Origin of the sequence: Kurthia huakuii LAM0618 (assembly GCF_000505545.1) — a bacterium.
GTDB classification, from domain to species: Bacteria; Bacillota; Bacilli; order Bacillales_A; family Planococcaceae; genus Kurthia; species Kurthia huakuii.
The window spans coordinates 632,347-690,017 of sequence record NZ_AYTB01000008.1; the positions used below are offsets into that span (position 1 = coordinate 632,347).

Sequence of the window (57,671 nt, forward strand, 5' to 3'; positions counted from 1 at the left end):
CAGACTGACTCGTAAAAATAAGCCAATCCGCATCCATTGCTGCAATAAATTTTTCGTTATCCTCCGTTGTGCGCTCGACTACCTCAATAAGTGGTAGATGCACCGCTCGACCGCCGAGTTGTTCAATATACTCAGCGACCGCTTGCGTCACAGTTGTACCCGTTAGTACAAGTGTGTCGCCTGCAAGAGGATTACTGTTGTTCATGTTGCTCAGCCTTTACGCGTTCAATTAACGCATAAGCACCTTGCGCTGTTAACATTTTTGCAACTGCTACTCCCGCTTCTGCTGCATTTTTAGACGTGGCTGATTCTTCGTAAAATTCAGAGGCATCCGGCGCTGCTACAAGACCTGTGAAATGAATTTCATCGTTGTCATATGTCGCATACCCGGCGATTGGCACTTGGCAGCCACCATCCATCGCCGCAAGGAAAGCGCGCTCTGCATGTGCTGTTTCCCATGTTGCTTGATCCGTTAATTTAGCAAGCTCTGCGAGTAGTTCTGCATCATCGCCACGACATTCAATCCCTAATGAACCTTGTGCGACTGCTGGCATACAAAGCTCTGTATCTAAATATTCCGTCACGACATCATCTGACCATCCAAGACGTTTCAGCCCTGCTGCCGCTAAAATAATCGCATCATAATCTTCCGTCTCAAGTTTTTGTAGGCGCGTATCTACATTGCCACGAATCCATTTAATGTTTAAATCTGGTCGTGCTTTTAAAAGTTGTGCACTGCGGCGTAAACTAGACGTCCCAACAGTTGCTCCTTGTGGTAGGTCCGCAAACTTCACATGCCCTACTGAAATAAACGCATCGCGTGGGTCTTCACGCTTTGGAATACAACCGATAACTAAACCTTCTGGTAATACAGCCGGCATATCTTTCATGCTGTGTACGGCAAAGTCGATTTCTTTATCGTACAATGCTTGCTCGATTTCTTTTACGAATAAGCCTTTACCGCCCACTTTAGATAATTGTACATCTAAAATGCGGTCCCCTTTTGTGACGATTTCTTTCACTTCAAAGTCAAATGGTACACCCACTTGTTTTAATTGCTCAATAAACCAATTTGTTTGAGTTAACGCTAATTTACTTCTTCTTGAACCTACGATAATTTTACGCACAATAATTCAACCTCTCTTTAATACAAGAAATGGAATGCTGAAAAGCGACTGCCAATGAAAAAGTTAATGAGTATGAATAAAAACGCATACACATTCGCCCACGCATATTTTGTCGCATATAGCTTTCCTTTTTGTTTTTTATAAATAATAATCGAGTACACGAATAATGAAATAAAGGACCCGAAAATTTTAATATCCCAGAACGTAAAGTCCGGCAGCGCAATATATGCCCACACCACGCCTAAAATCAAGCTCACTCCAAGAAGTGATACGCCACAATAAAGCGAATAACTCATGCCGCTTTCTGCTTGCGCAAGTGATGGGAGGCGCGAAAATTGCTTTGGCCATTTTTTACTTTTTAAAACGTTATGTAGTACGAGGTATAACATCGCAAATACAAAACCAATGGTAAACGCACCGTACGACATAATCGCAAATACAATGTGAATGACTAAAAGCTCTGATACGAGTGCTTCGCTTACCGGCGAAGGAGCAAGCTCATTCGGAGCAAACGTATGCACGACAACAAAGCAAAAGCCAACAACATTAATTAAAATAACGGGTAAATCTAATTTAAAAATACAGTGCATCGCAATTGAAATGGCGACAAGCAACCAAGCATAAAAATAAATGCCTTCAAATAACGACAACACTGGGAAACGATGTGTTTCAAAAATATACAGCGCTAAAAAAATGGATTGCAATACCCATACAAGCGATACACCCCAAAAGGCATAACGGTACAACCGCCTGTTCTTTTTCCAATAATCTATGAAATAAAAGACAAGGCTAATGGCGTAGATGATGACCATTACTTCCTGTAGCCTTGTCATCGTCATATCCGTCATAAAGATCTCCTTCTGTTACTCAACCAAATTGCACAAAAAAGCGCCTTCATATCTACAAGTTTAACATATAGATACGAAAACGCTCGCAAAAAGATTTAATTAAATAGCACATTTGTATGTTCAATAGCAGCTTTTGCGCGGCGTTGTTTTTCCGCTAATTGATGCTTTTCTTTTTCTAGCTCAACAGCCTCTTCAATACCAAAAATACGCTCAAATAACGCCAATTGCTCTTTTGCATTCGCTTCTCCTGCAAGTTCTTTTGCTTGAAGAATCGGTTCTTTCAACAATTGATTGACGATTGATTTTGTATGCTTGCTTAGCACTTTACGTTCGCGCTCTGTTAAGTCAGGCATTTTATTTTCAATACTTTTCATCGTTTCTTGTTGAATGCTCGCAGCTTTACCACGCAACGCAGAAATGACAGGAACAACGCCAAGTTGCCCAATCCACTCATTAATCGTTGTTAGCTCGCCATCAATCATCGTTGTAATTTGCATAGCGGCACGTTCGCGCTCTGCTAAGTTTGCTTCGACAATACCGTGTAAATCATCGATATCATATAAGAAAACATTTTCTAAATCGCCTACTGCTGGGTCAATATCGCGTGGCACGGCAATGTCGACCATAAATAATGGTTTTCCTTTGCGCATACCATCAACAAATTCCATCAATTCGCGATCGATTACATAATCCGTCGCACCAGTTGATGTAATTAAAATATCCGCTTCAAGCAGCGTGCATTGTAATTCATGCATTGATTTTGCTTCACCATGGAACTTCGCTGCAAGTGATTCAGCTTTTACGAATGTACGGTTAATGACCGTCACTTTGCCAACCCCACTGCCATAAAGGTTTTCCATCGCAAGCTCACCCATTTTACCGGCACCTAAAATAGCGATATGTTTTTTCTTTAATGAGCCAAAGATTTTTTTCGCAAGCTCTACTGCTGCATATGACACCGATACGGCATTTTCACCGATGCTCGTTTCGTCATGCGCTTTTTTCGCAAACGTCACACCTTGTTTAAAGACATGATTAAAAATCGTCCCTGTTGTACCGATTTGTTGTGCTTCTAAAAAGCTGCCTTTTACTTGACCTAAAATTTGCGTTTCGCCAAGTACCATCGAATCAATACCTGCTGTTACTTTAAATAAATGTTGAAGCGATGCATCATCTTCGCGAATATATAAATGTGGTTCAAAGCTTTCTACCGGCATACGAAACCACGTAGCTAAAAATTGCTTCACAAAATGGCGACCTGTATGTACTTGGTCGACGACTGCATAAATTTCTGTGCGGTTGCATGTCGATACGATTACATTTTCTAAAATGCTTTTTTGTCCTTGTAATGCTCTCATCGCATCCGCTAACGTACCATCAGCAAACGAAAATTTCTCACGGATTTCGACGGGAGCTGTTTTATAGTTCAAGCCTACTACTAGGGTATGCATGAATAAATACACCTCTCACGTTCAAATTAACTTCTTTATTATAGCATAGTCCATGTTTAGAAACTGTTTCTTTTTTTATGTCCTATGTGCGTTGTTTCATTGTTTAATTATAATTATTCTAATTAAGAATATACGCGCTTTCCCATAAAATTTCAACCTTATTATCTTGAAATAAAGGGAGCGACGTGAAGCCGTCACAAATTTGCCGTTATTGGTCATGTCCAGACGCAATTTAAAAAGCAGGCTGTACGCGATAAACACGCCAGCCTGCTGTGGAATTATTTTTTCATATTTGTCGTATCTAAATCGATATCTTCGTCTGCATCCGTTACTAAATATTTCTCAATTTCTGCCCAAGCTTGGTCATAGCCCTTACCCGTTTCAGACGAGAATAAAATAATCGGATCGCGTGGGTCCATATCTAGTACGTTTTTAATAACTTTTTTGTTATGATCCCATTTCCCTTTTTTCACTTTATCTGCTTTTGTCGCAATGATAATCGTTGGGATTTCATAATGCTTTAGGAAATCATACATCATGCAGTCATCATCTGTTGGTTCATGACGTAAGTCGATAATTTGCACAACGGCTTTTAATTGGCGACGCGCTGTTAAATACGTCTCAATCATTTTCCCCCATGCTTCGCGCTCACGTTTTGATACTTTCGCGTAACCATACCCTGGTACATCGACGAAAAAGAGTTGTTCTTCGATTTTGTAGAAGTTTAGCGTTTGCGTTTTACCAGGCTTTGCTGAAATACGCGCTAATGCTTTACGACCAATCATGCGGTTAATAAATGAAGATTTCCCGACATTTGAACGCCCTGCTAGCGCAAACTCTGGGTAGCCTTCCTCTGGGTACTGCTCAGGTCGAACCGCACTCATTATCATATCTACATTATGGACTTTCATTTAGTTGTTGCCTCCATCTAGAGCGATTTCTAGTACTTCTTCCACATTTGATACGGCGTGGAAAGTGAGTTCATCACGCACGCTTTGTGGAATATCGTCTAAATCGCGTTCGTTTTGTTTTGGAATAATAATCGTCGTCAAACCCGCGCGATGTGCACTTAACGATTTTTCCTTTAAGCCACCAATTGGTAGCACGCGACCGCGAAGTGTCACTTCACCGGTCATGCCGACTTCCTTACGAATTGGCGTATTCGTAATCGCTGACGTTAATGCCGTCACCATCGTCACACCAGCTGATGGACCATCTTTTGGTACAGCACCTTCTGGCACGTGAATATGCACATCATGTTTCGCGAAGAAATCATCGGCAATATCATACTTCTCTTGCTGAGAACGTACATACGACAGCGCTGTTTGTGCCGACTCTTTCATGACATCGCCAAGCTTCCCTGTGAGTTGGATTTTGCCCGCCCCTGGTGAGATGGACACTTCAATTTGAAGTGTATCGCCACCAGCTGTCGTATAGGCTAGACCTGTCGCTACACCAACAAGATTTTCTTCGTTCGCTTGTCCGTAATGGAAACGGTGCTTTCCGAGTATATCCTCTAACGTTTTCGCTGTAAAGATAACTTTTTTCTTATCACCGCGCACAATCGTACCGGCAGCTTTACGGCAAAGCGTTGCAATGACACGATTTAAGCCACGTACACCGGCTTCACGTGTATAATAACGAATTAAATCTTTTAGCACATCTTCTTTCACTTGGACTTGTGATTTTGTTAAACCATGGTCCTCAATTTGACGCGGTACTAAATGATTTTTCGCAATCGCTAATTTTTCATGTTCCGTATAACCAGCAATTTGAATGATTTCCATACGGTCACGTAACGGCCCTGGAATTCCACCTAAATCATTGGCTGTCGCAACAAATAACACATTTGATAAATTGTACGACTCTTCAATAAAGTGGTCGCTAAACGTACCATTTTGCTCTGGGTCTAGCACTTCAAGCATTGCCGCTGCTGGGTCGCCGCGGAAATCATTGGCCATCTTATCAATTTCATCCAATAAAAATACTGGATTTGTCGTACCAGCTTTTTTCATTCCTTGAATAATGCGGCCTGGCATCGCGCCAACATATGTGCGGCGATGTCCACGAATTTCCGATTCATCGCGTACGCCACCAAGTGACATGCGCACAAACTCACGATTAAGCGACTTCGCAATCGATTGAGCGAGCGATGTTTTCCCGACACCCGGAGGACCAACTAAGCATAAAATCGGTCCTTTTAGTGAGCCTTTCAATTGCTGTACCGCTAAAAATTCTAAAATACGTTCTTTTACTTTTTCAAGACCTTCATGATCTTTATTTAAAATTTGTTCGGCTTTTTTTAGATTATGGCGATCTTTCGTCGCTTTTGACCATGGAATCGCTACCATCCAATCTAAATAATTACGAATGACACTACTCTCGGCAGCTTGTACAGGAATCGCTTCATAACGTGCAAGCTCCTTTAAAACTACTTTTAATGTCTCTTCTGGCATCCCAGCATCAGCAATTTTCTCGCGTAGCGCTTCGGTATCTTTTTGTTTGCCATCTTTATCGCCAAGTTCTTTTTGAATTGCTTTCATTTGCTCACGTAAATAAAACTCTTTTTGCGTTTTTTCCATCGCGCGCTTCACTGTACTATTAATGCGTTTTTCAACGACTAAAATCTCCTGCTCATGCTGAAGGCGATTCATTAATGTTTCTAGGCGCTCACGCACGTCTGTAATACGTAAAATTTCTTGTTTTGCTTTCATTTTCAGCGGCAATTGTGTCGCGATATAATCGGCTAGGCGACCCGGCTCATCGATTTCTTGTGCATGATCAATTAAATCTGGCGACATGCGGCCATTCATTTTCACATAACGCGAAAATTGGTCCGTAATAAGGCGCATAAATGATTCTACTAAAACATCCACTTCTTCATCATCTTCAAATGCCTCAACGTTTACAAAAGTTGCTTTGCTTTCTTCAATCATTTCCGTTACAGAGGCGCGATATTTCGCCTCAACGATTAGGCGCATTGAATCATTTGGCAACTTTACGAGCTGCTTCACGTATGCAACGACACCCATCGTGTAAAAATCTTCACGCGCCGGATTTTCAGTAGCGGCTTGCTGTTGCGTCACTAAAAACACGAATTGATCTGTCGCCATTGCTTCCTCAACAGCGGCCATCGAACGTTCGCGACCTACATCAATATGTAAAGACATTTTTGGGAATACAACGAGTCCACGTAGCGGAATCATTGGGATATGTTGTGTAACTACCATGCGGGGCCCACCTCCATCATTGCCCATTCGATTCACCCGCAAATCAAACGGCATTTTTGTCTTAAAAACAGAAAAAAAGCTGGCTGCGACCGTTTATTGAGACAATCGAAGCCAGCAAAAGTTACTAAAGTTTAGGCTGATGTTTTTTCATCATCTTGCACTTCAGTTCCGTCTTCTAAAATAAGTTTAGGACGTGCTTTATCTTGTAATGTTTCTTTCGTAATAATACATTTTACAACATCGTCACGAGACGGTAATTCAAACATAACATCTAGCATCGTATCTTCAATAATTGAACGAAGACCACGCGCACCTGTTTTACGTTCAATCGCTTCTTTTGCGATTTCAAATAACGCTTCTTTTTCAAACACAAGCTCGACACCATCTAATTCAAGCATTTTAACATATTGCTTTGTTAGCGAGTTTTTCGGCTCTGTTAAAATTTGAACAAGCGCTTCTTCATCAAGTTGTTCAAGACTTGCTAATACCGGTAAACGACCGATAAATTCTGGAATTAAACCGAATTTTAATAAGTCTTCTGGAATTAAATATTGCATAAATTTATCATCATCGACTTTTTTCTGTTCAGAACCAAAGCCAATTACTTTTGAACCTAAGCGACGTTTAATAATTTGTTCGATACCATCAAATGCGCCACCAACGATAAATAAAATATTTGTCGTATCAATTTGTAAAAATTCTTGATGAGGATGCTTACGACCGCCTTGTGGAGGAACGCTCGCTGTTGTACCTTCTAAGATTTTCAGAAGTGCTTGTTGTACACCTTCACCAGAAACATCACGTGTAATCGATGGGTTTTCTGATTTACGTGCGACTTTATCGATTTCATCGATGTAAATAATCCCTTTTTGTGCACGTTCAATATCATAATCCGCTGATTGGATTAATTTTAATAAAATATTTTCTACGTCTTCACCAACATAACCAGCTTCTGTTAATGAAGTGGCATCTGCAATGGCGAATGGCACATCAATAATGCGAGCCAATGTTTGTGCTAATAACGTTTTACCGCTACCTGTTGGGCCGATTAACACGATGTTTGATTTTGCCAATTCGACATCATCAATTTTACTATTTGAATTAACACGTTTGTAGTGATTGTATACCGCTACAGAAAGAGCTTTTTTCGCACGATCTTGACCGATGACATAATCATCCAAAATCGTACGGATCTCTTGTGGTTTTGGAACATCTTTGATTTCTACTACTTCTTCTGTGCCTAGCTCTTCTACTACGATTTCAGAGCAAAGATCAATACATTCATCACAAATGTAAACGCCAGGGCCTGCCACAAGTTTACGCACTTGTTCTTGCGGTTTGCCACAGAATGAGCATTTTAAATTACCTGTTTCATCATTAAATTTGAACAATTATTTCACCCCTATTCAAGCCAATGTTACAAGATAGTTCCTATTTTCGCAACTATAATGCCCATCGCTTCGATTTAAACTACTTATGTATGACAAAACAAGGTACGGGAAAACCGTACCTTGTTTGTGATGTTTATTCTTCTATAGAAGAAAGATTAAGCGATTTTAGCGTTTTCAACTAAGAATTCAACTGTTTTTTGTACTTTTACATCATGAGTGATGATTGAAGTACCACCTAGAGCAGCTGTGATTTGGTCAGCTGTCATTTTGAATTGTTCAGCCATTTTAGCAAGTTCTGCTTCAATGTCAGCTTCAGTAGCTTCGATGCCTTCAGCTTCAGCGATTGCATCTAATACTAATGATACGCGTACGCGTTGTGCTGCTTCTTCTTTGCGTTCTGCGCGGAATGAAGCTTCATCAGTACCTGAAATTTGGTAGTAGAAGTCAAGGTTTAAACCTTGCATTTGAAGTTGTTGGTTGAATTCTTGTAACATACGGTTTAATTCTGTTTCAACCATAGCTTCTGGTACGTCGATTGTAGCGTTTGCAGCTGCTGCTTCTACTAAATCGTCACGTAATTTGCCTTCTACAGCTTCTTCTTTTTGTTTAGCAGTAGTTTCTTGTAATTTAGCGCGTAAAGCGTCTAAAGTTTCAACTTCGCTATCGATTTCAGAAGCTAAGTCATCGTTTAATTCTGGAAGTTCTTTTGCTTTGATTTCTTTAACTGTTACTTTGAATACAGCAGGTTTACCAGCTAATTCAGCAGCGTGGTATTCTTCTGGGAACGTAATTTCTACGTCTTTTTCATCGCCAGTTTTAGCGCCGATTAATTGTTCTTCGAAGCCTGGGATGAATGAGTTAGAACCGATTTCTAAAGCGTAATCGTCGCCTTTACCGCCGTCGAATGCTACGCCATCTTGGAAGCCTTCGAAGTCGATTACAGCAGTGTCGCCATTTTCAACAGCGCCTTCTTCTTTTACTACTAATTCTGCAAGACGAGCTTGGTTTTCAGCAAGAATTGCTTCAACTTCTTCGTCTGTTACTTCTACAGATTCTTTAGAAACTTCTAAACCTTTGTAGTCGCCTAATTGTACTTCAGGAATAACAACAACTTTCGCAGTGAATGTGAAAGGTTGGTTTTTGCCTAAAGCGTCTGGCGCGAAGTCGATTTCAGGTTGGTCTACTGGTGAGATACCTGTTTCATCGATTGCTTTTGTGTAGTTTGCTTGTAGTAAGATATCAAGTGCATCTTGGTATAAAGATTCTACGCCGAATTTTTTCTCGAATAATTGGCGAGGCATTTTACCTTTACGGAAGCCTGGTACGTTGATTTGTTTTACTACTTTTTTGAATGCTGCGTCTAATGCTGCATTTACTTCTTCAGCTGGCACTTCAACTGTTAATAAACCGTTGTTGCCCTCTTGTTTTTCCCATTTTGCTGACATGTGTATAACCTCCAAAATTAAATTCAAAGAGCTTAAATGTGTGTTTTACCGCTCATTTGATAACTGTTTTAGTATATCATAGTTCCGGTCACTTTCAACTCATTTTCATGCTTCAGGAAGCTCAGAAAATTTTTCGAGTTCTATGAGAAAGTTCTGCAATTCTGAATCGCTTTCTGCTGTGTGTCCAAACATTTGATGTACGTAGTCAATGTAGCCTTCCACGAGCTGTTCCGCGTCATAGTCAAACCATGCAAACGGATACGTTACAAGTACGTGGCGCGCTATCAAATATTGTACCATGTCATACGTCGAAACTTCTTGTTCGAGCCTTTTTTCGACAAGTTCTAGTACACGAGCGACAATTTCCATATTTTCAGGCAGTTCGAGCGTCGACGCATTAACGAGCTCTGTATGACCAAATTTTGATACTTCTACATAAATTGACACTTCTTGTTCTACTAAAATATAAAGCGCAATCGACTGCACCATTGGATGAACCGTATGCGACTCAATAATTGTTTTTAAGCGCTTCGCAATCGGTCGTACATTTGTCTGTTGTAATGTACGCAACAATTGGATTTGTTTCAACAGCGATTGCTCAAAAAAAGCATCGAGCATATAATCTGCTTCATCTAGTTGTTCTGCCGCTTGTTCCTGTTGTTCTTTGTCGCGCGCTGCCTCTGCAATACGCCCATTTAATGCACGAATATGTTCAAACTGCTCTAGCGCTTGTGGCGGAATGACATTTTCACTAATCAATTGTGAAACAACCGCTTCTACATGCTGAAATTCACGCAACTCCATACAGGTCGATAAATACAACTCCATCACTTCAATGTACAAATCCGTACCAATTTCAAATAATTCCTCGCATATGGCGCGCGCTTCTTCAAAGCGGCGCACTTCGAATAATGAAAAAGCATATGCACTTAGTAGCTGCTCATCGCCTTGTTCATAAGACAGCACCTTTTCAAATGCTTCAATTGCTAAATCATATTGATAATTTTCCGCATAATGATGCGCTTGTGTTTTCAAGCGTTCAAGCGTACCGGGAAACATAATGACGTTTTCTTTTGTAATGTATTTTTTCTTTGGCATGTTTAAACGCTCCTTTTGCAAAACTATATCATATTATAGTGGTTGAAACACTTCATTCCTATGCCACTTTACATACTTTTTCTGTGCCTTTACAATGGCAAGCGGTTGCCCTTCATAAAGACCGAGTGTATATTGGTCATCGATTAAACGCGCCGATACGAGTAACTGCCCTTGGTCAGTCATCGATAACAACCCTTGCGCAAATAATGCATGATGATTGTGACAAAGCACGATCGCATTATGTGGGTCGATGCGTTCTTCGTGCGTACATTTTTCAGGCGCTTTCATATAAGGTACATCTAACAGCGGCTCAAATGACAAGCTACAAATCGCACACGTCGCTTCCTCGCTGACAATCCGGTCTCTACGCTCGGCTAATTCTTGCTGCTGTTGCGCTAAAAATTGGCGTTGCCAGTCGCGTAATTTCCCAAGAAGTGACACCGTTAAAGTACTCGTTTCTTCGAGTAGCGTCGGTTGAATCAACTGCTCTTCTACAACGCGGCATAGTTGTTCAATAAAATACAACATAAGCTCTACATGAACCGGGAATAAATAGCCGCTATTGCCGCTGCCATCTTGTTGAAACGGCGCGTATTTATCTGGTAGTAACGGGCGAATCGCTTCAAATAACGGCGCGATCGTTAACGGGCGCTCTAAATCCATATACGCTACGCGCGCACGATATTTTTTTTGACCGCGTTCATCGGTTACAATATGTGCCAGCTCTTCTACGACGCTAAGCGCACGAATTTGCCCTTTCACATAATGCAATACAACATCCCCTGGCACCAAATCATTCATATATTCCCATGAAAAATTGCGCGCCCCCGCCTTATCAAAAATGGCTGTTTGAAGGATGGCTTGCTTGCGTTCCTCTTCATATGTTTCTCCTTGCATGACGATTAAACCGTTCATAATATTCCCTCATTCATCGATAGTTTCGTTACTTCTAAGTATACACATTTTCACGCGCTATCGCGGCATTAAAAAAGGCGAATTGTGCAGTTGCACAATCCGCCTCGTCTTACTTATTTTTTCTTCGCTGTTAAATTTTGTTCGTCATTAATCAGCATGGTCACAACGGAATCAATTAATGCCGTTGATGATGAACCGCCTGTTAGCACACTAATAATTAACGGGTCACCATCTTGTTGTGTGACATAGCCGCTTAGCGTACGCACATTGTTAATCGAGCCCGTTTTCGCAACAATACGATTTGACATATCGGTCGTCGTAAAGCGGTAGCGTAGTGTGCCACCTAACATCCGTTCATTAGCGCCCGCTACTGGCAAGCTCGTATGCAATGATTTATAATATTTTTCTTTTTGTGTATGGTATAAAAACTTCGTCATTTGCTCGGCTGTCACTTTATCTTGATGTGATAAGCCTGAGCCATCAATATACGCCCAATTTTTTAGCGATATGTTATGCGCTGTAGCATATTGCTCGATTGCTTTTACACCATCTGCATTCGTCCCTTTATTAAAGACCTTTTTCCCCATCGTTTTCGTTAATGTATCCGCAATCCCATTATTGCTCAATTTCATAAATGGCACCATAATTGTTGATAGCTTCGGCGACTTATCGGTTATAACGGTTGTTGTCCCTTTTTTCGGTGTAACCGCTAATTTATATGTCGGATTTTTCAACGTAATACCAGCCGCTGCCAATTCTTTCGTAAAAATCGTCATCGTATGTTTTGATGGATCATCAACCGATAGCCACTTATCCGTTTTGGCACCTTCAGCGATTTTACCAGTCACATAAATTTTATTCGTGCCATATTTACGTGAGATTTTAATTGATGATACCTCACCTTTTTCTACCGTTTTCGCTTTATTCACGACTTCTAAATGCCCTTGTGCGCTAAATGCTACTTTCGGCGCTTTGCCTTCTTTTAAACCTTTCACGTACACAACGACCGTTCCCGTATCATACTCATTATTTGGGGATGTTGCGAGCGCTGATACCGGTGCCCCGTAATACGTTAAGGAATCTGTTTTGTTAATGCCGGGTGCTAAATAACGATTATCAAACCAGCTTTCATCGCCATACACATGACCGTTAATTTTTTTAATGCCTTTTGCCTGTAATGCTTTCGCAAAATTGGTTAAGTCGGATTTATGCAATGTTGGGTCGCCTTGCCCAACTAAATAAACATCGCCCATAAGCGTCCCATTTTTCTTTAATTTACCGGTCGTTTTGACAGTCGTTGTAAAGCGGTAATTTTCACCTAATGTCGACAATGCCGCAGAACCCGTAAGTAATTTCATATTAGATGCAGTAGACATCATATTTTTTGCATTATATGTATACAATGTTTTCCCTGTTTTCGCATCGCGCACGCTTACACCAGTCGCTAATCTTGACGTATTTAATACTGTATTTAAAGTTGTTTTCGTCGAATTTGTTAAAACTTCATTTTTCGTTATCGTAGTTGTTGCCGCTTGTGAATTCATAACAGGACTAACGAGAAGTAGCCCTGCTAGTGCACTTGCGAACGATACACGTTTCAATTTTTTCACATCATTCGCCCCTTTCTCGTTCTATTATAGGGGCAAACAATGACAAATTTATATTACTTTTTGATTACAAATTTTAGCAGTGTTAAATATAGGTAATTGACCCCACAAAAAAAGAGACTTTGCACGATGCAAAGTCTCTTTAAAGCGCTAGCGGCCTAGTAAGCTAAACCGTAAAGTGCTTTAATGTGAGATAAGTAGCGAATGTTAGACGCTTCTTTCATTAATGATGCTGGTAAACCTTTAAGTTGTGTATTGTTGCCACCTACTGTTGCAACACCATCTTTACGACCTAAAGAAGCTAAAGTACCAGAGTTTACTGGTTCAAAGCCGTTCATTTCTTTACCGTTTAAATATGCGAATAAGTTGTAACCAACTAATTCACCCATTTGCCAAGCATTTTGTGCTGTTGGTGGGTATGGACGGTCTGTTTCTTTGTTTGCGCCTGGTGCGTATGCTGCTGCAGCGTCACCAACTACGAATACATCGTTGTGAGAATCTGATTGTAAGAAGTCGTTTACTACGGCTTTACCGCGGTTACATACTAAACCTGATTCTTCTACAAGTGGATATTGAGCTACGCCACCTGTCCAAACAACAGTGTTCGCTTCGATTTTTTGGCCATCTTTAAGTGACACAACGTTACCTTCAACGCCAGTTACAGGAAGACCTGTTAAGAATTCAACGCCGCGGTCTGCTAAAGATTTAGTAGCGCGTTCGATTAATTCTTGTGGAAGTACTGGTAAAATACGTGGGCCAGCTTCGACTAATTTAATATCTAAGTCGCTTGCTTTTACGCCGTATTTTGCAGCGATTTTTGGCATGTTGTCAACGATTTCACCAACAAGTTCAACACCTGTTAAACCGCCACCGCCGATAACGATTGTCGCGTCAGCTTTGTTGCCAGTTTCAGAGAATGATTTGATTTTAGCGATGATGTGTTCGCGGATTGCGTTTGCATCTTCAACTGATTTTAAAACGAATGAATTTTCTTCAAGACCTGGGATACCGAAGAAGCCAGTTTTTGAACCTACTGCAACAACTAATGCATCGTAAGATAATGATTCACCGTTATCTAATTTCACTGTTTTGTTGTCTGCTGAGAATGAGTCAACTGTTGCGATTTTTAATTTGATGTCTTTACCACGGAATAATTTACCTAAGTCAAAAGCGATTGCTTTTTCGTTTACAGTACCACCAGCTAAGCGGTGTAATTCAGTGATAATTTGGTGTGTAGGATATTTGTTGACAACTGTTACTTCTGCTTCGTTTGCATCTAAATATTGACGTACAGTTAACGCAGATAGAACGCCGCCGTAACCTGCACCTAAAATGACGATTTTTTTCATTTGTTAAACCTCCATGTTACTAAGTGTTGGGAATATTAGTGGTTTTGTTTTTCTTTGCTTACTTCTAAGAAAGCATTTGCAAAACGGAATACGCTTTGTACTTGTGGATCTTTCATCAATTTTAAAATGCCGAATAAGCCGATTTGTTCGTGGCTTAGTTCTGCGCGGTCTTTTGCTTCAATTGCAGTTGCAGCTAAACCTTTTGCAGATTTTACGACTGGTCCAACGATTTCAGATGTAGCATGTACCATATCATTTTTGAAAACCGTATCTGTAGCAAGACCTTGTGCCACATCATACACTTGTGTAAGAGTTGTCACCATTTCTGCTAATTTCGGTAATTCGTTCACTAAAGCTGTTAGTGATGCTTGTACTTGTGGATCTAATAGTTGGTCAAGTACATCTAATTGTTCTTGGCTTACTGCTGATTGTTGTGATTGAGTAGTCTGTTCTGACATATCCAATTCTCCTTTACAATAACTATTTCTGTGACTTCACAAACGTGAAGCTTGTGTCCAAAGAGCATAATTGCTCTAGTGTAACGCTCTTCGTGTTCATCCTTAAGGCATCGACTTATGAAAGCAAATCGTATGAACAAGCCTTTCCATACGCACACACTTTAAAGAAAGCGAAGAAACGACAAACAACTAGTAACATGCTGCTAAACTTTAAGACTGTTCAAACGTGTGTTGTCAACAAATCTCAAATCAATTTTAACATATATTACGTTGAAATACATTTGTTTATCGAGATTTCCGCGTATAGGTAACACCTGTTTTTTCTATTGCGTGAAGCCTCTCACAAAGGATTATACACCTCTCTAACGATAATTCATATAGAGAGTAACTGAAAATTCTTTCAATAACTTTTTTTCATAACGTTTTTTCTGTTTTCTTATAGAACTGTTAGATATTTTAACGTTAAAGTATTTTTTCAACGTCCTTATCATAACACAAATCCCACATTAACAAACCCGTTAACGTGGGATTTTTTTTTGAAAACATTGTGACAGTATACACGCGCGCTTTTGTAGCACCGTTTCTGTGCCTAATTTATTTTTTTCATGAACGTAATTTACATTTTTTGAATGCGATATTGTTGTACTTCTTGCATCTTTTCATCCCATTCTCCGTGAATTTCAAAGGCGCCTTCTTCAAAAAATAACGGTAGACGACGCTTAAACCACGGCTGCATCGGCAACTGGAAGGCTTCTTCAATAGTCACCCAACGTAGCTCGCCTTCTGGTGGATTTTCAAGCAGTGTTCCTTCAAAATCCGTCGCAATATAATTGAAGACCATATAGCGATAATTATTTTTTTCATCGGCGTAACCATCGACACCTTTGTACGTAAGGTTTTTCACCGTTAAACCGGTCTCTTCAAACACTTCTCGCGCCGCACTTTCAGCGATACTTTCGGGAAAATCAACCTTCCCACCAGGTCCTAAATAACCCGGAAATCCGCGTTCTGGTGGGCGATTCAATAATAAAATACGCTCATCTTTTTTCACAATGCACATCGTAAACATATCGGTATTAATCATCCGCTTACATCCCTTCTTTCCTCCTTATCATACAATGTCTTACGAAAAAACGATCATTAAAAAAAGAAATTACTCCTTCGAGCAATTTCTTATTTTTTTCATGCGGCATGACATACAATAACTTTTCATGAGAATTTTTACTTCTTTTGGTGTCAGCGCATCGCCTAACCGAATCGTCTTTATTTTTTTGCCGCAACAACAGCAATACACATCACGTTCAAATGATACGGGCATATTCCCCCCCCTTACTCACTAGCTTAAAGGAGACACTGTCTATTATTGTAGACTGTCGACAAGTTCAGTGAAAATCTCATAATCATATTTCACTTGTTCTTTATACATAAACGTCGCATACGCCACATAATGGATAAAACGTTCCTTATCGTCAATCGCCGCCAAAATCTCATCGGCACTACGATAGCTCTCGCTAATGTCGGCGCGCGTATGAATTTTTGCTGCAACACGCCCCATCGTTGCGACTGTGCGTTTATAATCTTTGTCGGTCACTAAATCTTTTTGTTTCACCTTCTTTTTATACGGTGAACGTTCACGAATATAAAATTCTTTATCGCCAATGGTCGTATACCCTAAGTACGGATCATTTAAGTGGTGCATCGCTTTTTGCGTTGCGACAACGCGCTCGCCTTGATGCGTATGCTCCACCCAAAACGCGTCATTGTACGGTAAGAAATAAGCGGGTACTGGTGGGCGCGCTTCCTTCATTTCAAGCACTAAATCATCGAGACCGCCCGCTTCTTGGCCACCTTCAATTAAAATATAATAACGACTAAGACCAATCGATGCCGTTCCCGAACCATATTTACGTGCAATATCTTTGATGCGGAAATGGTCGGCATTTGGCACATGTTTGGCTTCAAGCGTGCTCATATAATCGCGCATAACTGCCTGAATTTGTTCCGCCTCGTCCCCTGTTACAGGGCGCACTTCATCATCAAAGCAAAAGACGCGCTCACCTTGCTCATTACTATACGTAATATCAGCTAATAAATGATTATGCTTACGTTTTTCTAATTTTTTCAACACTTTAGCAATCGGCTTCTTCGTATTATCTTCGGTAAATGTCAGCGTAGACGGGTCCTCTTTTTTTGCTACAAAACGCGCCAGCTGTTCATAATAACTTTCGGTAAACTCGCGAATAAACGCACGTTGTTCCTCTGGGGTACGCCCTTCTGCATCAGCGTATAACGCAATGCTGACGCTCATTCGTAAAATATCATATAAATACGATCCAACATACCCTTCATCAAAGTCATTAGCATCAAACACAATATCGCCCGCTTCATTTTGGAAACAGCCAAAATTGTCCATATGCATATCCCCTTGAATCCATACCGGTTTATGCTCTGGCGTATGGTACAGCGATGGTATCTTTGTTACATCATAATAAAATAAATACGCGCTTCCACGGAAAAAGCGATACGGACTTTCTTGCATTGTCGCATACTTTGCTTTGCGACGCGTCGCATCGAGTTTCATGCGCTCCACATCAAATTCATGTAGCACCGTCTCGATAAAATGCCGGCGTAATGCTCTGCGTGTATGTTTCACGCGGTCGATTTCAATTGTCATAGTCACAACCCCTTTGTTTTTTTCCTTTTATTTACGTTTTTAACGCGTTGAAAGTTTCAAAAATGTAACGAAGCTATCAATTGCATGTAATTTTACGCTTTGCTGTATATTTTACAGCGCGACTTCGTTACACTTTTAAACGAAAAGGTCGGTGAATCGAATATGAAACGCACACTCTTACTACTTCTTGGAACAACTTTCTTATTAGGTGCTTGCAACAAAGAAGACACAGCAACCTATCAATTAAATCATGATGGCGTCAACATGATGATTACAAATTATTTTGTCGACGATACGATGACAAAACAGCATATCGAAACAACGATGGCTTACAAAAATCTCGGTTACAAATCTGAACAAGAAGCGCGCGATGCCAATTTAGATGCTGAACAGGACTACCTCAACGAAAAAGGCATTCATTATAAGGCACATTACGAAAAGACAGCGATTGCAACTGAGCTAACGATTAACTATGACAAAGTTGAGGATTTATCAGCGATTGAGAATTTACGAGGCGTCGCATTTGATGTCGATTCGACAAATCCGCTCAACGTCAATGTCACGAAAATCGACATGCTGTTGAAAGAAAATGGCTTTCAAAAAGTAGAACCTAAATGACATAGGCAATTCAACCTGTTTCTGCTAAAATAAGTGCATTACGTTAGAAGGAGCCAACACGATGCTACCAAATACCGTCAAACATCGCTATACAGGCGAGCAAATCACCTTTGTTGAGCGCACAAAAGATTACACGATTATCGAAGTGTCATTGCCACCAAATGGCGACGGCCCACCGCTACATAAACATGACCGCTACGAGGAACGCTTTGAAGTCGTAAGCGGCCAGTTGACAGTGACAGTCGATAAAAAAACGACCGTTTTAACCCCTGGCGATTCGGCGCTTGTGCGCTTAAAACAAGCTCACCGCTTCACAAATGCTCATAATGAACCGGTGACATTCCGCGTAACACTAACGCCACACTGTGACTTTGAAACATCGGTGCGCATCCATTACGGACTAATGGATGACGGTCTGACAGATGACAAAGGCAACCCAAAAAACTTCGCGCATCTCGCGCTTATTTTACATTTTCAAAATACGTGGATCGCTGGCATTCCGATTGGCATCCAGCGCTTTATTACGAAGCGCATTTTAGCGAAAGCTGAGAAAAATGGTACGTTAAAAGCGTTAGAAAAATATTATAAAGTGTAAAAAGCTGCGACCATTACGCGTCGCAGCTTTTTTTAAGTTTCGCTAAATCAATTTCATAAGTATCACCGTAGACGCGTTTTGGTACGCGCTCTTTGTCGCCATAAAATAGCACATTGAAATTGCCATTGTTAAATTGCACGATAAATAAATCGTCCAACAAATGAAAGGTCTTTTGATTGACGCGAATAAAACCGGTCGTTTGCGCCGTTGTTTTCACGCTAATACGGCGCCCGTTCGCCACAACATCATAGCCCGGTTGATTCGTTGTAGTAGCAAGCTCACCACCCGTTTCGAGCACGCATAAAAATTCTCCAATACGCCCGGTTAAATGGCGTAGTTCCGTTGCCTGGCAGCCGAGCACATTCATCTCAAACTGCAAAATTTCGCTGTAATGCTCATACATCGCTTGGACGCTCGATGTCGTTAAGTTTTTCTGCATACCATGATAGAAAAACACCTCGCCGCGCTTCCATTCACCGACTACTTCCGTTTCTTGTGCACCGCGCTTTTTTTGATAAATGAGCCCCGTATAAGCATCATTTTCACCAACATATTTGTATGTATTGCGGTCTAAATAAATGAATAAATGCTTCGTAAATGAAATCCCGTCATTAAAACGGTTGTAGCAATAATCGCTTAAAATAATGCTTGCTGGATTCGTTTGAAAAGCGTCAATTACACGCTTTTTCACAGTTGCTACTGTCACGACATCGCCTTCGCACCCCGCAAGTACCGCCTTAATTTGTTCATATATGGTCATTGAAATCTCCCCTTTTTCACTTTATCGGCAATTATCATGATTTTTTCAGCAAATAAAAAGAGGCTGCATCATGCAACCTCTTCCATAACTATTTTCCTTGCTTCGCTTGTTTCTTTTGTAAATACGCCTCGCGCAACTGTGCTAGACGTTCTTGTTTATTTGACTGCGCCGGCTTGTTTTTTTCGTGGAACTTTGTCACCGCTGCTTGGCCTTTAGAATCTAATTGATATTTCCCCATCTGGTTCACCTACTTTTGTGGAGTTAATGATATTACTATATCGTAAGCATGCGAAATTGTCATTTTTCAAATTAATCGACTACTTCAAACCTGTAATATACCAACCATCTTCAAATTTTTCCATTGTATAAACATTCGTATAAGCTGCTTCTTTTGTAGAACTATCTGACTTATAAATTGTATAATTTTCATTTACAGCCACATCATATCTAATATCACTAATTTTCGTATAGTTTGTAATCGTATTGCCTTTCTCTTCTACATAAGTTCCTTTATCATAACTATTCTCAATATATTGTTTTTGAGAAGTATAAAATGCTGAACTTGGCGACACCGTACCACTCATCTCACTTGTATCACCATTATACATTGCATCTTCAAAGAAATCGAAGTAATTTTCTAACGTTGTTTCTATAGCTGAAGTCGTTTCTTCTGCTGCTAATGCTGTTTCATGTGCTTCTTCACGCTTCTCTTGCGCTGCTGATTCTTGTTGATACGTTTTTAAAGATTTTTCCGCTTCATCTTTTGTCATTTTCTCTAAAGTAATTTCTTCTTCATCATCTGACCCACTAATTGTCAATGTATCATCATCTAAAGTAAATGTACCAAACTCGTAACTGTCTTCCTCCGCTTCTACATCGCGTGCACTAAAACTCGCTAAAGAAGCTTCTCCCTCTATCGCTTCCAAATCTATTTCATCATCTTCATACATATTATAAAATTTACCATCGTCTGAAATTTCAAAAAGGCCCTTTTCACCATTTTCTTCATAACTCCAGTATCCTGCGATATCTGTAAATCCTAATGCATTACGATAAATTTCTTTATTTAAGTAATTAACTGTTGAATAATTATCTAAATCATCTGAAATGACTTTAGCTTCTTCTTGTAACGAAGATAAGAAATACAATTTATTTTCATCCGTTGCAAAAGCTACAGAATCGTCAAGGTTTGAGACACTTTGAACATCAGATTGAATTTTTTTGTTATTTACAAACAATTCATGATCGTCATTAATATAAATCACATCGCCCGCTTTCGTAATGTGTGATTCTATTACTTTTGAAGCGACTTTTTTAGTACCATCTTCTGTTTTACTAAATAGCGTGTTATCCTTATCACTTAAATATAACTCCCCATTACTATATAAAAAACTAGAAATATCGCTCGCTATTTTTTTTGATGTGTCGCTATCTTTTGCTTTAGAAAATAAGTTTTCATCTTCCGTCAAATAGAGAGCTTCTCCATCGACGACTTTATAATCCATAACATCATCTGCTAATTTTTTCACGACGCTTAAATCCTTAGTATCTACAACATTTAATGTGGAATCATCATCTTCATTAGAGATAAAATAAATGTCATTTTTATCTTTTGTAACATCACTTAAATAAACGGTATCTCCTGTGATTTTAGTGCTATCTTTTTCGGTGTTTTCTTTATAAAACAGCATATTATCTTCATCTGTATAAAAAATTTCTTCCCCATTAAAATCAAAGTCACGTACTTCATCAGCAATTGTTTTTTCTTCGCGGGTCGCTGTGTTATAGACCGTTAAATTACTATCATTACTAACATAATAAATACTTTTTCCACTTAATTTATATTGACCAACTTCAGAAGCTATTTTTTCCGCCTCGACATCTTTTTTATCTAAATCAATGCTGTATAAATTCGCATCTTCATCCTGATATAGCACAACATTATCATTTGACGTCCCATCAAAATAGTAAACATCTTCTGCTAATTTTTCTTTCGATTCATTTGATGATACTTTATACAACTCTTCATCTTCTGTTAAATACAGCACATAATCCTTTTTCACATTATAGAAAAATAAATTATCTACAACATCGCTCGCAATTTTTTCGTTTTTTCCTTCATTGCCCATTGTATGTATGTATAAATCTCCTACATTTTCACCATCATCATTCGTTGATTGTTGGTCGAAAAATAAAAATGTTTTCTGCGCTTGCGTAGAAACTTCAGTTTTCTTTTCACTTTCATGTTGACTACACCCCGCTAGCATCAAGACTAAGGCACTACTACTCATTAACCATTTAAATTTTTTGTTCATTTCTTTTCTCCATATTCTTTATTTTTCACCTATTTTATCTGCTCCAATTAGTTTATCATAAATCTACCTTATTTAAATGTGGTTTCTAACTATCTATTCTTATGTACTATCACTTCATCGTCCTCTCTTTATTCCGCAAAACAAAAAACGCCTCAAACTCTTATTACTAAGAATTTAAAGCGTTTTTCGATGATACCTTGATGTCCCAGGAGGGATTCGAACCCCCGACCGACGCCTTAGAAGGGCGTTGCTCTATCCAGCTGAGCTACTGAGACGGTATTGCCTAATTCGATTAGGACAATACTTATTATATAGGACGTTTCTATGAGCGTCAATAAATTTTTTTAATATAGAATTACAACGTGATCGCGGTAATGCGTTGATGCTGCTCGTCTAAAAATTCAATCGCATAACCGTCCGCTGTTGTTTCAATAACAGCATAGCTTTTTTCGTTGCGGCCGCGCGGTGATTTAAGGCTGCCTGGGTTTAAAAATAGCGTCCCATTGACTAGCTCTGCCCCTAAAACATGCGAGTGCCCAAATAGCACGATGTCAGCCCCAACTTCCTCTGCACGCATCGCAATCGGTGTCAGCGTCGTCTTGACGTTAAACAAATTGCCATGCGTCATAAAGACCGTTTTACCGTCAACTTCAACGACTTCTTCTAACGGGTAACGAATATCATGGTCACAGTTGCCACGCACGCGCTTGCAGTCTTTAATATGCGCGGCATCGTAAGTAAGCTCACTATCACCACAATGGAAATAATAATCGGCGTCTGGGTGGCTCTTGATAACGGCCGGAATAATGGCGGCATCACCATGCGTATCGCTTAATACAACAATTTTCATCGAATCCCTCCTATAGTTTATCAGCTAATTTTTCCGTTAATAAACGGAGTGCATTGCCACGATGTGATACTTTTCCCTTTTCCTCGGCTGTCACTTCGGCTAATGTTTTGCCGAGCGCTGGCATATAAAAAATCGGATCGTAGCCAAAGCCATCATCGCCGCGGCGTTCACGTAAAATTTGACCTTCACAATAGCCTTTTACCGTCATTGTAGGAAAGTCTGGTCCTGTAATCGCCAAACAGCAAACAAAGCGCGCTGTACGGTCGCTATCCGGCGTTTTTGCAAGGTTTTCAAGTACTTTATCAATATTTGCCTCATCATCATGGTCCCCAGCATAGCGCGCTGAATAAACGCCCGGCTCACCGTTTAGCGCATCGACCTCTAAACCGCTATCATCAGCTATGACTAATTGCTGTAAATCCGCTGCCAGTGCTTCCGCTTTTAAAATGGCATTTTGTTCAAATGTCGTACCAGTTTCTTCGACGTCCATGCTCGGCGCCACATCAAATAGCGTTAACACATCGTATCCCATCGGCTTAAAAATCGCCTCAAAGTCGCGTGCTTTGCCTTTATTTTTCGTTGCGATGACTACTTGTTTCATGTTCATTCCCTCCATTATGTAGAAAAGGAGCTGTCATGCAAAACCTTCTTCAGTTGAAGAAAAGATACTGCGGGACAGCCCCTCGTTTGTTATAACGTAATGCGCGCTGCATGCACTTCATCAAGTGGCAGCCAGTTCGTTGCGATATCTTTAAAGATTGGCAATGAACCTGTTGCGAAAAAACGATGTTGTGGTGCAGTTGTAGCACTACGTTCGATACCTTTGAATTTTAAAATTTCGAGTGCTTGCTTCGCGGTTTCAGTAGCTGATGAGACGATATGTACGTCCTCACCTACTGCACGCTGAATCAAGTCTTTAATAATTGGATAATGCGTACATCCTAAAATTAATGTGTCAAATTGATCTTTTTTTAATGGTTGTAATGTCTTTTTCACTAAATCAAAAGCAAATTCACTATCGTATTCGCCACTTTCTACAAGTGGTACAAGCGGTGGACATGCCAGCGACGAAATATTGCTTGATGAATACAGCGACGCAATGGCGTTTTCATACGCGCCACTGTTCACTGTACCTGCTGTCGCAATGACTGCAATATCATGTGTATCTGTTGCCTTAATCGCTGCCTGTGCACCTGCATTGATCACACCGATAATCGGAATTTTACTATGTTTTTGTAGACTGTCTAATGCGACACATGTTGCCGTATTGCATGCAATGACAAGCATTTTAATACCCATCTCTTCCAATTTATTCGCCATTTGCCATGTAAATTGCACGACTTCTTTCGGCGTTCTTGGACCGTATGGGCAGCGCGCTGTATCACCGATATAATAAATCTCTTCATTAGGCAAGTAGTGAAGCATTTCTTTTACAACGGTTAAGCCACCAACACCTGAATCAATCACTCCAATCGGAGCATTCACGTTAACCGCCTCATTCCTCTTTCATTTCTTCATACATTCGCGAAAGGAGTTTTGAAAGAACCTCCACTTCGGACGCGTCAAAATCTTTCACGACGTCTTGTAAATAGCGTTGTCGTTTTTCAACAACCTCCGTAATAATTTGCTCACCCTTTTCTAGCAAATGTACACGAACCACACGACGATCTTTCGTATCGCGTGAACGAACGACTAATTCGTTCTGTTCTAAGCGATCGACTAAATCCGTTGTTGTACTAAACGCTAAATACATTTTAGTAGAAAGTTCGCCAATTGTCATGTCCCCAAGTTCATCTAACCATTGAAGCGCGATAAATTGTGGTGGCGTAACTGTATAATTACTCAAAATTTCGCGTCCTTTTTGTTTGATGATTGCAGCAATATGGCGCAAGTTTTTCTCCAGTGCAAAAATATTGTCCGTTAATTCGTCATGCGGCATTAAAATCACTCCCGTTAAAGTATATATAAGCTCTATTTTGACTTTAAATACCTTAATAAGCAAGTCATTTCTGAATTATTTAACTGTTACCGCAAGTGATTCTAATTGCTCATTATTAAACGCTATAGATTTTCCTGTATTTTTATTCATTTGTACAACGATGCTTGTACCCGTAAAAATAATTTCGTCACCGTTCAGTGCAACGTAGTGCATATCGATTGATGAGCGTCCTACGCGTGCAATTTTGACGCCGACTGACAGCTTATCATTGTAATACGCCTGTTGCACATAATCGCAGTGAAGGCTTGCTATCACCGGCATACCGATAACACCTGGCTCGACTTCTTGCTCCATTAAGCCGCTTTGTTCCATAAATGACGCGCGCACTTGCTCGAAATAAATAAACGGCACGGTATTATTGACGTGCCCAAATAAATCCGTTTCACAAAAGCGCACTTTAATGTCCTCAAAATAATGAAAATCTGCTAACCACGTTTGTACGTCCTCAATATAAGCTGGTAACATGCAATCCCTCCAAAATGAATAGTTGTTCATTCTCATATTTTACCAATATCTACTCGAAATTGCACATAATTTCTTGATGCGAACAAAAAAAAGCCACCCGCATAAGCGAGTGGCTGTCGTTCATTATTCTTAGTCAACCATGTGGTCAGAACCGAAGAAGTTTTTGAACATTTGAACTGTTGCAGCACGGTTAAGTGACGCAATAGAAGTTGTTAAAGGAATACCTTTTGGACATGCTTGAACACAGTTTTGAGAGTTACCGCAGTTAGCAAGACCGCCGTCTCCCATAATCGCGTTTAAGCGTTCGTCTTTCACCATTGCACCTGTTGGGTGAGTATTGAATAAACGAACTTGTGATAAAGGAGCTGGACCCATGAATGAAGAGCCAGAGTTTACGTTAGGGCATGACTCTAAGCAAACGCCGCAAGTCATACATTTTGATAACTCATAAGCCCATTCACGTTTACGTTCTGGTAAACGAGGACCTTCACCTAAATCGTACGTACCATCGATTGGAACCCAAGCTTTAACTTTTTTAAGTGAGTCGAACATACGTGAACGGTCAACTTGTAAGTCACGGATGATTGGGAACGTGCTCATTGGTTCGATTGTAAGTGGTTGTTGTAATTGGTCAACAAGAGCTGAACATGATTGACGTGGACGGCCGTTGATAACCATTGAACATGCACCACAAACTTCTTCTAAACAGTTCATATCCCATGCTACTGGCGTTGTTTGTTTACCGCTTGTCGTAACTGGGTTCTCACGAATTTTCATAAGAACAGAGATAATGTTCATGTTTGGGCGGTAAGGAACTGCGAATTCTTCCCAACGAGTTGATGCTTCTGGTCCATCTTGACGTTTGATTTTAACAGTAATTGTTTTTTGATCTGCCATGATTAGTGAGCACCTCCTGTGTAGTCACGTTTACGAGGTTTGATCATTGAGCAATCTACTTCTTCGTAAGTGATTGTTGGTTCAAATGACGGTGTGAATTCTGCAATTGTTGTTTTTAAGAAGTTCTCATCATCACGTTCTGGGAATTCTGGTTTGTAGTGAGCACCACGAGATTCATCACGTAATAATGCACCTTTTGTAATTACGTTAGCAAGAGCAATCATGTTACGTAATTGACGAGTGAATTGAACACCTTGGTTAGACCATTTCGCTGTATCATTTACGTTGATGTTGTTCCAACGCTCTTTGAATTCAGCTAATTTGCCTAGTGTGTCTTGTAATTGTTTGTTATAACGTACAACTGTTACGTTGTTTGTCATGATTTCACCAAGCTCTTTGTGAAGAAGGTAAGCGTTTTCGTTACCTTTATCCATTGAGATAACATCATCCCATTTAGCTTGTTCTTCGCGAACTGCCTCATCATAAATTTTAGATGGAAGGTCTTCAACGTGTTTGTCTAAACCTTTAATGTAGTTCACTGCGTTTGGACCAGCAACTGTACCACCGTAAATAGCTGACAGTAATGAGTTAGCGCCAAGACGGTTACCACCGTGTTGAGAGTAATCACATTCACCTGCAGCGAAACAACCAGGGATTGTTGTATGTTGATCGTAATCTACATATAAACCACCCATAGAATAGTGAACAGCTGGGAAGATTTTCATTGGTACTTTATGAGGGTCATCGCCTACGAATTTTTGGTAGATTTCGATGATACCACCAAGTTTAATGTCTAATTCGTGTGGATCTTTATGAGATAAGTCAAGATACACAACGTTTTCGCCATTAACACCTAATTTTTGGTTGATACATACGTCGAAGATTTCACGAGTCGCAACATCACGAGGTACTAAGTTACCGTACGCTGGATATTTTTCTTCTAAGAAGTACCAAGGTTTACCGTCTTTATAAGTCCAAATACGGCCACCTTCACCACGAGCAGATTCTGACATTAGACGTAATTTGTCATCGCCAGGGATTGCTGTTGGGTGAATTTGGATCATTTCACCGTTTGCGTATTTAGCACCTTGTTGGTAAACAATTGATGCTGCAGAACCAGTGTTGATCATAGAGTTTGTAGATTTACCGAAGATGATACCAGGGCCACCTGTTGCCATAACAACAGCGTCACCACGGAATGCACGGATTTCATGAGTTGAAAGGTCTTGAGCTTTGATCCCTTTACATACGCCTTGTTCATCAATAACTAGGCCTAAGAATTCCCAACCTTCGTATTTTGTAACTAAACCTTCAACTTCCCATTTACGAACTTGTTCATCAAGTGCGTATAGAAGTTGTTGACCAGTTGTCGCACCAGCGAATGCTGTACGGTGGTGCATAGTACCGCCGAAACGACGGAAGTCTAAAAGACCCTCTGGTGTACGGTTGAACATTACGCCCATACGGTCTAATAAGTGGATGATACCAGGTGCTGCTTCACACATTGCTTTTACAGGTGGTTGGTTCGCTAAGAAGTCCCCGCCGTAAACAGTATCATCAAAGTGGATCCAAGGTGAGTCCCCTTCACCTTTAGTATTAACGGCACCATTCATTCCGCCTTGCGCACATACAGAGTGTGAACGCTTAACCGGAACTAATGAGAATAATTCTACTTCAGTGCCCATTTCAGCAGCTTTCATTGTAGTCATTAAGCCGGCTAACCCGCCGCCAACAACTAGAAGTTTGCTTTTCGCCATGTTTTTTCTCACTCCTCGTTCAGATAGTAGTTAGCGTTTTCAATAATTTAGCTAGTCGATTAAACGAAAGCTAAAATCGCCATTACGCCTACTACAGATAGCAATACAAAGAAAATCATTGTTACCCAAGTTGCAACTTTTTGAGATTTTGGAGATTGTGTAATACCCCAACTTACTAAGAATGACCAAATACCGTTAGCCAAGTGGAATGTAGCTGCTAGAATACCTACGATGTAGAATGCTAACATTGCTGGGTTTGATACGATATCAGCCATCATATCGTAGTTAACTTCAGCATCTGCAATCGCTTTTTGTAAACGCGTTTGCCAAATATGCCAAGCAACGAACACGACTAAGAAAATACCTGTTAAACGTTGCATCGTAAAGAACCAGTTACGTACTGTACCGAAACGGTTTACGTTTGGTTTTGCAGTGAATGCAATATACACACCATAGAATGCATGGAACATTAACGGAATATAAATTACAACCCACTCAAGGATTAGTAGGAAAGGAAGACTTTCCATTGTTTTTGATGCTTTGTTGAATGATTCTGCACCATTTGTAGCAGAAAAGTTGATGAATAAGTGCATCGTTACGAACAGACCTACAGGAATTAAACCAAGTAGTGAATGTAGTCGACGCCAGTAAAACTCTTTTTCTTTCGCCAAGACTGTTACCCCCCTTAGTACTTAAAACACACAGCACAATATGAGCGATGGCGGATTCGCCAACGCATGGTTTCACTGCACGCTTTATCATGGTACAATATTATGACAAGTTCATTGTACTCTCATAACTATTGAGCGTCAAGGAAACCAAGGCAATTTCAAAGCGTCCTATACGTATGGAAATCGCTATATATGAATAGGATTATCTATTTCAAACATTATTTCTCTATCTTATTCAAATTTTAGACAAATTTTTAGAAAGAAGTGGTCATATGTCGCAAGAATTAACAGAAAATGTTTCTGCGTTTGGCTATGAACTCATTCGAGACCATATTCTCTCATCCATTTTAGGAAAAAATGAAGAGGACATTCTCTATTGGGCTGGTAAGGAGCTTGCGCGCAAATTCCCTGCTACAACGCTAGATGAAGTATTACAATTTTTCACCGATGCTAGCTGGGGTACACTAACGCTTGATAAGCAATCAAAAGAGGAAGCTTTCTTTACATTATCAGGTGCCGAAGATCTACTACATATTACACATCGCTGCTTCCGTTTAGAAGCAGGTTTTTTAGCGGAACAGCATCAAACAATCTCTGGACTTCTTACGGAATGTTTAGATGATAAAAACGAAAAGAAACAACATGTGACGTTCCATGTGAAATGGGATGTCAAAGATCCAATTGAACGTTAAATCATCGATTCAATATAAAAGAGGCTAGGACATACGTGTAAAAACCCCCTCTCAGATGAGCATAAGAAAAACCGGAACCGCGCTGTGACGCGGTTCCGGTTTTTTGTGGCGAACGCTAAAAAAGGAAAAGGAACTGTTTTGTCCCAGCCTCTTTTTCATTACATGTTGGTCTTTTTATGAAAAAAATTATTCGTTATACAAACCTTTCATGTCATTTACATTTTTAAATAGAAGAAACTCAACATTTTTAGAGATTTAGCCCCTCTATTTTAATACGCTTAGCTATGCTTCGATTGAAAGTTTGTTTAATTCAAATTCTTCATGTAATGCGTTAGCGGCGTTCAACATATCCTCATGTGCAACAACGACCGATACTTTAATTTCAGAAGTGCTAACCATTTTCACGCTAATTCCTTCACGATATAAACGTTCAAACATTGCGGCGGCAACACCGGGATTCGAAGCCATGCCCGAACCAACAATCGATACCTTCGCCAACTGCCGTTCATGTTCAATATGGTCATACCCTAATGTCTTTTGATGTGCCTTTAATACAGCAAGCGTTTCTTGCAGTTGAGATTCTTTCACTGAAAAGGACACGCTTGGATTGCCATGCGCAATCATCGCTTGCACAATAATATCAACATTAATGTGATTTTTCGCTAACGTTGTAAAAATATTCGCCAATGAGCCTGTATAGTTTTCATTATAATAAGCGGTCATACGCACAATTTGCTCTTCAAATGCGACGCCACGAACAACAAGTTGTTTTTCCACCGTTACTTCCTCCTTCAAAATCGTCCCTTCTACTGCTTCATAGCTAGAGCGTACAGTCATCGGCATACGATGATTTTTTGCTAATTCAACGCTACGCGGATGTAGCACGCCAGCGCCTAAATGTGCTAACTCTAACATTTCATCATACGACAACTCGTGTAATTTACGCGCCCCTAGAACATAGCGCGGGTCACTCGTATAAACGCCATCAACATCAGTATAAATGTCACAACGTGCTGCGCCAAGTGCGGCCGCAAGTGCTACTGCAGTCGTATCCGATCCACCGCGCCCAAGCGTCGTAATATTCCCTTGCGCATCAACACCTTGAAACCCTGCCACTACAGCAATTTCACCGGCATCTAACGCTTGCTGAATCGCAGCTGCTTGAACCGTTTCGATACGCGCATTGCTCGGTACTTGCTCGGTCACAATACCTGCTTGCCACCCTGTAAAGGACTGCGCTTTTAGGCCAAGTGTTTGAAGTGCCATCGATAATAATGAAATTGTGATTTGCTCACCGGTTGTTAACAACACGTCCATTTCACGTTTTGAAGGCGCCGTCGCAATGTCATTTGCCATCACCACAAGCTGGTCGGTCGTTTTTCCCATTGCGGACACAACCACAACTAGACGATATCCTTTTGCATATTCCTGTTGAATTCGCTGTGCCACATGCTGAATTCGTTCGGTTGTCGCTACCGAAGTACCGCCAAATTTTACAACTAAAGTACTCAAATTTTCTCGCTCCCCACATATAATCTATGCCAGGCAGTCAACATGAATCAAAAAAAGAGCGCCCTAAAAATTAGGCCGCCCTTCGCATGTACGTTCATCGTTCGAACATTCATGTGTGATAGCCCTCCAGAACCGTTGCTGATTCTGACAATTCTACACTTCTTAAATGTAGAACCAACAGTTAGAAAGAATAGCTTTACTAACCATTTCGGCGGCCTCCCCTTTCAACATTTCTCACCGGTTCTATCCAACCTAAAAATGTTTACTATTAGAGTTCCGCGCCTCTATCATCACTAATCTAGTGATTTCATTTGGTGCTTTAACACTATCACAATATTTGGAAAAAGACAATTATTTTTCCGAAAAATACGCAATTACGGTAGTAGCTAATGGTTTCGGCAACCCGGCTTCACGTAATTGTGCCTCGTCGGCCTCTTTAATTTTCTTAATCGTCCCAAAGTGGCGCAACAATTGCTGCTTGCGTTTTGGCCCAATACCAGGAATATCATCAAGCACCGACGTCATGGCATTTTTTTGGTGTAGCTGTCGATGAAAGGTAATCGCGAAACGATGGACTTCATCTTGAATACGTTGCAACAAGTAAAAAGCTTCACTATTATGCTTCAATGGTACAAGCTCTGGCGGGTTGCCATACAACAACTGCTTCGTTCGGTGTTTGTCATCTTTTGCTAAACCGACAATCGGAATATCAAGCCCTAGCTCATCCTCTAGCACTTCACGCACAACTTCCATCTGCCCTTTCCCGCCATCCGTCACAATCAAATCCGGCCACACTTGATTGTCACGCAACAAACGTGTATAGCGGCGGCGCACGACTTCGCGCATCGCCGCGTAATCATCATGAGCACCTGCTTGCTGAATTTTAAATTTACGATAATCTTTTTTAGAAGGTTTCCCATCAACAAAAACGACCATCGCGGATACCGTATCTGCCCCAAAAATATGCGAGTTATCAAACGCTTCAATGCGCAGCGGCGTGACGATATGGAGCGCATCGCCAAGCTCTTCACACGCACCAAGCGTCCGTTCTTCTTGGCGTTCAATCAATTTAAATTTTTCATCAATCGAGTTTTGCGCATTTTGCGTTGCGAGCTCAAGCAATTCCTTTTTCTTGCCTTTTTGTGGTTGCACTACCGCGACGTCTAACGCCTGTGCGAGCATTTTTGCATCGATTTCTTTTGGCACGAGCACCTCTTTTGGCAATAAATTTCCTTGCTCATAAAAGCGCGCCACAAATGTTAAAAATTCCTCGTCTGGTTCGCCGTATGATGGAAACATCGAGACGTCACGCTCGATTAATTTTCCTTGGCGCACGAAAAACACTTGTACGCAAATCCACCCTTTATCAACGGCATAGCCAAACACATCGCGGTCGGTAAAATCATTGCTAATAATTTTTTGATGTTCCACTACTTTTTCAATATGTGCAATTTGGTCACGAAACTCTTTTGCCCGTTCAAAATCAAGTTGTTCCGAAGCTTCATACATTTTTTTCGTTAAATCTTTTTTCACATCGTCTTGACCACCTTTTAAAAAGCGCGCGATTTCCTGCGTCATGTCATCGTATGTTTCAATCGCAATGTCTTTAACACACGGGGCAAGGCATTGGCCTATATGATAATACAAACAAACGCGATTTGGCATAGGTTCACATTTGCGTAACGGATAGAGGCGGTCGAGTAATTTTTTCGTTTCCGCTGCCGCATAGCCATTTGGATACGGCCCAAAATATTTTGCCCGATCTTTTTTCACTTTGCGTGTAATGACGAGCCGCGGATAACGTTCATGCGTAATTTTTAAATACGGATACGTCTTGTCATCTTTCAGCATAATATTGTATTTTGGGTCATGTAATTTAATTAAATTAAGCTCAAGTAAAAAAGCTTCCATATCCGATGATGTCATAATGTATTCAAAATCTACAATTTCACGCACAAGGCGCTCAGTTTTTGCATTGTGCGAACCTGTAAAATACGAGCGCACGCGATTTTTCAGCACTTTTGCTTTACCAACGTAAATAATCGTTCCTTGGCGGTCTTTCATTAAATAACAACCCGGTTTATCAGGTAAAATGGCGAGTTTTTGTTTTAATAAATCATTCAACGATGATCCCCCCTCATTATTTCCATTATACAAAATCGAACAGGCGTTCACAAAAAAACGGGAGCTACACCGAAGTATAGTTCCCGTTTTCATCTATGATTTGTGCTTGATTAAGCGTGTTTTGATACGAATTCAGCTAAAGCTTCTTTTGGTTGGTAACCAACAACTTTATCTACTAATTCGCCGTCTTTGAATAGTACTAGTGTAGGAATTGACATGATGCCGAATTCTGCAGCTGTTTGTTGGTTTTGGTCAACGTCAACTTTTACGATTTCTGCTTTGCCTTCGATTTCAGGTGCTAGTTCTTCAAGAACTGGCGCGATCATTTTACATGGTCCACACCAAGTTGCCCAGAAATCTACTAATACTAAACCTTTTTCAATATCGCCATGGAATGACGCGTCTGTTGCATGTTTAATTGCCATTGTTATATAGCCTCCTTAGTTCTCATTACCGAAAGTTTAGCACATTTCGCAGGTGCTCGCGACTATTTTGCTTGATATAAAGATATATCTGTATAATCTAGCGCATGATTCTTCTGATATCTCTTCTATACAAGACAGATTTCCTAAGAAATATGACAAACTATGTAAATAGAAACGAGGAACCGCCTACTAGCGATTCCTCGGAAAGTTTTGATTAAACGTTTACTTGAAGCGCTTTTACTTCTTCGATTAGAAGAGGTACTACTTCAAATAAGTCGCCTACGATGCCGTAGTCCGCTACGTTGAAGATGTTTGCTTCTGGGTCTTTGTTAATTGCAACAATGACTTTTGAGTTCGACATACCAGCTAAATGTTGGATAGCACCAGAAATACCTGCAGCGATATAAAGATCCGGTGTTACAACTTTACCTGTTTGGCCGATTTGTAGTGAGTAATCACAATATTCTGCATCACATGCACCACGAGAAGCGCCAACTGCACCGCCAAGAAGGTTCGCAAGCTCTTTTAATGGTTCGAAACCTTCTGAGCTCTTTACGCCACGACCACCAGAAACGATTACTTTCGCCTCTGAAAGGTCTACACCTTCTGTTGATTTACGTACAACGTTTTTCACGATTGTGCGTAAGTTTGTAATATCTACTGATAGTGCTTCAGCAGAGCCCGCTTTCGATGCATCTTTTTCAAGAGGCTCGATGTTGTTCGGACGTACAGATACTAATAGTGGAGAGCTTTGAGATGCCACTTTTTCAAACGCTTTACCCGAGTAGATTGGGCGGATGAATTGTACGCCATCGCCTTGTCCTTCGATTTTTGTTACGTCTGAAATAAGACCTGCTTCTAATTTTGCCGCAACTTTTGGTGATAAATCTTTACCAAGTGCTGTGTGACCAAACACGATTGCTTCTGGGCCTTCTTGGTCGATTACCGCGTTAAGCGCTTGACCATAACCATCAGAAGTATAATGTTGTAAGTGTGGATGCTCCACTGTAACTACGCGGTCAGCACCATAAGCGAATAGCTCACCTGCTAAGTCACCTACTGATTGGCCGAATAATGCTGCAACGACTTCGCCGCCGCCAGAGATCGTTTTACCTGCTGCGATTGCTTCAAATGATACATTTCGTAACGCGCCTTCACGTGCTTCTGCTAAAACAACTACTTTTTTTGACATTGTAAATCCTCCCATCAATTTGTTTACTTAGGATGTATTAAATAACTTTCGCTTCAGAATGTAGTAATGATACTAATTCTTTTACTTGAGCTGGTAATTCACCTTCAAGTACGCGACCTGCTGCTTTTGTTGGTGGAAGGAAAATTTCCACAACGTTTGTTTTTGGTTCTACATCGTCTTCATCGATGTCTAAATCATCTAACTCTAATTCTTCAAGCGGCTTTTTCTTCGCCTTCATAATCCCTTGTAAAGAAGGGTAACGTGGCTCGTTTAAGCCTTGTTGTGCTGTGATTAGTAGAGGTAGTGATGTTTCGATTTCTTCTGAATCCCCTTCAACGTCGCGTACGATATTTGCTTTACCGCCATTGATTTCAAGAGAAGTAATAGTCGTTACATAGTTGATGCCTAATAATTCTGCTAAACGTGGAGCTACTTGACCTGAGCCGCCGTCAATTGCAACGTTACCGCCTAGGATTAAGTCTGCTTCTTTATCTTTTAGGTATTCTGCTAAAATGGCAGAGATTGTATATTGGTCTAAATCATCTAAATCTTCTTCAGCGTTAATTAATACGGCTTTATCTGCGCCCATTGCTAAAGCTGTGCGAAGTTGTTTTTCTGACTCTTCGTTTCCGATTGTCACAACAGTTACTTCGCCGCCCTCAGCGTCGCGGATGTTAATCGCTTCTTCGATAGCATATTCGTCGTACGGGTTGATGATGAATTCAGCACCGTCCTCTTGAATTTTACCTCCGTTAATAACGATTTTTTCTTCCGTATCAAAAGTTCTTTTTACTAATACAAAGATGTTCATAATCGTAAACCTCCCTATGTGTATTATCTATTTTCCCTCAAATACTGGCTTGCGTTTTTCTACAAACGCTGTGATGCCTTCTTTTGCATCTTGTGTTTTAAAGCATGCTGCAAAGTGTTGTGCTTCCGCTTCTAATGTTTCCTTTAGATTCGGCGCATCGCCTAAACGTAGTAGGTCGATTGCTGATTTTAATGCAAGCGGACTTTTTTCGGCAATGTTATGCGCTTTTTGAAGTACGCTTACTTTCAATTCCTCCTCTGGAAAATGCGCGTTAGCTAAACCCCACTGTACAGCTTCCTCACCTGTTAATGGTTCGGCCGTAAACATCATCTCTGCTGCTTTGGCAAGACCAACGTGGCTTGGCAGTCGTTGCGTACCACCGTATCCTGGAATTAATCCAAGATTCAGCTCAGGAAGCCCAAGCTTGGCGTTGGACGCGACATATCGGATATGGCAGCTCATAGCTAACTCTAATCCACCACCTAGCGCTGCACCATGAATGGCCGCGATAACGGGTTTCTCGAAAGTTTCGATTTTTCTGAAAATTTCATGCACAGTCATTGTCTGATCATGCATTTGTTTTTCCGTTTCAACTTGCGTAAACTCTTTAATGTCTGCGCCAGCTGAGAAAAATCGGCCTTCACCGTGAATGACGACAACACGTGTTTCTGAATCGGCCGCAATTTTATCAAATAAACCGTCAAGTTCGACGATAAGCGCATAGCTCATTGCATTCGCCGGTGGACGATTAATCGTAATGACTGCTACAGCGCCTTCTTTCGATAGTTGTAGAAAGCTCATTCGCTAATTCCCTCCTATATGTAAGAGGCCGAGCATAACCCAGTCTCTAAATTATGACTTAATACCATTCAGCAATAACTCATATACTTTGGGTGCTAGTGCGAGTAAATCAAATTTCTGGTCTTTCATCACCCATGAAGTCGTTACTTCATCAATGGTGCCAAAAATGCATTGTCTCGCCAAACGAATGTCCATATCCGTTCTAAATTCACCTGCTTCAACACCCTCTTGTAAAATGTCATCGATCAACTCGAGATATCCTTTTAAAATGGCATTTATTTTCACGCGAACTTCGATATTGGATTGGCGTAATTCTAGTTGTGTCACGATTCCAAGGTGTTTGTTATCCGTTTGTACGTTAAAGTGACTTTCAATCATCTTATACAGTTTCTCGGAAGCTGCTTCATTGCGTCGTACAATCATTTGTAAGCGGTTAATAAAAACAGCCATCTTATCTTCAAAAACAGAAATTAAAATATCTTCTTTATTTTTAAAGTATAAATAAATGGTGCCATCTGCAACGCCGGCTTGCTTCGCGATTTTTGAAACTTGTGCTTGATGATAGCCGTTTTCTGCAATGACAATCACTGCAGCATCGATAATTTGCTTATACTTCGGCTTTTCTTTCCTCACTTTGTATCACCACCATATCCAAAAAATGAATGGTTATTCATTCACACCTTTATAATAAATGCTTCTGGTAAGTTTTGTCAAGCAAGGTAATCATTTTCTTTTTGCTTTTCTTCATCAATTAATTGGCGACGTAAAATCTTCCCTACCGCCGTCTTTGGTAACTCTTCTCTAAACTCATAAATACGCGGTACTTTATACGCCGCTAAACTTTGACGGCAATAGCGATTTAAGTCGTCCTCACTAACAGTCGCGCCTTCTTTTAAGACGATAAATGCTTTTACCGTCTCGCCGCGATATGCATCTGGCACGCCGATAACGACACATTCTTGAATTGCCTCATGTTCATATAACACTTCTTCAACTTCGCGTGGATAAATGTTGTAGCCCCCTGCGATAATAATATCTTTTTTACGGTCTACTACAAAGAAATAACCATGCTCGTTCATATACCCCATATCGCCAGTTAATAGCCAACCATCGCGTAATGTTTGTGCAGTTTCTTCCGGACGATTCCAGTAACCTTTCATTACTTGTGGCCCTTTAATGCAGATTTCTCCTACTTCACCAATAGGTAGCTCGGTCATTGTTATTGTATCCATAATCGCTGCATCTGTATCTGGCCACGGTACCCCAATAGAGCCTTTTACGCGCTGGTCCGTCCATAAAAAGTTCCCATGTGTGACTGGCGACGTTTCTGTTAGGCCATAGCCTTCTACTAATTTACCACCTGTTACTTTTTCGAATTGCTCCTGTACCTCGACCGGTAACGGCGCCGAGCCACTAATACAAGCTTTAATCGATGATAAGTCATATTTCTCAAGCTCTGGGTGATTTAAAATACCAATATAAATCGTTGGTGCTCCCGGGAAGAGTGTCGGTTTTTGCTTGTCGATTGTTTTCAGCATTTCCGTCGCATCAAATTTTGGTACTAAGAGCATTTTCAGCCCTTTCATCACGCTTAATGCGAGTACGGTCGTCATGCCATACACATGGAAAAACGGTAATACGCCAAGCACAATATCTTGCTCACGCTCTTGTTCTGGAACGCGATAATCTGTCGTCCACATCGCACAAGCTTGCACATTCGAGACAATATTACGGTGGGTCAACATGACACCTTTTGGAAAACCTGTTGTACCACCTGTATATTGCAACAACGCTAAATCATGATTAAAATCAAACGCTTCATCTAATGCAGGCGCTGTTTCAGGCGTTGTACGCAAAATTTCTGTAAACAAATGATTGACCCCATGATGCTCAACCGATACTTTGAAACCATATTCCTTTTTCTGCATAAATGGATAGACAACGTTTTTTGGGAATGGCAAGAAATCTTTTATGCCGGTCACAACAATATGCTCCAACTCCGTCTCATTCCACGCTTTCATAATACGCGGATACAAAATATCGAGCGTCACGATTAATTTAGCACCAGAATCTTTTAATTGGTACGCTACTTCTCGCTCCGTATAAAGTGGATTGGTCATGACAACGGTACAACCTGCATACATCGCACCAAAAAAACTAATAACTGCTTGTGGTGTATTCGGTAGCATAATCGCTATACGATCACCTTTTTGAAGCCCTAACTTTTGAAGATAATTTGCAAATTTATACGCATATTGCTGTAACTCTTTGAAACGAACTTCTTTGCCCATAAAATAAATCGCGACGTCATCCGGTGTCTTTTCTGCTACTTCTGTTAAATATTGTTGCAGCGGTATCTCCCGATAATCGAGTGATGTTGGAACTTCTTTCGGATAACTTTTCAGCCAAAGTTTCTCAGTCACTTGCAAACACCCCTTTGCAATAATAAGTTAAAAACTTACTTTTAGTATATCGGACGCCGCAAGAACTTTCAATGAATAGTCGCTCATTTTTTTGTTTTTTCGAGAAAATAAGTAACCGAAGCAGAATCATCAATTTCGATTTAGTTATTAAAATCTGCTACGATGTGACATGCCAATACGAGCTCGCTATTGTGCCATCAGCCATTTGCTACGAGCACATGTCACATGTATTAATAAATGCGCGAAACTAATCTAGCTGTCAGAAATCGCTCATGAGCTCGAGTAGCGTGTTTTGGATACAACATAGTTGAGAATAAGTGACAACTATAGCCTATTCACATAGTTAAAAATGGTCGTTTAGTAAACATCGTGCATATGCTGTCAACAAAAATTTTTATTTACGCATTATTTCTCAAATCATTATTATTTTTAAGAACTCGATTTTCGCTATTTTGCCCGTTAGGATTTCAAAATGCCCCTTTTTTCGTTTCTAACGGGCATTTTCAGCACAAAAAAATTCGTTTTTTCGACGCACGTGTCATTTATTTTTCAAAATACAAAATGCGACACGCTGCTATGCTCGTCTCATTGGCTTGTGTTGAACAGGGCGATTTTCATTGAAAAAACAGCCAAAAATAACTTCTAACGGGCATTTTTTGTCCCATTTTATACAACGCTCGTTACGATTGTTTTGTAACTATCGCCAGTCATATGCTAATCATTTGTGAAAAAAGAGGTTATGAACAAATTGTTAGCATTTTTACAGGCTTATTCACATAATGCTGTCGCATATTTAAATATATGTTGTACCGGAAACACGCTATTCGAGCTCATAAGTGATTTCTGAGAGCTCCTACGCCGTTAGCGCATTAAAAAAGAGGCTGCCATAAGCGCAACCTCTTTTTGCCATTAAGGAATCGTCGAACCGATCACAAATGACAACCCTAGCGAAATCGCAAATGAAATAAAGCCAACAGCCTTATTGCCTTTCGCAATTTCCTTATCGACATCTAATCGTGGTGTAACAAATTCAAATAATAAATACGCAACGATTAACAACACAAAGCCAAACATGCCCCAGCCAATCGTTGCGAGTAATGTGGCATGGTGCTCAATTGAATAACGAAAGACATTACAAATCCCAATAATCTTCCCGCCGGTCGCAAGCGCTACGGCGATATTGCCCTTTTGAATCTCTTCCCAGTTTTTATAGCGCGTGACGACTTCAAACATCGCCATTGCAACGAGCAAACACAGTAACACAACCGTATAATAGCCCGTCATTTGTACAACTGGGTGTTGCCAAAATGCGTCCATGAGCATCCATCCTCTCTATTTAAATTCTACAACCGTGACGCCGTAGCCACCTTCATTGGCATTGCCAAAGTGATAGCTTTTCACGCGTGGATGGCGTTTTAGTAATTGCTGAATTCCTTCGCGTAAAGCACCCGTTCCTTTACCATGAATGATTGAAACTTGGTGATAATTCGATAGTAGCGCATCGTCTAAATACTTTTCAGTACGATGCATGGCGTCCTCGTAACGTTCGCCGCGCAAATCTAATTCTAGTTTGACTGCCTGACTACGATTGCGCACATTCGACACATTGACCGTATCGTTTACTTTTTCAGGTTTAATATATTGTAAGTCATCTTCTGGTAATTTCATTTTTAAAATACCGATTTGAACGACCCATTCACCAGATTTATCTTTTTTAAGTAATGTACCGCGTTGGCCATAGCTCAACACTTTTACTTCATCGCCGACTTGTAGTTCTTGGGCGCGCGCATTCAGTTGGCGTTGCTTTTTCAGCACGCGATTTTCTTGCGCTGGAGTTGCTTCATCTAAGCGTTTTCTAGCATCGATAATTTCATGCTCTTTCACCGCTTCGTTCGCGCGGTGTTGCATTTTGTGCAATTCATCGATAACATCTTCCGCTTCACGTTTTGCTTCATCAACGATTTTACGCGCTTTTTCTTTCGCTTTTTGCGTTAACTCGTCTTTCGTCGCCTCATATTCCGCCATCTTGTTATCTAAATCTGCACGCAACACATTCGCTTCTGCTACTAAACGAGCAGATTCTTCAGCATCTTTTTCCGCTTGAATACGCGACGCTTCAAGTGACGCAATCATCGATTCTACTTCATGTGTTTCAGTACCTGTGTAAGATTTCGCCGTATCGATAATATGCGCCGGTAACCCTAGACGTTGTGAAATCTCAAAGGCATTTGAACGCCCTGGTACACCGATTAATAAACGGTATGTTGGGCTTAGCGTATCGACATTAAATTCCATACTCGCATTAATAACCCCTGGGCGGTTATACCCGTATGCCTTTAATTCAGGATAGTGCGTTGTCGCCATAACACGTGCGCCACGACCATGTACTTCATCTAAAATAGAAATCGCTAGTGCTGCCCCTTCTTGCGGGTCCGTCCCTGCGCCTAATTCATCGAATAATACGAGTGATTCATGGTCAAATTCATGTAAAATATCGACGATGTTGACCATATGGCTGGAGAACGTTGATAAGCTTTGTTCGATTGATTGCTCATCGCCAATATCTGCAAATAGTTGCGTAAACACTGCCAGTTCCGAGCCATCAAGCGCTGGTACTGGTAACCCTGCCTGCGCCATTAATGTACACAAACCAATTGTTTTTAATGTTACGGTTTTACCACCTGTGTTGGGGCCGGTAATGACGATGGCCGTCACATCATCGCCAAACTCGATATCATTCGCTACAGCCATATCGATATCGAGTAATGGGTGGCGTGCTTTCGTCAGCTTCATATAGCCGCGGTCATTCATTTTTGGCATCGTACATTTATGTGCTTGACCATATTTTGCTTTCGCTAATACGACGTCAATCGCGCCTAAAATTTGAACGAGCACAAATAAACTATGCGCCACTTCTTGTACTTGTGCAGATAGCGCCATTAAAATGCGGTCTACTTCTGCTTTTTCTTTTACTTTTAAGCCTTGAATTTCATTGTTTGCTTGTACAACGGCATCTGGCTCAATGTACAATGTTTGACCTGATGCAGATTGGTCATGAATGACGCCACCATAATGACTGCGATACTCAGCTTTTACTGGGATTACGAAGCGGTCGTTACGAATCGTAATAATCGAATCCGACAGCATTTTCGCAGCAGCGCTCCCACGCGTTAAGCTCGCTAAACGATCGCGTACGCGGCCTTCTTGTGTACGCAGTTGCGTTCGGATACCGCGCAGTGCTTGACTCGCCGAATCCATTACTTTGGCATTGTCATCAATGCAGCTATTAATTTCGTGCTGTAAACCTGTTAAAATCGGCAAATCTTCTTTTTTTGCTTCAAATAATGGAATCGCGACTTCATCGTCCGCGACAACATTGTCGATAAATTCGCGGAAAATGCGGCTTGCACGAATCGTACTTGAAATTTCCATTAATTCTTTTGGACTCAGCATCCCACCAATTTGCGCTCGGCGTGCATGTGGGCGAACGTCAAAAATACCGCCCATTGGCACGCTCCCTTTTAAGCGTAAAATCGATAATGCTTCATCCATTTCTGCTAGTAAGCCTTGTACTGCTTCTAGCTCTGTTTCGGGTGCTAACTTCGCTAACCCTTCTTGTCCAAGTGAACACGTCGCAAAACTTGCTACTTGCTCACGTACTTTATCAAACTCTAGTGTTTTCAATGCGCGCTCGGCGATCATTCAAAACGCCTCCTACTTGTTATTTAAAAACGCCATGAACTGCTCAAAGCTCCATGTGTTGACAATCATGTCCTTATAAAGCCATGCTTTTTGTGCATACTTTGTCCCGATATCCATATAGCGTAGCTGCTCGGTCGCATGGGCATCGGTATTAATCGCAACCGGTACGCCCGCTTCTGCGGCCATTTCTAAATGCGCCACACATAAATCAAAGCGGTACGGATTGGCATTCAACTCTAAAATTTTACCATATTCTTTCGCCCATGCAATCAGCTGCGCTACATCGGGGTTATAGCCATCACGTTGATGGATGACGCGTCCTGTTGGATGTGCAATCATATCGACATGTGGATTTTTCAGCGCATTATGCAAGCGCTCCATAATTTGCGCCTGTGGTTGTGAGAAACTGGAGTGAATCGATGCAATGACAAAATCTAAGCTCGCCATCACGTCATCGCTAAAATCGAGCGAACCATCCGGTAAAATATCCATCTCTGTACCGCGTAACAACTGGAACTCAGGGTGCGCATGATTAAAGGCATAAATCTCTTGTTTTTGCTGCTCTAATCGTTCCGGTGTCAAGCCATTTGCCACTCTTAAATAGTGCGAGTGGTCGGTAATTACGCCATAATCATAGCCGCGTGCAATCAACGCCTCGCCCATTTCACGAACGCTATGCGCCCCGTCCGACCAAGTCGTATGCATATGTAAATCACTGCGAATATCTGCTAGCGTCACGAGCTTTGGAATCTCGGCGTGGCGCTCAAACTCCGCGTGACCAGTACGCAATGTTGGTGGAATAAATGGCAACGCAAAATGATTGAAAAAAGCTTGCTCTGTGTCAAATGTTAACACAGAACCGTCCGCTTGTTCGACACCGTACTCACTAATCTTTTCGCCGCGCTCTTTTGCGATTTGGCGCATGCGTACATTATGTTCTTTTGAACCGGTAAAATGGTGCAGTGCTGTCGGGTATTCTGCATCGCTCACAATGCGAAAATCAGCATTTGCAGCATCATCCCCTGCTAAAACAACGGAAATTTTCGTCTCACCGGCTGCGATAATTTCTTCATATGGCAGTGTAGCTAATAATTTTTCTTTGACGATTAATGGCTCTGCCGAAGCAATAATAAAATCGATATCTTTACTCGTTTCGGTGACGCGGCGGAATGAACCCGCAACAGAAAAGCGTGTAATTTCAGCGATGTCTGCTAACAGCTCATTGATGTCCCGCACGTTTTCCTCTAGCTGCCATACCGGATGGCGCTCCGAACGCTTGCCAAATGTTTCAAGTTCTTTTAAAAGTTTTTCAACTGTTTTTTTACCGAAACCAGCAAGTTCACTCACTTTTCCAGACTCACATGCTTCCTTTAAGCTAGTTGCCGAATCAATACCTAATTCCTTATACAACTTTGCAATCTTTTTGCCACCGAGCCCTGGGATTTTTAATAATGGCGGTAAGCCGGCTGGTACGTCCGCTTTTAATGACACTAAATCACTTGATTCACCTGTTTGTAATAAATCGTGAATGACTGCTGATGTCCCTTTACCAATGCCTTTAATTTTCGTCACATCATCGATTTCTTCGATGCTTCGCGGGTCATTTTCAAGCGCCGCAGCAGCCTTACGAAACGCCGCAATTTTAAATGGATTTTCTCCTTTTAATTCTAAATAAATCGCAATCGTTTCAAGCGTGTTAATGATTTTCTTTTTGTTCATCATCTGCATCTCCTTGTAAGAAAAAACGAGCGCCCACAACAGTAGGCGCCCGCTTTTTGTTATTATTTCGTATAAACGAACCACAATTGTTGGAACATTGTCGAAATGAGTGGTGTATATTTAAGTATTAAGTTTGTTAAAATAGAACTGTCAATGAAGTTCTGAATACTTTCTACAGGTAATAGCGCCAAAATGTAAAGTACGAAGAATAACATCACGTACACTTGGATAAAGCCTAGTAAACCACCTAGAAGACGGTTGAAGCCACCAAGCACTGGCACATACTGCACAAAGTTAAACAATGAAGCAATCAATTTAAAGATAAATTTGACGATAAAGAAAATAACGACAAACGCCAAAATATTATAAAATGTTTGCATCAAGTCTACACCGTCCATGCCAAACTTCAGCGCTGTTTCATCGCTAACAGTTGGGTATGGTACGTACATGACAAATTTTTCAGCTAATGCTTGATAGCTGATAAGCGCTAAAATAAGCGCCACGATAAGTCCTACTAAGTTAACAAGCTGATACAGTACGCCGCGACCGACGCCTGTGAGCACACCTGCAATTAGTAATATAATAATGATTAAATCAATCATTCACGTCATCCTTTAATTTTTTGAGTTGTGCTTCTAATTCATCGATGCGTTGCTTATATTTCATCGAATCATTGACGGCATTTACCGCTGTCAAAACGGCGAGTTTGGCAATATCTAAAGAAGGGCTGGCGTTGCGAATACCGCGCATTTGTTCATCAACAGTGCTTGCCACATGCCTCATATGACTTGGCGATTCCGTTCCCACCATGTTATAGGTTTGTCCATAAATATTTACAGAAATACGATTTAAGCGTTGCTCTGACAATGCCCGTTCCCTCCTTTTAAATCCTATTTCTAATAATACCATGAAATTGAATATCATGTGAATAATCTACTAAAAGAAAGGACGAGAAATTATGTCTACAATCGTTTTAAAATTATCTAGCGCAGATCAACAAAAAGTTCATGCTTATTATGATGCACAAGCCGTTCCAACGAACGCACCTGGTGCTATCTTTATGGCGAAAACAGCGCACGCAACCATTACATCGTATACGTCTGGAAAAGTCATGTTCCAAGGAGCAGAGGCCGAGCAAGAAGCAACACGCTTCGGCGAATTTGAAGCACCTACTACTACGACGTCATCAAAAGGCGATAAGCTCCCTGAAAATTTTGCGAGCCTCAATGTGATTGGTTCCGATGAAACAGGCACTGGCGATTATTTTGGTCCGATTACGGTCGCTGCAGCGTATGTACCCGAAGAAAAAATGGCATTACTCCAAACGTTAGGCGTCAAGGATTCGAAGATGTTAACCGATGCCAAAATGCGTGATATCGCACCGGCAATTATGGAAGCCGTGCCTTATAGCGTCCTGACATTGCACAACGATAAATACAACAAAGTAAAAGAACAAGGCTGGTCACAAGGCAAAATTAAGGCGCTGTTACATAACCAAGCATTGCGCCACGTGTTATCAAAAATTGAGCCAACAAAACCAGACTATATTTTAATCGACCAATTTGAAGAACGCGACACGTATTACCGCCACATTCAAGAAGAAAAAGATATCGTGCGCGACCGCGTGTTATTCGCTACAAAAGCGGAACAACTGCATTTATCAGTGGCGGCCGCATCGATTATTGCGCGCTTCGCCTTTTTGTCAGCAATGGACCAACTATCAAATGAAATCGGCGTTGAGTTGCCAAAAGGCGCTAGTGCCATCGTCGACCAAGTCGCTGCAAATATCTTATTATCACAAGGTGAAGAAGCGCTCCATTCGGTCACAAAATGGCATTTCGCAAACACGACAAAAGCATCGCGCATCGCCGCTAAAAACCGCATGATTTAACGACAGAAAAGAGGAATGGCCCGCTCTGGACCATTCCCCTTTTTTTGTATTTTAAATCTTATTTTGCAGGTGTATCTGCCGTTAATTCGATATCTTGATAATGTTTGTCAATACCGTCTAAATAGTTAATTGAATACCCTTTCACACGATTATTAACCGGGAAGATTTCTGTACGGAAATACATTGGCACCGTTACGGCTTGTTCAAACATATATTGTTGCCATGCTTTAAACGCTTCACCGCGGTGTGCTGCATCTAATGACTCTTTCGAATCGATATCTGCTAATAATTTTTCTAACTCAGGCGTTGTATAACGACTATAGTTAAATTGTGCATTTTTTGAAAATAAACCGATTGGCGATGGGTTTGTACCTGTGCCCCATGCGGCCATAAACATATCGATGTCCTTATCATCAGCTTGTACTTTATCGTAGAAGCTATTAAATTCGATTGGACGACCTGTTGTCAGTTCTACTTTCACCCCAACATCTTTCCAGTTTTGGATGTAGAATTGGGTGATTTTGTCATCTTTATCGGAACCAGCCATCGTTGCTAACTTCACCGTGAATGCTTTGCCATTTGGATCTTCGACGAAACCATCGCCGTCTTTATCTTCATAGCCCGCTTCTTTCAACAATGATTTTGCTTTTTCTGGATCGTAGTTGAAACCAGCTAATGACTTATCATAATAAGACGCGAATACAGGTGGAATTAATGAATTTCCACGTTCGCGTAAGCCATCATAATACGCTTTTGCTACTTCTTCAATATTCAATGCATAAGACATTGCTTGGCGCAATTTTACATCGCCCATTTTCGCCTCTGGATTGACAACCACTTCGCCTTTTTTAGAATCCCATTTCCCCATTTTGAAGCCAAGATATGAGTAAGCTAATTCTGGACGGCCAAGTACTTGTGTATTTTTCAAATCTTTTACATCGGCGTATTGGTTTGCTGGATAGCTTTCTAAAATGTCGTATTTACCGGCTTTCATCGCTGCTGCTGCAGATGATGATGGCACGATTTCGATGACGACTTTGTCTAATTTTGGCTCCCCACGGAAGTAGTTTTTGTTGGCCACCATTTGGACAGATTCGCCGTTGACTACTTTATCAACAACGAAGGCGCCAAGTGTTACCGGGTTTTTACGTACTTCATCTGATTTCACTAAATCTTTGACACTAATTTTTTCAATAACATAAATATCCGAATTATCTATATATTTAGAAGATTTATTCTATTAATATCTATACAAAAATTATTTTTAGTCCATTCGACGCTCAAATTTTAGTTGTTATATTACAATTATTTACACATATATTGTATTTTCTAAACCTTTATTTCCTTTTTTTAAAAACAGCATCTTCCAAACTACAAAAAAACAGGAACCGCCGAAGCGATTCCTGTCTTTATTCACGTTATGCTATTAACGTAATGTTGCACCTTGCTCTTGTAATGCTGCTACAACATTATCATGTGCTGCTGTTACATCTTCATCTGTTAATGTACGTTCCGGATCGAAGTACGTTAAGCTAAAGGCGATTGATTTTTTGCCAGCTTCCATATGTTCGCCTTCATAGACGTCAAATACGTGGACAGCTTTCAATAATTTACCGCCAGCCGCTGTAATGATTGCTTCTAATGAAGCCGCTGTTGTTGCGCGCTCAACTACTAACGCGATATCGCGAGAAATAGATGGGAAGCGAGGAACAGCAACATATTGTAACGGCGCGATTTCCGCTGCAAGTACTTGTGCTAAGTTGAACTCTGCTGCAAATGTATCTTTTACGCCAAGGTTTTTTTGCTCTTGTGGATGTAATTGACCTAAGAAACCGATACGTTCGCCATCTAATAAGATGTCTGCAGTACGGCCTGGGTGCATACCATCAACTTTTGCTGCTACGTACGTGATGCGCTCTGCTACGTTTAATTTGGCGAATAATGCTTCAAGCGCACCTTTTAACACGAAGAAATCAACTTGTTTGTGCTCACCTTGCCAAGCATTTTCTACCCATTTGCCTGTCATCGCAAGTGCAACATGTTCACGCTCTAATGGTAGGCCTTCTGCTGTTTGACCTAAGAATACAGAGCCGATTTCATATAACGCCACCGCGTCAGCTTGACGAGACGTGTTGTACACAAGTGATTCAATTAAATGTGGTAAGACTGATTGACGTAATGTGCTGCGCTCTTCACTCATTGGCATTAACAAGCGTGTTGTTGGCGCTGTTTCTAAGGCATATTTTTGTGCTAATGCATCAGATGTTAATGAGTATGTTAGTGCTTGATACAGACCCGCTTCTTCTAATTGGTGACGGATTGTGCGGCGCACTTGTTGATTGCGGTTTAAGCGACCTGGTACCGTTTCAGCAACCGGTAAAGTAGTTGGGATTTCGTCATAGCCGTATAAACGAGCGATTTCTTCGACGATATCTTCTTCGATTTTAATATCTTGACGACGCGTCGGTGCATCGATGATTAATAAACCATTCGCTGGCTCTACATCAAAGCGTAAACGTTTTAAAATCGACACCATTTCATTTAATGAAATTTTCATACCTAAACGGTTGTTAATGAAGTCTGGTGACACAACAACGCGCGCTGGTTCTTTGTCTAATTCATCAACCGTAACCGTACCTTCTAAGACGTCGCCACCAGCAAGTTCTGCCATTAATTGTGCCGCACGTTCTGCTGCTGGTAATACGCGGTTTGGATCGATACCTTTTTCAAAACGAGCCGATGCTTCACTGCGTAGGCCAAGGTCTTTGGATGTGTAACGTACTGATAAGCCATCGAAGTACGCTGATTCGATAACAACCGTTGTTGTCGCATCGGTTACTTCTGAATCAAAGCCGCCCATAACACCGGCAACAGCAACTGGTTTTTTACCGTTTGTAATCACTAAGTTTGTCGCTTTTAATGTGCGCTCTTTTTCATCTAATGTTGTGATAGCTTCGCCTTCTTTAGCTAAGCGTACAACGATTTCACCTGTTGCTAATTGATCGTAGTCAAACGCGTGAAGTGGTTGGCCATATTCTAATAGAATATAGTTTGTAATATCGACGATGTTGTTTAATGGCCGAATGCCAGAAACCATTAAATATTGTTGTAACCATAATGGTGATTCTGCCACTTTAACATTTTTCACAACTTTCGCAGCATACATTGGGTTAAGTGTCGTATCTTCAACTGAGACGCTCATAACATCTGCTGCTTTTTCAGCCGTTGTTGCATGTGTCGTATCAGGTAGTTTGATTTCTTGGTCTAAAATCGCTGCTACTTCATACGCCACACCTAACATAGACATGGCATCTGCACGGTTTGGTGTTAAGCCCAATTCAAGCACAACATCATCAAGACCTAATACTTCGATGGCGTCTGCGCCTACAGGAACGTCATCTGATACGACATAAATGCCGTCAGCATACGCTTTTGGTACTACTTTACCGTCGATACCTAATTCTTGTAATGAACAAATCATGCCCATTGATACCGTACCGCGAAGTTTACCTTTTTTAATTTTTTTGCCGCCAACATAACCATTTGGACGAACGGCAACGATTTTTTGACCGACCGCTACGTTCGGTGCACCACAAACGATTTGTGCTAACTCTTCTTCGCCAAAATCTACTTGGCAAATATTTAAATGGTCTGAATCAGGATGCGGTGTCGCTTCTTTGATTTGACCGATTTGTAATTTTTTAAGCCCTTTTGATAAGTGGTTGACTGCCTCTACTTCGATGCCTGAACGCGTAATTTTTTCCGCTAATTCTTCCGGCTCTAAGCCACTGATGTCAACATATTGAGATAACCATTTTAATGATACTAACATTGTTTCGTCCTCCTCCTAATCTTCTGCGCGGTGGAATTGTTCTAAGAAACGCACGTCATTTGTATAGAAGTGACGAATATCATCCACACCATATTTCAGCATTGCAATACGTTCTGGTCCCATACCAAATGCGAAACCAGTCACTTTTTTCGGGTCATAGCCAGCCATTTCAAGTACGTTCGGGTGAACCATACCTGCACCTAAAATTTCAATCCAGCCTGTGCCTTTACATACGTTACAGCCTTCGCCGCCGCATTTGAAGCATGAAATATCCATTTCAACAGATGGCTCTGTGAATGGGAAGTAGCTTGGGCGTAAGCGAATTTCACGATCCTCGCCGAACATTTTTTTCGCGAATAAATCAAGCGTTCCTTTTAAGTCGCTCATTGCGATATCTTCACCGACAACTAAGCCTTCGATTTGGTTGAATTGATGTGAGTGTGTCGCGTCATCATTGTCACGACGGAATACTTTCCCTGGGCAAATAATGCGAATTGGTTTCCCTTGTGCTTTTTCCATTGTACGCGCTTGTACCGGCGATGTATGTGTACGCATTAAGATTTCTTCTGAAATGTAGAATGTATCTTGCATATCACGCGCTGGGTGACCTTTTGGAAGATTTAATGCTTCAAAGTTGTAATAATCTTTTTCGACTTCTGGACCTTCTTCTACCGAGTAACCCATACCGATAAATAAATCTTCAATTTCTTCGATAATGCGTGTTAATGGGTGATGGTTCCCCACTTTTACCGTGCGACCTGGTAATGTCACGTCGATTGTTTCAGATGCTAGTTGTGCATCTAATGCCGCCGCTTCAAGCTCTACTTTACGCGCATCTAACACGTCTTGAACGTGCGCGCGCGTTTCATTTACTAACGCACCCATTTTTGGACGTTCTTCTTGTGGGAGTTTTCCCATTCCTTTTAATAAATCAGTGATTGGTCCCTTTTTACCTAAGTAGGCAACGCGGACATCATTTAATTGTTTCAAGTCTTGTGCAGCAGCGATTTTTTCAAGTACTTCTGCTTTTAATTGTGCTAATTGCTCTTGCATTTTTTTGCTCCTCCTTCCAAGTGTAGGGCTCTAAACCCCGATGCATTGCTCGTTTTCGTATCATTCAATCGCAGTAAAAAAAGAAAAACCCCGCCCCCAAAAAGGGACGAGGTTAAAATTCGCGTTACCACCCTAGTTACTGCCGAAACAGTCACTCATTTGAATTAACGGCTCATCTGCCGGCCTACCTTTACAGCATACGCTGGTCCCGGTGGCTGCTAGCGGGGTGAACTTCTAAAAAGTGGATACTCGCCTCGCTTGCAGTCTACGGCGCGGCGTCCCTAATAGTCCTCTTTTTATACTTTTCCCGGTCAATGCATTTCTTTTATGATTCCCATCCATTATAAACAACTCGCGTCACAACTTCAAGTGTTGTTACAGCGCAAAATGGTAAAGTGCGATGCCTGTTGCCACTGCTACATTTAACGATTCAGCAGCGCCTTTGATTGGAATAATGACATTGGCATCTGTTTGTGCAAGTAATGATGAATCAATGCCGCTACCTTCGTTGCCCATAATCAACGCGAATTTTCCTTCTTTTTCTACTTCGTTATAGACAACTGAATTTTCAAGCGCTGTACCGTATACAGGCACATTACGCTCTTTTAAATCTGCTACCCAGTCATGTAAATCGCCGCGCACAACCGGAATGTGGAAAATCGAGCCTTGTGTTGAACGCACCGTTTTTGGATTGTACGGATCCGCTGAACCTTTTCCTAAGACAACCGCATCAATACCCGCCGCATCGGCTGTACGAATCATCGTACCGATATTCCCCGGATCTTGTACTGCGTCAATTAATAATAGACGTGTCCAACCTGCTTGCGCCGCATCGTCTACTTCTTTTTGCTTACACTGCGCAAAAATACCTTGTGAATGCTCAGTTTCCGATAATTCTTTCGCAATTGCTTCGGATACTTCAATTAAGAAGATGTTATCAAGATTCCAAGACACCGGAATCGCTACACCTTCACGAATGATTAAATGTAACACTTCTGTATGTTTTAACGCTTCTTCGACTAAATGAAAGCCTTCAACGAGGAATTCGCCTGATTTATCGCGTTCTTTCCGTGTCGTCGCCAATTTTTTCCAATACTTCACAAGTGAGTTTTGGTTTGATTCAATATATTTCATGTTTTTACCGCCTTTAGTTTGTAGTCCTTTAAATAGTATACACGAAAAAAGAAGATGTCCCTATTATTTCAGAACATCTTCTCACGTATTTTAGACAATCGGTTGTTGCACCGCAAAAACATATTGCTCGATTGCTTGTGCGACACCATCTTCGTCATTCGTTGCCGTAATATACGTCGCCTTCGCTTTTAAATCATCGGTCGCATTGCCCATTGCGACTGCTTGACCGCTCGCTTCAAACATTTCCATATCATTATAGCTATCGCCAAAACACATGACGTCGTCTAACGAAATATTTAATTCGGCGACTAATTGCGCAAGCCCATGTGCCTTTGACGTACCGTATTTCATCACTTCTATATTCAAGTCATCTGAACTCGTAATTTCAATATCAGGCAACGCATTTATTTCGGTTTTTACGGCCGCTAGTTGCGCGCGGTTGTCAAAATAAGCACCAAGCTTCATCGGTGGATTTTTTAACGTTGTGTGGAACATTTCCGGCGAAAAATCCCCTTCAATGCAATTGCCCCACATATGTTGAATACGATGCTTTTGAAAAATATGAAGAATGTCTTGCGCTGTTGCAAGCGGCATAAAACGCTGTGCCAATAATTCCTGACCATTTTTCCAAATTTCCGCGCCATTATTACAAATGAGTGGCTGCTCAAGCGCTACTTGATCCGACACACATTGTAAAAAACTTCGACTGCGTCCTGTTGAAATTACGACGTAAAGACCGCGTGCTACCGCCTCATGTAGTACTTGTCGTGTACGTTCTGTCACAATACCCTTTGAATTGGCGAGCGTCCCATCCACATCAATTGCTAGTAATCGAACTGTCACTCCATTTGCCCCCTAGTTGTTCACTTCAAATACTAGTTTACCAAATTGTTCGTTGATTTCTAAATATTTAAGCGCATCTGCCGCTTCGTCTAGTGAATACGTGCGGTCAACAACCGGGTGGAAGTCTTGCTGTTCAAGCATTTGCAGCATCGCACGAAATTCTTCGCGACTTCCTAATGTACTGCCCTTTAGCGTTTGCTGCGCATAAAAGAAAGCGCGCAAATCAAAGTCGACGATATCTTCTGTTGTCGCACCAAAAACGACCATCGTACCACCACGCTTCAATACGGCCAGCGAGCGATTAAATGTCGCGCGACCAACGCTTTCAATGACCGTATCAATCGTTTCATTTGCTAACTCCTGTGGCCAATCCGCATCATTATCTAATACGATATCCGCACCTAACTTACGTGCGGCCTCGCGTTTTTCAGCCGCACGCGATGACACAATGACGCGCGCACCTAAGCTTTTCGCAAACGGAATCATAAACGTTGCAACGCCACTGCCCGCACCTGGAATAAACACCGTATCGCCGGCCTTAACTTGCCCTTTTGTCACGACAGCGCGGTAGCCCGTCAGTGGAGCAATACCGATTGTCGCCGCTTCAACAAACGACAAATGCGCAGGCTTAGCCTCCACTTGCTGCTCTGAAATCGCTAAAAACTCAGCAAATGTGCCATGATCCGGCAAGCTTAAAATTTCAAAATCATCAGGTGGCACGGCGCTTTCATCGTACCAACGAAGCGATGGATTGACGATGACCTCATCTCCAACCTGTACGCGTGTAACTGCATTACCAATCGCCTCAATAACACCGGCTGCATCACTCCCTAAAATAAGTGGTGCAGCATCGGGTGCTAGGCGATTGGGTGTATATAAATCACGACGATTGAGTCCCGCTGCCTTAATGCGCACGAGCACATCTGTCGCACCGATTGTTGGCTGTTCAAGCTCCCCTACATGCACTTGTTGCTGCTTTACATAGACTGCTTTCATATTCAAAACCCCTTTTTCTAAATAATCAATCTATTCGTAAGTGTAGCAAAAAAAGAGCCGTCCCTAAAGCGTTTCGGGCGACTCTCTTTATTATTTTTCAGCGTTATAGCGTTTCGCAACTTTCGCACTCGGATTTTTGCCTACCTCGGTGCGCGTCATAATTAATTTACTGCCAGTTGCCTTTAAAGACTTCGGTTTAAACGTCGCCGTAGAAGTTGTCGCAGTTACGCGCCCTAGACCATTGCCAAGTGAATCGTAAAATTTCACAACATCACCTTTTTTAAGCTCTTTCACAACGACTTTATCATGTGCTTTACCTTTTTTATTCGTAATCGTGACATTCGTTGCGGCGATTTTTGCACTAACAAGCTCTGCTTTAAAGGCGATGCGCACTTTCGCTGATTCCTGCTCGCCGGTTGCTTGTGCTGTGACCATGATTTCCCCGGCCTTTTTGCCAAGCTGCTTTACAGTGAACGTAGCGGTTTTGGATGTTGCCGTCATCGTTTTAAGCACAGCTCCTCCGTTATAGAGGCGCACCGTATCCCCTTTTTGCACCCCTTTGACCGTTATCGTATCCTTTTTTGCGACGCGATTTATTGCTGTTCCCGACAATATACACTGCGTCGTTGGTGCTGCTGTTGAAATAAGCGATGCCGCATCAAATTTCAAGTGAATATCGTAGTCGTGATCATAATTAATTTCTGGAACAACAATATGGAACTTCGCGTAAACGCCATTTTTCACGATATTTGTACCACTTACGGTCATCGTCGCTGTACCATCTGCATGACGTTTTAATGGAATATCATGGCCATTTGCATCTTTCACATCCTTATAACTCGTCGCATTTACTAATGAAATCGTCACTGTTTCAACGCCATTTTTCACGTCAAGTTGCGCCGTCGCATTCATATTGCTCTGCATATTTTTTGAAATATTCCCGTTATAATAAGGTGCTAGTTGTACCGTATAGCTACCAGCTTCTATTGCTGCTTGCGCTAACATAGGCGCTACTGTAAGTGTCGCCGAGGCTCCTGCTGATCCGCTGAGCAGCGCCGCTAAACAAATTTTTGTCCACTTGTTCATCTATATCACTCCTTTAAAAGCTAGTGTTGTTCTTTTGAAAATTTCACCGTTGTTTTCGCACTCATATGCTTGCCAGCTTGAATACGTGCCACTGAAATTTTACCGGCTGCTTTCCCTAATTGTTTGATGCTAATTTTTGTCGTTTTTCCTGTTGCAGTGACCGTTTTTAATGATTTTCCTGCTTCGTTATAAACGCGAATTTTTTGCCCGTGCGCCGTCCCTTTCACAGTTACAATATCCGCTTGTCCTTTGTTGTTTTTCACGTGAATTTGCGTTTTTGTAATGGCTTTTGCGACCGGCTCTGCTTTGAATGAAATGGCTTTTTTCACTGATTCTTTTTCATCGCTTGCTTGCGCTGTGACAAATAGTTTACTAGCAGCCTTGCCTAAGCTTACATTCGCAACGCGTAAGTATGCGCCTGTTGCTGTTGCTGTTTTAAGCACTTTCCCTGTTGCATTATAAAGACGAATGGTATCGCCTTTTTGCAGGCCATATACTTTTACGATATCCTCCGCACCTTTTACATTGCTCACTTTACCTGTTAATGTACGGACTGTTTGAGCCTTTTCTACTGGAGCTTTCACACCAACTTCCACTACTGCCTTTTGTGCTGTTACATTAGCATAGCCAGCTAATCCCGCTAAATCGGCACGCTCAGTTAAACCTGCAGCTAGCGCATTTGTAATGGCTGCTTGTGCTGCTGCTACTTGTGCTGTTGCCGTCGCTAATTGTGCCTCTGTCGTAATCGAGCCTGCCTCAGTAAAGCTTAATTTACTAAAGGCGTCCGTTGCCGCTGTCACAAATGGTGTTTTATAGGCGGCGATTGCTGCGACTTGCTTTGTGTATGTTTCTGGTGCGACAAAAGCTGCCGCGTCCGCTTCTGATAACGACGCTTGTGCTGCTGCGATTACCCCATTAATTGTCGCGATTTGTGCGGCCGCGACTTTTAATTCCGCAGCTGATGTAATTGGTGTTGTCGTGATCGCTTTAATTGCTTGTTCCCAAGCTGGCTGAATTTCCGTTTTTGATGGTGTGAAATCAAATATAAAATCATGTGTCGCCGCATAACCACCTACATTGTAGCCAATTGTAATAGCGGTGTTGTTTAAATCTTGGACGTTGAACGTTACTTGATTTGTCTCGCCGTTATCCGTTGGTGTCACATCCGCGCCATTCACTTTAAACGTCGTTAAAATTTTTGCGATGTCCATCATTACTTTATAGCCATCGCCATCTTTTACATACGACACCTGTTGAAAATTCGTATTGTATGATGCGGTTGGTACGCCTTTGTAGGAAATGATAGGTGATACGGCTATTGGTTGTGTTGCCTCAGGCGTTTCTGTCACTGGCGGTGTTACCACTCCTCCACCTACATTGTAGTTTAATGCTAGTTCCATATCATGGCTCCCTGTATAACCATTCACTGTATAACCAATCGTAATTGGCAAACGCTCGGTAACAGAAGCTGTTGTGAATTTCACCGTTTTAAACGTTGCTGTTTCCGCTACTGTTTCGGGCGTTACACCATTGACATTAAATGTCGTCAACATTTGTGGAACTTCTAATGTCACTTCATATTGATTTCCTACTGGCGTTACAGTTGCCGCACCGAACATTCCTGTGTACGTGTCGTTTACAGCACCTTTATACCAAAGATCAAATGATACAGTCGTTGTTGCTTCAACTGTGTCACTAACTGCTACCGCTTCCTCAGCTTGTGCCATTGTTGGTGCTACTGCTGCTAATGCGATTGATAATGCAAGTGGTGCTACAAATAATTTGTTGTACATGTCTAATAACCCCTTTTTCTATAAGTTATGACCCAGTTTAACAAGCGTATTTCCGAAAAGTAAATATCTAATTGAAAATCATTATCATTTTCAATGAAAATATCGTTTTTTACCATTTATTAGGTTTTAAATAGCCTATTTATACGTATTATTCAGCGTGCACCGAATATTTTTTCCGTCAACTAGATTTTTGCGCACAAAAAAAGCATTTGGTTTATGACCAAATGCTTGCTGTTTCTTATTAAAAGGCGCGCCAAAATAACACAAAAAAGACTAGCGTAATAACAGCAAAAACAGCCATCATTACTTTTTTACGAATATCTAGCGGCATAAAACGTAATGTTACCATTAGCACCGCGACAAAGGATGATTGTCCACGATGAATCGCGTTTTTCTCGTCCCCTTCATCTTGCGCTGTCCATTTTGACGTATCGTACGTCAATTTTAAAAACGTCAACGCCACCAGTAAATAAATAAAACCTAACACACTAATTCCTCCGTTCTATCTCCATTCATTGTAGAGAAAAGTAGCGGTGGTTTCAATGATTAGCACTACAACGCTTATCTAGTTCGCGGCTGGCGTACTTATCCGGTTTCAAGCGCTAACTCTTTGGGTTGTTTCGCACTCTCCAGCGTGACATAGAACGTCACTTGCTTTATTTTCTTAAGGAAGATAAGCGTCCAGCGAACTTATCCGGATTCATCGACTAGATTCTCGGGTCAAATCACTTCTTCCTACGCGGCTAGTCGCCGCTTGTCAGAAGCTTTATTTGCCCTTCGAATCTGAACGAGTCGATTCATCACTTAAATAAAAAAAGACCAACTTGTCCTCTGCCAAGTTGGTCCGGGTATAATAGCGGCTGAGTGTTCATCCCCCTCTGTGGATTACGACTCAGTGAACTCCGTATTAGCGTGCATCATCATTCGCGTTCACAGGCGCCTTTTAATGATTGTTCTAATTTATTAGTCTGCTAAAAGTGACACAAGTACCGCTTTTTGAGCGTGCATGCGGTTTTCAGCTTGATGGAAAATGTATGAATGTTCTGGGTTGTCAATAACCGCTGCTGTTACTTCTTCCTCGCGGTGTGCTGGTAAGCAGTGTAGGAACATGTAATCTGCTTT

At 41.2% G+C, this 57,671-nt stretch carries 53 protein-coding genes, 1 tRNA gene, 1 riboswitch and 1 other annotated feature (2 of these 56 only partly in view); of the genes, 4 read left to right on the plus strand and 50 right to left on the minus strand.

What is annotated here, in order from left to right; translation table 11 throughout:
* The 15 genes from V514_RS0107545 to V514_RS0107615 all read right to left on the minus strand — a co-directional run.
* Window positions 1-205: the 5' portion of a uroporphyrinogen-III synthase gene (locus tag V514_RS0107545; RefSeq protein ID WP_029499354.1), read on the minus strand. 530 nt of this gene lie to the left of the window's left edge; 205 of the gene's 735 nt are visible here — the first part of the coding sequence; it begins with the start codon at window positions 203-205; its stop codon lies off the left edge, out of view.
* Complete coding sequence (gene hemC, locus V514_RS0107550; RefSeq protein ID WP_029499355.1) at window positions 192-1,127, minus strand: hydroxymethylbilane synthase; 936 nt, start codon at window positions 1,125-1,127, stop codon at window positions 192-194. Before hemC ends, V514_RS0107545 begins: the two co-directional genes overlap by 14 nt.
* A gap of 17 nt (window positions 1,128-1,144) precedes the next feature.
* Entirely contained in the window at window positions 1,145-1,975 is an 831-nt protein-coding gene (locus tag V514_RS0107555; protein WP_029499356.1) for a cytochrome C assembly family protein, read from the minus strand.
* A 95-nt stretch (window positions 1,976-2,070) separates the two neighbouring features.
* Window positions 2,071-3,426, minus strand: coding sequence for a glutamyl-tRNA reductase (hemA, locus tag V514_RS0107560; protein WP_029499357.1), 1,356 nt, complete (start codon window positions 3,424-3,426; stop codon window positions 2,071-2,073).
* A 278-nt stretch (window positions 3,427-3,704) separates the two neighbouring features.
* Entirely contained in the window at window positions 3,705-4,337 is a 633-nt protein-coding gene (yihA, locus tag V514_RS0107565) for a ribosome biogenesis GTP-binding protein YihA/YsxC (RefSeq protein ID WP_029499358.1), read from the minus strand.
* On the minus strand, window positions 4,338-6,656 hold the full coding sequence (lon, locus tag V514_RS0107570; protein ID WP_029499359.1) for an endopeptidase La: 2,319 nt from the start codon (window positions 6,654-6,656) through the stop codon (window positions 4,338-4,340).
* Window positions 6,657-6,787: 131 nt separating this feature from the next.
* Complete coding sequence (gene clpX / locus V514_RS0107575) at window positions 6,788-8,047, minus strand: ATP-dependent protease ATP-binding subunit ClpX (protein ID WP_029499361.1); 1,260 nt, start codon at window positions 8,045-8,047, stop codon at window positions 6,788-6,790.
* Window positions 8,048-8,202: 155 nt separating this feature from the next.
* On the minus strand, window positions 8,203-9,492 hold the full coding sequence (gene tig, locus V514_RS0107580) for a trigger factor (RefSeq protein ID WP_029499362.1): 1,290 nt from the start codon (window positions 9,490-9,492) through the stop codon (window positions 8,203-8,205).
* 105 nt (window positions 9,493-9,597) lie between these two features.
* On the minus strand, window positions 9,598-10,590 hold the full coding sequence (locus tag V514_RS0107585; protein WP_029499363.1) for a tetratricopeptide repeat protein: 993 nt from the start codon (window positions 10,588-10,590) through the stop codon (window positions 9,598-9,600).
* Window positions 10,591-10,623: 33 nt separating this feature from the next.
* On the minus strand, window positions 10,624-11,505 hold the full coding sequence (locus V514_RS0107590; RefSeq protein ID WP_029499365.1) for an HNH endonuclease signature motif containing protein: 882 nt from the start codon (window positions 11,503-11,505) through the stop codon (window positions 10,624-10,626).
* A 113-nt stretch (window positions 11,506-11,618) separates the two neighbouring features.
* Window positions 11,619-13,115, minus strand: coding sequence for a D-alanyl-D-alanine carboxypeptidase/D-alanyl-D-alanine endopeptidase (gene dacB / locus V514_RS0107595; protein WP_029499366.1), 1,497 nt, complete (start codon window positions 13,113-13,115; stop codon window positions 11,619-11,621).
* A gap of 155 nt (window positions 13,116-13,270) precedes the next feature.
* Window positions 13,271-14,461 carry an NAD(P)/FAD-dependent oxidoreductase gene (locus tag V514_RS0107600; RefSeq protein WP_029499367.1) on the minus strand — a complete coding sequence of 397 codons (1,191 nt, stop codon included), beginning with the start codon at window positions 14,459-14,461 and terminating at the stop codon, window positions 13,271-13,273.
* Window positions 14,462-14,496: 35 nt separating this feature from the next.
* Window positions 14,497-14,919, minus strand: a complete 423-nt coding sequence (locus V514_RS0107605; RefSeq protein ID WP_029499368.1) for a DUF1641 domain-containing protein — start codon at window positions 14,917-14,919, stop codon at window positions 14,497-14,499.
* A gap of 616 nt (window positions 14,920-15,535) precedes the next feature.
* The gene (locus V514_RS0107610; RefSeq protein WP_029499369.1) at window positions 15,536-16,003 is read right to left on the minus strand and encodes an 8-oxo-dGTP diphosphatase; all 468 of its coding nucleotides are present in this window, start codon (window positions 16,001-16,003) and stop codon (window positions 15,536-15,538) included.
* Window positions 16,004-16,279: 276 nt separating this feature from the next.
* Complete coding sequence (locus V514_RS0107615) at window positions 16,280-17,593, minus strand: DUF2252 domain-containing protein (protein WP_029499370.1); 1,314 nt, start codon at window positions 17,591-17,593, stop codon at window positions 16,280-16,282.
* 162 nt (window positions 17,594-17,755) lie between these two features.
* Between V514_RS0107615 and V514_RS0107620 the strand changes: the two genes are divergently transcribed.
* Both V514_RS0107620 and V514_RS0107625 read left to right on the plus strand, forming a co-directional pair.
* Window positions 17,756-18,211 carry a DUF1307 domain-containing protein gene (locus V514_RS0107620; protein ID WP_152528953.1) on the plus strand — a complete coding sequence of 152 codons (456 nt, stop codon included), beginning with the start codon at window positions 17,756-17,758 and terminating at the stop codon, window positions 18,209-18,211.
* Between the two features lie 61 nt (window positions 18,212-18,272).
* Window positions 18,273-18,806, plus strand: coding sequence for a cupin domain-containing protein (locus tag V514_RS0107625; protein ID WP_029499373.1), 534 nt, complete (start codon window positions 18,273-18,275; stop codon window positions 18,804-18,806).
* Window positions 18,807-18,819: 13 nt separating this feature from the next.
* On the opposite strand, the gene V514_RS0107630 is transcribed toward V514_RS0107625, so the two are convergent.
* The 12 genes from V514_RS0107630 to V514_RS0107685 form a co-directional block, all read right to left on the minus strand.
* The gene (locus tag V514_RS0107630) at window positions 18,820-19,566 is read right to left on the minus strand and encodes a DUF7225 domain-containing protein (RefSeq protein WP_029499374.1); all 747 of its coding nucleotides are present in this window, start codon (window positions 19,564-19,566) and stop codon (window positions 18,820-18,822) included.
* Between the two features lie 88 nt (window positions 19,567-19,654).
* On the minus strand, window positions 19,655-19,804 hold the full coding sequence (locus tag V514_RS20535; protein WP_029499375.1) for a hypothetical protein: 150 nt from the start codon (window positions 19,802-19,804) through the stop codon (window positions 19,655-19,657).
* Window positions 19,805-19,883: 79 nt separating this feature from the next.
* Window positions 19,884-21,881, minus strand: coding sequence for a TcaA NTF2-like domain-containing protein (locus V514_RS0107640; RefSeq protein ID WP_029499376.1), 1,998 nt, complete (start codon window positions 21,879-21,881; stop codon window positions 19,884-19,886).
* A gap of 201 nt (window positions 21,882-22,082) precedes the next feature.
* Window positions 22,083-22,156, minus strand: a tRNA-Arg gene (locus V514_RS0107645).
* Window positions 22,157-22,236: 80 nt separating this feature from the next.
* Window positions 22,237-22,731, minus strand: a complete 495-nt coding sequence (locus V514_RS0107650) for a metallophosphoesterase (protein ID WP_029499377.1) — start codon at window positions 22,729-22,731, stop codon at window positions 22,237-22,239.
* Between the two features lie 10 nt (window positions 22,732-22,741).
* Window positions 22,742-23,332: an XTP/dITP diphosphatase gene (locus V514_RS0107655; protein ID WP_029499378.1), complete on the minus strand. Its 591-nt coding sequence runs from the start codon at window positions 23,330-23,332 to the stop codon at window positions 22,742-22,744.
* An 89-nt stretch (window positions 23,333-23,421) separates the two neighbouring features.
* Window positions 23,422-24,216, minus strand: coding sequence for a glutamate racemase (gene racE, locus V514_RS0107660; protein ID WP_029499380.1), 795 nt, complete (start codon window positions 24,214-24,216; stop codon window positions 23,422-23,424).
* A 10-nt stretch (window positions 24,217-24,226) separates the two neighbouring features.
* Window positions 24,227-24,670, minus strand: coding sequence for a MarR family winged helix-turn-helix transcriptional regulator (locus tag V514_RS0107665; protein WP_029499381.1), 444 nt, complete (start codon window positions 24,668-24,670; stop codon window positions 24,227-24,229).
* Between the two features lie 75 nt (window positions 24,671-24,745).
* Complete coding sequence (locus V514_RS0107670; protein ID WP_029499382.1) at window positions 24,746-25,195, minus strand: acyl-CoA thioesterase; 450 nt, start codon at window positions 25,193-25,195, stop codon at window positions 24,746-24,748.
* A 129-nt stretch (window positions 25,196-25,324) separates the two neighbouring features.
* Entirely contained in the window at window positions 25,325-26,092 is a 768-nt protein-coding gene (gene sdhB / locus V514_RS0107675; protein ID WP_029499383.1) for a succinate dehydrogenase iron-sulfur subunit, read from the minus strand.
* A 2-nt stretch (window positions 26,093-26,094) separates the two neighbouring features.
* Window positions 26,095-27,849 (minus strand): succinate dehydrogenase flavoprotein subunit, encoded by a 1,755-nt coding sequence (sdhA, locus tag V514_RS0107680; RefSeq protein ID WP_029499384.1) that lies wholly within the window; start codon window positions 27,847-27,849, stop codon window positions 26,095-26,097.
* A gap of 59 nt (window positions 27,850-27,908) precedes the next feature.
* Window positions 27,909-28,520: a succinate dehydrogenase cytochrome b558 subunit gene (locus tag V514_RS0107685; protein WP_029499385.1), complete on the minus strand. Its 612-nt coding sequence runs from the start codon at window positions 28,518-28,520 to the stop codon at window positions 27,909-27,911.
* A gap of 272 nt (window positions 28,521-28,792) precedes the next feature.
* Here V514_RS0107685 and V514_RS0107690 point away from each other — a divergent pair, with 272 nt between their 5' ends.
* Window positions 28,793-29,212 (plus strand): YslB family protein, encoded by a 420-nt coding sequence (locus V514_RS0107690; protein WP_029499386.1) that lies wholly within the window; start codon window positions 28,793-28,795, stop codon window positions 29,210-29,212.
* Between the two features lie 282 nt (window positions 29,213-29,494).
* Here V514_RS0107690 and V514_RS0107695 read toward each other — a convergent pair whose 3' ends face one another.
* The 13 genes from V514_RS0107695 to zapA all read right to left on the minus strand — a co-directional run bounded on the left by V514_RS0107695 (window position 29,495) and on the right by zapA (window position 44,788).
* Window positions 29,495-30,724 carry an aspartate kinase gene (locus tag V514_RS0107695; protein ID WP_029499387.1) on the minus strand — a complete coding sequence of 410 codons (1,230 nt, stop codon included), beginning with the start codon at window positions 30,722-30,724 and terminating at the stop codon, window positions 29,495-29,497.
* Between the two features lie 111 nt (window positions 30,725-30,835).
* Window positions 30,836-31,019, minus strand: a riboswitch (Lysine riboswitch).
* Between the two features lie 56 nt (window positions 31,020-31,075).
* On the minus strand, window positions 31,076-32,848 hold the full coding sequence (gene uvrC, locus V514_RS0107700; protein ID WP_029499389.1) for an excinuclease ABC subunit UvrC: 1,773 nt from the start codon (window positions 32,846-32,848) through the stop codon (window positions 31,076-31,078).
* Window positions 32,849-32,958: 110 nt separating this feature from the next.
* A complete protein-coding gene (gene trxA / locus V514_RS0107705; protein ID WP_010288204.1) occupies window positions 32,959-33,273 on the minus strand; it encodes a thioredoxin in 315 nt (104 codons plus the stop codon).
* A gap of 214 nt (window positions 33,274-33,487) precedes the next feature.
* Window positions 33,488-34,465 (minus strand): electron transfer flavoprotein subunit alpha/FixB family protein, encoded by a 978-nt coding sequence (locus V514_RS0107710; protein ID WP_029499390.1) that lies wholly within the window; start codon window positions 34,463-34,465, stop codon window positions 33,488-33,490.
* A 37-nt stretch (window positions 34,466-34,502) separates the two neighbouring features.
* The gene (locus tag V514_RS0107715; RefSeq protein ID WP_029499392.1) at window positions 34,503-35,276 is read right to left on the minus strand and encodes an electron transfer flavoprotein subunit beta/FixA family protein; all 774 of its coding nucleotides are present in this window, start codon (window positions 35,274-35,276) and stop codon (window positions 34,503-34,505) included.
* A gap of 27 nt (window positions 35,277-35,303) precedes the next feature.
* A complete protein-coding gene (locus V514_RS0107720) occupies window positions 35,304-36,077 on the minus strand; it encodes an enoyl-CoA hydratase (protein ID WP_029499393.1) in 774 nt (257 codons plus the stop codon).
* A 51-nt stretch (window positions 36,078-36,128) separates the two neighbouring features.
* Window positions 36,129-36,710 carry a TetR/AcrR family transcriptional regulator gene (locus tag V514_RS0107725; RefSeq protein WP_029499394.1) on the minus strand — a complete coding sequence of 194 codons (582 nt, stop codon included), beginning with the start codon at window positions 36,708-36,710 and terminating at the stop codon, window positions 36,129-36,131.
* 77 nt (window positions 36,711-36,787) lie between these two features.
* Window positions 36,788-38,500, minus strand: coding sequence for a long-chain-fatty-acid--CoA ligase (locus tag V514_RS0107730; RefSeq protein ID WP_029499395.1), 1,713 nt, complete (start codon window positions 38,498-38,500; stop codon window positions 36,788-36,790).
* A gap of 909 nt (window positions 38,501-39,409) precedes the next feature.
* Entirely contained in the window at window positions 39,410-39,823 is a 414-nt protein-coding gene (locus V514_RS0107735) for a DUF350 domain-containing protein (RefSeq protein ID WP_029499397.1), read from the minus strand.
* Between the two features lie 9 nt (window positions 39,824-39,832).
* Window positions 39,833-42,202 carry an endonuclease MutS2 gene (locus V514_RS0107740; protein WP_029499398.1) on the minus strand — a complete coding sequence of 790 codons (2,370 nt, stop codon included), beginning with the start codon at window positions 42,200-42,202 and terminating at the stop codon, window positions 39,833-39,835.
* A 12-nt stretch (window positions 42,203-42,214) separates the two neighbouring features.
* Complete coding sequence (polX, locus tag V514_RS0107745) at window positions 42,215-43,921, minus strand: DNA polymerase/3'-5' exonuclease PolX (protein WP_029499400.1); 1,707 nt, start codon at window positions 43,919-43,921, stop codon at window positions 42,215-42,217.
* A gap of 62 nt (window positions 43,922-43,983) precedes the next feature.
* On the minus strand, window positions 43,984-44,523 hold the full coding sequence (locus tag V514_RS0107750) for a CvpA family protein (protein WP_029499401.1): 540 nt from the start codon (window positions 44,521-44,523) through the stop codon (window positions 43,984-43,986).
* On the minus strand, window positions 44,516-44,788 hold the full coding sequence (zapA, locus tag V514_RS0107755; RefSeq protein ID WP_029499402.1) for a cell division protein ZapA: 273 nt from the start codon (window positions 44,786-44,788) through the stop codon (window positions 44,516-44,518). The genes V514_RS0107750 and zapA overlap by 8 nt, the downstream gene beginning before the upstream one ends.
* A 91-nt stretch (window positions 44,789-44,879) precedes the next feature.
* Here zapA and rnhC point away from each other — a divergent pair, with 91 nt between their 5' ends.
* Window positions 44,880-45,812 carry a ribonuclease HIII gene (gene rnhC, locus V514_RS0107760; RefSeq protein WP_029499403.1) on the plus strand — a complete coding sequence of 311 codons (933 nt, stop codon included), beginning with the start codon at window positions 44,880-44,882 and terminating at the stop codon, window positions 45,810-45,812.
* 58 nt (window positions 45,813-45,870) lie between these two features.
* Here rnhC and V514_RS0107765 read toward each other — a convergent pair whose 3' ends face one another.
* From V514_RS0107765 to argF, 10 genes are all read right to left on the minus strand, one after another.
* Window positions 45,871-47,031 carry an ABC transporter substrate-binding protein gene (locus tag V514_RS0107765; RefSeq protein WP_081715009.1) on the minus strand — a complete coding sequence of 387 codons (1,161 nt, stop codon included), beginning with the start codon at window positions 47,029-47,031 and terminating at the stop codon, window positions 45,871-45,873.
* A 207-nt stretch (window positions 47,032-47,238) separates the two neighbouring features.
* Window positions 47,239-49,644: a phenylalanine--tRNA ligase subunit beta gene (pheT, locus tag V514_RS0107770; RefSeq protein ID WP_029499405.1), complete on the minus strand. Its 2,406-nt coding sequence runs from the start codon at window positions 49,642-49,644 to the stop codon at window positions 47,239-47,241.
* Between the two features lie 15 nt (window positions 49,645-49,659).
* Window positions 49,660-50,697: a phenylalanine--tRNA ligase subunit alpha gene (gene pheS / locus V514_RS0107775; RefSeq protein ID WP_029499406.1), complete on the minus strand. Its 1,038-nt coding sequence runs from the start codon at window positions 50,695-50,697 to the stop codon at window positions 49,660-49,662.
* A 99-nt stretch (window positions 50,698-50,796) separates the two neighbouring features.
* Window positions 50,797-51,021: a binding site (T-box leader), on the minus strand.
* Between the two features lie 51 nt (window positions 51,022-51,072).
* A complete protein-coding gene (locus tag V514_RS0107780; protein WP_029499407.1) occupies window positions 51,073-51,831 on the minus strand; it encodes a TrmH family RNA methyltransferase in 759 nt (252 codons plus the stop codon).
* Between the two features lie 90 nt (window positions 51,832-51,921).
* Entirely contained in the window at window positions 51,922-52,674 is a 753-nt protein-coding gene (locus V514_RS0107785; protein WP_029499408.1) for a Cof-type HAD-IIB family hydrolase, read from the minus strand.
* Between the two features lie 12 nt (window positions 52,675-52,686).
* The gene (locus V514_RS0107790) at window positions 52,687-53,670 is read right to left on the minus strand and encodes a zinc-binding dehydrogenase (protein WP_029499410.1); all 984 of its coding nucleotides are present in this window, start codon (window positions 53,668-53,670) and stop codon (window positions 52,687-52,689) included.
* Between the two features lie 90 nt (window positions 53,671-53,760).
* On the minus strand, window positions 53,761-54,756 hold the full coding sequence (locus tag V514_RS0107795) for an NEAT domain-containing protein (protein ID WP_029499411.1): 996 nt from the start codon (window positions 54,754-54,756) through the stop codon (window positions 53,761-53,763).
* Window positions 54,757-54,776: 20 nt separating this feature from the next.
* Window positions 54,777-56,549, minus strand: coding sequence for a hypothetical protein (locus tag V514_RS0107800; RefSeq protein ID WP_029499413.1), 1,773 nt, complete (start codon window positions 56,547-56,549; stop codon window positions 54,777-54,779).
* Window positions 56,550-56,790: 241 nt separating this feature from the next.
* On the minus strand, window positions 56,791-57,036 hold the full coding sequence (locus tag V514_RS0107805) for a hypothetical protein (protein WP_029499414.1): 246 nt from the start codon (window positions 57,034-57,036) through the stop codon (window positions 56,791-56,793).
* 476 nt (window positions 57,037-57,512) lie between these two features.
* Window positions 57,513-57,671 carry the 3' portion of an ornithine carbamoyltransferase gene (argF, locus tag V514_RS0107810; RefSeq protein WP_029499415.1) on the minus strand. Its footprint extends 813 nt past the window's final position, so 159 of the gene's 972 nt are visible here — the last part of the coding sequence; its start codon lies off the right edge, out of view — the gene reads right to left on this strand; the stop codon is at window positions 57,513-57,515.

Bases quoted from the DNA above. Each gene is read 5' to 3' on its own strand.
- V514_RS0107665 (WP_029499381.1), bottom strand. From the start codon at position 24,670: ATGCCGCATGACGAATTAACGGACAATATTTTTGCACTGGAGAAAAAC.
- V514_RS0107620 (WP_152528953.1), top strand. From the start codon at position 17,756: ATGAAACGCACACTCTTACTACTTCTTGGAACAACTTTCTTATTAGGT.
- V514_RS0107800 (WP_029499413.1), bottom strand. From the start codon at position 56,549: ATGTACAACAAATTATTTGTAGCACCACTTGCATTATCAATCGCATTA.
- V514_RS20535 (WP_029499375.1), bottom strand. From the start codon at position 19,804: ATGGGGAAATATCAATTAGATTCTAAAGGCCAAGCAGCGGTGACAAAG.
- V514_RS0107640 (WP_029499376.1), bottom strand. From the start codon at position 21,881: ATGAACAAAAAATTTAAATGGTTAATGAGTAGTAGTGCCTTAGTCTTG.
- pheT (WP_029499405.1), bottom strand. From the start codon at position 49,644: ATGTTAGTATCATTAAAATGGTTATCTCAATATGTTGACATCAGTGGC.
- V514_RS0107735 (WP_029499397.1), bottom strand. From the start codon at position 39,823: ATGCTCATGGACGCATTTTGGCAACACCCAGTTGTACAAATGACGGGC.
- V514_RS0107690 (WP_029499386.1), top strand. From the start codon at position 28,793: ATGTCGCAAGAATTAACAGAAAATGTTTCTGCGTTTGGCTATGAACTC.
- V514_RS0107670 (WP_029499382.1), bottom strand. From the start codon at position 25,195: ATGTTACCAGCTTATATTGAGGACGTACAAACGTGGTTAGCAGATTTT.
- V514_RS0107605 (WP_029499368.1), bottom strand. From the start codon at position 14,919: ATGTCAGAACAGACTACTCAATCACAACAATCAGCAGTAAGCCAAGAA.
- V514_RS0107625 (WP_029499373.1), top strand. From the start codon at position 18,273: ATGCTACCAAATACCGTCAAACATCGCTATACAGGCGAGCAAATCACC.
- rnhC (WP_029499403.1), top strand. From the start codon at position 44,880: ATGTCTACAATCGTTTTAAAATTATCTAGCGCAGATCAACAAAAAGTT.
- yihA (WP_029499358.1), bottom strand. From the start codon at position 4,337: ATGAAAGTCCATAATGTAGATATGATAATGAGTGCGGTTCGACCTGAG.
- trxA (WP_010288204.1), bottom strand. From the start codon at position 33,273: ATGGCAATTAAACATGCAACAGACGCGTCATTCCATGGCGATATTGAA.
- sdhB (WP_029499383.1), bottom strand. From the start codon at position 26,092: ATGGCAGATCAAAAAACAATTACTGTTAAAATCAAACGTCAAGATGGA.
- V514_RS0107655 (WP_029499378.1), bottom strand. From the start codon at position 23,332: ATGAAACAAGTAGTCATCGCAACGAAAAATAAAGGCAAAGCACGCGAC.
- V514_RS0107720 (WP_029499393.1), bottom strand. From the start codon at position 36,077: ATGAGCTTTCTACAACTATCGAAAGAAGGCGCTGTAGCAGTCATTACG.
- sdhA (WP_029499384.1), bottom strand. From the start codon at position 27,849: ATGGCGAAAAGCAAACTTCTAGTTGTTGGCGGCGGGTTAGCCGGCTTA.
- V514_RS0107615 (WP_029499370.1), bottom strand. From the start codon at position 17,593: ATGACAATTGAAATCGACCGCGTGAAACATACACGCAGAGCATTACGC.
- V514_RS0107715 (WP_029499392.1), bottom strand. From the start codon at position 35,276: ATGAACATCTTTGTATTAGTAAAAAGAACTTTTGATACGGAAGAAAAA.
- V514_RS0107710 (WP_029499390.1), bottom strand. From the start codon at position 34,465: ATGTCAAAAAAAGTAGTTGTTTTAGCAGAAGCACGTGAAGGCGCGTTA.
- pheS (WP_029499406.1), bottom strand. From the start codon at position 50,697: ATGCAAGAGCAATTAGCACAATTAAAAGCAGAAGTACTTGAAAAAATC.
- hemA (WP_029499357.1), bottom strand. From the start codon at position 3,426: ATGCATACCCTAGTAGTAGGCTTGAACTATAAAACAGCTCCCGTCGAA.
- V514_RS0107650 (WP_029499377.1), bottom strand. From the start codon at position 22,731: ATGAAAATTGTTGTATTAAGCGATACGCATGGTGATGCCGCCATTATT.
- V514_RS0107750 (WP_029499401.1), bottom strand. From the start codon at position 44,523: ATGATTGATTTAATCATTATTATATTACTAATTGCAGGTGTGCTCACA.
- tig (WP_029499362.1), bottom strand. From the start codon at position 9,492: ATGTCAGCAAAATGGGAAAAACAAGAGGGCAACAACGGTTTATTAACA.
- V514_RS0107585 (WP_029499363.1), bottom strand. From the start codon at position 10,590: ATGCCAAAGAAAAAATACATTACAAAAGAAAACGTCATTATGTTTCCC.
- V514_RS0107600 (WP_029499367.1), bottom strand. From the start codon at position 14,461: ATGAAAAAAATCGTCATTTTAGGTGCAGGTTACGGCGGCGTTCTATCT.
- V514_RS0107555 (WP_029499356.1), bottom strand. From the start codon at position 1,975: ATGACGGATATGACGATGACAAGGCTACAGGAAGTAATGGTCATCATC.
- lon (WP_029499359.1), bottom strand. From the start codon at position 6,656: ATGGTAGTTACACAACATATCCCAATGATTCCGCTACGTGGACTCGTT.
- V514_RS0107630 (WP_029499374.1), bottom strand. From the start codon at position 19,566: ATGACCATATATGAACAAATTAAGGCGGTACTTGCGGGGTGCGAAGGC.
- V514_RS0107780 (WP_029499407.1), bottom strand. From the start codon at position 51,831: ATGAAATATATTGAATCAAACCAAAACTCACTTGTGAAGTATTGGAAA.
- V514_RS0107610 (WP_029499369.1), bottom strand. From the start codon at position 16,003: ATGATTAATACCGATATGTTTACGATGTGCATTGTGAAAAAAGATGAG.
- V514_RS0107740 (WP_029499398.1), bottom strand. From the start codon at position 42,202: ATGATCGCCGAGCGCGCATTGAAAACACTAGAGTTTGATAAAGTACGT.
- polX (WP_029499400.1), bottom strand. From the start codon at position 43,921: ATGAACAAAAAGAAAATCATTAACACGCTTGAAACGATTGCGATTTAT.
- V514_RS0107590 (WP_029499365.1), bottom strand. From the start codon at position 11,505: ATGAACGGTTTAATCGTCATGCAAGGAGAAACATATGAAGAGGAACGC.
- V514_RS0107790 (WP_029499410.1), bottom strand. From the start codon at position 53,670: ATGAAAGCAGTCTATGTAAAGCAGCAACAAGTGCATGTAGGGGAGCTT.
- V514_RS0107795 (WP_029499411.1), bottom strand. From the start codon at position 54,756: ATGAACAAGTGGACAAAAATTTGTTTAGCGGCGCTGCTCAGCGGATCA.